General features: G+C 59.9%; 58 protein-coding genes (1 of these 58 cut by a window edge). 31 read left to right on the top strand and 27 right to left on the bottom strand.

The features are described 5' to 3' along the window. The 7 genes in view from CEC48_RS20510 to CEC48_RS20480 are tightly spaced (at most 24 nt apart) and all read left to right on the top strand, a layout consistent with a single transcriptional unit that may run on beyond the window. Positions 1–124, top strand: the 3' portion of a protein-coding gene (locus CEC48_RS20510; protein WP_176438744.1) for an ImcF-related family protein. It extends 3,212 nt beyond the left edge of the window; only the last 124 of its 3,336 coding nucleotides appear in the window; its start codon lies off the left edge, out of view; it ends in the stop codon at positions 122–124. Beyond that, the gene (gene tssA / locus CEC48_RS20505; protein WP_088425406.1) at positions 121–1,707 is read left to right on the top strand and encodes a type VI secretion system protein TssA; all 1,587 of its coding nucleotides are present in this window, start codon (positions 121–123) and stop codon (positions 1,705–1,707) included. Before CEC48_RS20510 ends, tssA begins: the two co-directional genes overlap by 4 nt. A gap of 24 nt (positions 1,708–1,731) precedes the next feature. Next, positions 1,732–3,501, top strand: coding sequence for a type VI secretion system baseplate subunit TssF (tssF, locus tag CEC48_RS20500; RefSeq protein WP_088425405.1), 1,770 nt, complete (start codon positions 1,732–1,734; stop codon positions 3,499–3,501). Next, a complete protein-coding gene (tssG, locus tag CEC48_RS20495) occupies positions 3,465–4,562 on the top strand; it encodes a type VI secretion system baseplate subunit TssG (RefSeq protein ID WP_088425404.1) in 1,098 nt (365 codons plus the stop codon). Before tssF ends, tssG begins: the two co-directional genes overlap by 37 nt. Continuing rightward, the gene (gene tssJ / locus CEC48_RS20490) at positions 4,543–5,079 is read left to right on the top strand and encodes a type VI secretion system lipoprotein TssJ (RefSeq protein ID WP_088425403.1); all 537 of its coding nucleotides are present in this window, start codon (positions 4,543–4,545) and stop codon (positions 5,077–5,079) included. Before tssG ends, tssJ begins: the two co-directional genes overlap by 20 nt. A gap of 3 nt (positions 5,080–5,082) precedes the next feature. Further along, positions 5,083–5,523: a type VI secretion system baseplate subunit TssE gene (gene tssE, locus CEC48_RS20485; RefSeq protein WP_088425402.1), complete on the top strand. Its 441-nt coding sequence runs from the start codon at positions 5,083–5,085 to the stop codon at positions 5,521–5,523. A gap of 23 nt (positions 5,524–5,546) precedes the next feature. Next, the gene (locus CEC48_RS20480) at positions 5,547–6,674 is read left to right on the top strand and encodes an OmpA family protein (RefSeq protein WP_088425401.1); all 1,128 of its coding nucleotides are present in this window, start codon (positions 5,547–5,549) and stop codon (positions 6,672–6,674) included. A 35-nt stretch (positions 6,675–6,709) separates the two neighbouring features. On the opposite strand, the gene modC is transcribed toward CEC48_RS20480, so the two are convergent. From modC to CEC48_RS20455, 5 genes are all read right to left on the bottom strand, one after another. After that, entirely contained in the window at positions 6,710–7,789 is a 1,080-nt protein-coding gene (gene modC, locus CEC48_RS20475; RefSeq protein ID WP_088425411.1) for a molybdenum ABC transporter ATP-binding protein, read from the bottom strand. 5 nt (positions 7,790–7,794) lie between these two features. Further along, positions 7,795–8,475 (bottom strand): molybdate ABC transporter permease subunit, encoded by a 681-nt coding sequence (modB, locus tag CEC48_RS20470; RefSeq protein ID WP_088425400.1) that lies wholly within the window; start codon positions 8,473–8,475, stop codon positions 7,795–7,797. Then, entirely contained in the window at positions 8,476–9,243 is a 768-nt protein-coding gene (gene modA / locus CEC48_RS20465) for a molybdate ABC transporter substrate-binding protein (protein ID WP_088425399.1), read from the bottom strand. 128 nt (positions 9,244–9,371) lie between these two features. Next, positions 9,372–10,436 carry a nitronate monooxygenase family protein gene (locus tag CEC48_RS20460; RefSeq protein WP_088425398.1) on the bottom strand — a complete coding sequence of 355 codons (1,065 nt, stop codon included), beginning with the start codon at positions 10,434–10,436 and terminating at the stop codon, positions 9,372–9,374. 110 nt (positions 10,437–10,546) lie between these two features. Beyond that, positions 10,547–11,425 (bottom strand): alpha/beta fold hydrolase, encoded by an 879-nt coding sequence (locus tag CEC48_RS20455; protein ID WP_088425397.1) that lies wholly within the window; start codon positions 11,423–11,425, stop codon positions 10,547–10,549. A gap of 176 nt (positions 11,426–11,601) precedes the next feature. Between CEC48_RS20455 and CEC48_RS20450 the strand changes: the two genes are divergently transcribed. Continuing rightward, positions 11,602–12,186, top strand: a complete 585-nt coding sequence (locus CEC48_RS20450; RefSeq protein WP_088425396.1) for an ABATE domain-containing protein — start codon at positions 11,602–11,604, stop codon at positions 12,184–12,186. A 6-nt stretch (positions 12,187–12,192) separates the two neighbouring features. Here CEC48_RS20450 and ada read toward each other — a convergent pair whose 3' ends face one another. The 5 genes from ada to CEC48_RS20425 all read right to left on the bottom strand — a co-directional run bounded on the left by ada (position 12,193) and on the right by CEC48_RS20425 (position 15,281). After that, entirely contained in the window at positions 12,193–13,257 is a 1,065-nt protein-coding gene (gene ada, locus CEC48_RS20445; RefSeq protein ID WP_088425395.1) for a bifunctional DNA-binding transcriptional regulator/O6-methylguanine-DNA methyltransferase Ada, read from the bottom strand. 76 nt (positions 13,258–13,333) lie between these two features. Continuing rightward, complete coding sequence (alkB, locus tag CEC48_RS20440) at positions 13,334–14,014, bottom strand: DNA oxidative demethylase AlkB (RefSeq protein WP_088425394.1); 681 nt, start codon at positions 14,012–14,014, stop codon at positions 13,334–13,336. After that, positions 14,004–14,720 carry a 2OG-Fe(II) oxygenase gene (locus tag CEC48_RS20435; RefSeq protein ID WP_088425393.1) on the bottom strand — a complete coding sequence of 239 codons (717 nt, stop codon included), beginning with the start codon at positions 14,718–14,720 and terminating at the stop codon, positions 14,004–14,006. Before CEC48_RS20435 ends, alkB begins: the two co-directional genes overlap by 11 nt. 82 nt (positions 14,721–14,802) lie before the next feature. Continuing rightward, on the bottom strand, positions 14,803–14,967 hold the full coding sequence (locus CEC48_RS31615) for a hypothetical protein (RefSeq protein WP_088425392.1): 165 nt from the start codon (positions 14,965–14,967) through the stop codon (positions 14,803–14,805). 11 nt (positions 14,968–14,978) lie between these two features. Further along, the gene (locus CEC48_RS20425; RefSeq protein ID WP_003212586.1) at positions 14,979–15,281 is read right to left on the bottom strand and encodes a DUF1883 domain-containing protein; all 303 of its coding nucleotides are present in this window, start codon (positions 15,279–15,281) and stop codon (positions 14,979–14,981) included. Positions 15,282–15,492: 211 nt separating this feature from the next. On the opposite strand from CEC48_RS20425, the gene CEC48_RS20420 reads away from it, so the two are divergent. Then, positions 15,493–15,843, top strand: coding sequence for a hypothetical protein (locus CEC48_RS20420; RefSeq protein WP_003212585.1), 351 nt, complete (start codon positions 15,493–15,495; stop codon positions 15,841–15,843). Between the two features lie 88 nt (positions 15,844–15,931). Beyond that, positions 15,932–16,162, top strand: coding sequence for a hypothetical protein (locus CEC48_RS20415; protein WP_088425391.1), 231 nt, complete (start codon positions 15,932–15,934; stop codon positions 16,160–16,162). Here the strand turns inward: CEC48_RS20415 and CEC48_RS20410 are convergent, their stop codons facing one another. Together CEC48_RS20410 and CEC48_RS20405 are read right to left on the bottom strand one after the other, a co-directional pair. Continuing rightward, the gene (locus tag CEC48_RS20410; RefSeq protein WP_088425390.1) at positions 16,163–16,447 is read right to left on the bottom strand and encodes a hypothetical protein; all 285 of its coding nucleotides are present in this window, start codon (positions 16,445–16,447) and stop codon (positions 16,163–16,165) included. Positions 16,448–16,593: 146 nt separating this feature from the next. Continuing rightward, a complete protein-coding gene (locus tag CEC48_RS20405; protein WP_010171394.1) occupies positions 16,594–16,779 on the bottom strand; it encodes a hypothetical protein in 186 nt (61 codons plus the stop codon). A 307-nt stretch (positions 16,780–17,086) separates the two neighbouring features. Here CEC48_RS20405 and galU point away from each other — a divergent pair, with 307 nt between their 5' ends. Together galU and gorA are read left to right on the top strand one after the other, a co-directional pair. After that, a complete protein-coding gene (gene galU / locus CEC48_RS20400) occupies positions 17,087–17,926 on the top strand; it encodes a UTP--glucose-1-phosphate uridylyltransferase GalU (protein WP_088425389.1) in 840 nt (279 codons plus the stop codon). Between the two features lie 103 nt (positions 17,927–18,029). After that, positions 18,030–19,388: a glutathione-disulfide reductase gene (gene gorA / locus CEC48_RS20395; protein ID WP_088425388.1), complete on the top strand. Its 1,359-nt coding sequence runs from the start codon at positions 18,030–18,032 to the stop codon at positions 19,386–19,388. Here the strand turns inward: gorA and CEC48_RS20390 are convergent, their stop codons facing one another. Continuing rightward, positions 19,389–20,396, bottom strand: a complete 1,008-nt coding sequence (locus tag CEC48_RS20390) for a DNA-binding protein (RefSeq protein ID WP_088425387.1) — start codon at positions 20,394–20,396, stop codon at positions 19,389–19,391. Between the two features lie 161 nt (positions 20,397–20,557). On the opposite strand from CEC48_RS20390, the gene CEC48_RS20385 reads away from it, so the two are divergent. The 3 genes from CEC48_RS20385 (at position 20,558) to ahpF (ending at position 23,880) form a co-directional block, all read left to right on the top strand. Then, positions 20,558–21,484: a site-specific integrase gene (locus tag CEC48_RS20385; RefSeq protein ID WP_088425386.1), complete on the top strand. Its 927-nt coding sequence runs from the start codon at positions 20,558–20,560 to the stop codon at positions 21,482–21,484. Positions 21,485–21,634: 150 nt separating this feature from the next. Further along, positions 21,635–22,198, top strand: coding sequence for an alkyl hydroperoxide reductase subunit C (ahpC, locus tag CEC48_RS20380; RefSeq protein ID WP_003173835.1), 564 nt, complete (start codon positions 21,635–21,637; stop codon positions 22,196–22,198). A gap of 128 nt (positions 22,199–22,326) precedes the next feature. Then, positions 22,327–23,880: an alkyl hydroperoxide reductase subunit F gene (gene ahpF, locus CEC48_RS20375; RefSeq protein WP_088425385.1), complete on the top strand. Its 1,554-nt coding sequence runs from the start codon at positions 22,327–22,329 to the stop codon at positions 23,878–23,880. Positions 23,881–23,943: 63 nt separating this feature from the next. Here the strand turns inward: ahpF and gloA are convergent, their stop codons facing one another. After that, positions 23,944–24,465, bottom strand: coding sequence for a lactoylglutathione lyase (gene gloA, locus CEC48_RS20370; protein WP_003212572.1), 522 nt, complete (start codon positions 24,463–24,465; stop codon positions 23,944–23,946). A gap of 194 nt (positions 24,466–24,659) precedes the next feature. On the opposite strand from gloA, the gene CEC48_RS20365 reads away from it, so the two are divergent. Next, the gene (locus tag CEC48_RS20365) at positions 24,660–25,196 is read left to right on the top strand and encodes a DUF4946 domain-containing protein (protein WP_088425384.1); all 537 of its coding nucleotides are present in this window, start codon (positions 24,660–24,662) and stop codon (positions 25,194–25,196) included. Between the two features lie 169 nt (positions 25,197–25,365). Here CEC48_RS20365 and CEC48_RS20360 read toward each other — a convergent pair whose 3' ends face one another. The 3 genes from CEC48_RS20360 to CEC48_RS20350 all read right to left on the bottom strand — a co-directional run bounded on the left by CEC48_RS20360 (position 25,366) and on the right by CEC48_RS20350 (position 28,468). Continuing rightward, complete coding sequence (locus CEC48_RS20360; RefSeq protein WP_003212570.1) at positions 25,366–25,731, bottom strand: histone-like nucleoid-structuring protein, MvaT/MvaU family; 366 nt, start codon at positions 25,729–25,731, stop codon at positions 25,366–25,368. A 196-nt stretch (positions 25,732–25,927) separates the two neighbouring features. Continuing rightward, on the bottom strand, positions 25,928–27,472 hold the full coding sequence (locus tag CEC48_RS20355) for an EAL domain-containing protein (protein ID WP_088425383.1): 1,545 nt from the start codon (positions 27,470–27,472) through the stop codon (positions 25,928–25,930). Between the two features lie 123 nt (positions 27,473–27,595). After that, the gene (locus CEC48_RS20350) at positions 27,596–28,468 is read right to left on the bottom strand and encodes a LysR family transcriptional regulator (RefSeq protein ID WP_088425382.1); all 873 of its coding nucleotides are present in this window, start codon (positions 28,466–28,468) and stop codon (positions 27,596–27,598) included. Positions 28,469–28,545: 77 nt separating this feature from the next. On the opposite strand from CEC48_RS20350, the gene CEC48_RS20345 reads away from it, so the two are divergent. From CEC48_RS20345 to CEC48_RS20335, 3 genes are all read left to right on the top strand, one after another. Next, complete coding sequence (locus tag CEC48_RS20345; protein WP_088425381.1) at positions 28,546–29,469, top strand: DMT family transporter; 924 nt, start codon at positions 28,546–28,548, stop codon at positions 29,467–29,469. A gap of 248 nt (positions 29,470–29,717) precedes the next feature. After that, positions 29,718–30,794, top strand: coding sequence for a 4-hydroxyphenylpyruvate dioxygenase (hppD, locus tag CEC48_RS20340; protein WP_088425380.1), 1,077 nt, complete (start codon positions 29,718–29,720; stop codon positions 30,792–30,794). 122 nt (positions 30,795–30,916) lie between these two features. Further along, positions 30,917–32,149 carry a dermonecrotic toxin domain-containing protein gene (locus CEC48_RS20335; protein ID WP_256579748.1) on the top strand — a complete coding sequence of 411 codons (1,233 nt, stop codon included), beginning with the start codon at positions 30,917–30,919 and terminating at the stop codon, positions 32,147–32,149. Here CEC48_RS20335 and rarD read toward each other — a convergent pair. The 3 genes from rarD to CEC48_RS20320 all read right to left on the bottom strand — a co-directional run bounded on the left by rarD (position 32,118) and on the right by CEC48_RS20320 (position 35,127). Next, a complete protein-coding gene (gene rarD / locus CEC48_RS20330) occupies positions 32,118–32,999 on the bottom strand; it encodes an EamA family transporter RarD (RefSeq protein WP_088425378.1) in 882 nt (293 codons plus the stop codon). The genes CEC48_RS20335 and rarD overlap by 32 nt on opposite strands. Before the next feature lie 139 nt (positions 33,000–33,138). Further along, positions 33,139–34,146 carry an aldo/keto reductase gene (locus CEC48_RS20325; protein WP_088425377.1) on the bottom strand — a complete coding sequence of 336 codons (1,008 nt, stop codon included), beginning with the start codon at positions 34,144–34,146 and terminating at the stop codon, positions 33,139–33,141. Positions 34,147–34,224: 78 nt separating this feature from the next. Beyond that, positions 34,225–35,127, bottom strand: a complete 903-nt coding sequence (locus CEC48_RS20320) for a LysR family transcriptional regulator (RefSeq protein ID WP_088425376.1) — start codon at positions 35,125–35,127, stop codon at positions 34,225–34,227. A gap of 100 nt (positions 35,128–35,227) precedes the next feature. Here CEC48_RS20320 and CEC48_RS20315 point away from each other — a divergent pair, with 100 nt between their 5' ends. Further along, positions 35,228–35,932 carry an SDR family oxidoreductase gene (locus CEC48_RS20315; RefSeq protein WP_088425375.1) on the top strand — a complete coding sequence of 235 codons (705 nt, stop codon included), beginning with the start codon at positions 35,228–35,230 and terminating at the stop codon, positions 35,930–35,932. A gap of 85 nt (positions 35,933–36,017) precedes the next feature. Here CEC48_RS20315 and CEC48_RS20310 read toward each other — a convergent pair whose 3' ends face one another. Together CEC48_RS20310 and CEC48_RS20305 are read right to left on the bottom strand one after the other, a co-directional pair. Next, positions 36,018–36,338 carry a hypothetical protein gene (locus CEC48_RS20310; RefSeq protein WP_088425374.1) on the bottom strand — a complete coding sequence of 107 codons (321 nt, stop codon included), beginning with the start codon at positions 36,336–36,338 and terminating at the stop codon, positions 36,018–36,020. Positions 36,339–36,590: 252 nt separating this feature from the next. Next, positions 36,591–37,901 (bottom strand): MFS transporter, encoded by a 1,311-nt coding sequence (locus CEC48_RS20305; protein WP_088425373.1) that lies wholly within the window; start codon positions 37,899–37,901, stop codon positions 36,591–36,593. A gap of 160 nt (positions 37,902–38,061) precedes the next feature. Here CEC48_RS20305 and CEC48_RS20300 point away from each other — a divergent pair, with 160 nt between their 5' ends. The 5 genes from CEC48_RS20300 (at position 38,062) to CEC48_RS20280 (ending at position 43,045) form a co-directional block, all read left to right on the top strand. After that, a complete protein-coding gene (locus CEC48_RS20300; RefSeq protein ID WP_088425372.1) occupies positions 38,062–39,168 on the top strand; it encodes a sugar diacid recognition domain-containing protein in 1,107 nt (368 codons plus the stop codon). 91 nt (positions 39,169–39,259) lie between these two features. After that, positions 39,260–40,402, top strand: a complete 1,143-nt coding sequence (locus CEC48_RS20295; protein WP_088425371.1) for a glycerate kinase — start codon at positions 39,260–39,262, stop codon at positions 40,400–40,402. Between the two features lie 102 nt (positions 40,403–40,504). Next, complete coding sequence (locus tag CEC48_RS20290; protein ID WP_088425370.1) at positions 40,505–41,779, top strand: AAA family ATPase; 1,275 nt, start codon at positions 40,505–40,507, stop codon at positions 41,777–41,779. Further along, entirely contained in the window at positions 41,776–42,495 is a 720-nt protein-coding gene (locus CEC48_RS20285; protein ID WP_088425369.1) for a hypothetical protein, read from the top strand. Before CEC48_RS20290 ends, CEC48_RS20285 begins: the two co-directional genes overlap by 4 nt. Before the next feature lie 37 nt (positions 42,496–42,532). Continuing rightward, a complete protein-coding gene (locus CEC48_RS20280; protein WP_088425368.1) occupies positions 42,533–43,045 on the top strand; it encodes a GNAT family N-acetyltransferase in 513 nt (170 codons plus the stop codon). Here the strand turns inward: CEC48_RS20280 and CEC48_RS20275 are convergent. Continuing rightward, entirely contained in the window at positions 43,042–43,737 is a 696-nt protein-coding gene (locus tag CEC48_RS20275) for an aspartate/glutamate racemase family protein (RefSeq protein ID WP_088425367.1), read from the bottom strand. The two genes, CEC48_RS20280 and CEC48_RS20275, sit on opposite strands and share 4 nt — an antisense overlap. A gap of 126 nt (positions 43,738–43,863) precedes the next feature. Between CEC48_RS20275 and CEC48_RS20270 the strand changes: the two genes are divergently transcribed. After that, positions 43,864–44,358 carry a hypothetical protein gene (locus CEC48_RS20270; protein WP_088425366.1) on the top strand — a complete coding sequence of 165 codons (495 nt, stop codon included), beginning with the start codon at positions 43,864–43,866 and terminating at the stop codon, positions 44,356–44,358. Positions 44,359–44,468: 110 nt separating this feature from the next. Here the strand turns inward: CEC48_RS20270 and CEC48_RS20265 are convergent, their stop codons facing one another. Continuing rightward, a complete protein-coding gene (locus CEC48_RS20265) occupies positions 44,469–44,690 on the bottom strand; it encodes a cbb3-type cytochrome c oxidase subunit 3 (protein ID WP_088425365.1) in 222 nt (73 codons plus the stop codon). Then, entirely contained in the window at positions 44,690–46,117 is a 1,428-nt protein-coding gene (gene ccoN / locus CEC48_RS20260) for a cytochrome-c oxidase, cbb3-type subunit I (protein WP_088425364.1), read from the bottom strand. The genes CEC48_RS20265 and ccoN overlap by 1 nt, the downstream gene beginning before the upstream one ends. Before the next feature lie 207 nt (positions 46,118–46,324). Between ccoN and aldA the strand changes: the two genes are divergently transcribed. From aldA to CEC48_RS20240, 4 genes are all read left to right on the top strand, one after another. Next, positions 46,325–47,749, top strand: a complete 1,425-nt coding sequence (gene aldA, locus CEC48_RS20255; RefSeq protein ID WP_088425410.1) for an aldehyde dehydrogenase — start codon at positions 46,325–46,327, stop codon at positions 47,747–47,749. A 76-nt stretch (positions 47,750–47,825) separates the two neighbouring features. Then, complete coding sequence (locus CEC48_RS20250; RefSeq protein ID WP_088425363.1) at positions 47,826–49,136, top strand: nitrate/nitrite transporter; 1,311 nt, start codon at positions 47,826–47,828, stop codon at positions 49,134–49,136. A gap of 1 nt (position 49,137) precedes the next feature. Next, the gene (locus tag CEC48_RS20245) at positions 49,138–50,355 is read left to right on the top strand and encodes a mandelate racemase/muconate lactonizing enzyme family protein (RefSeq protein WP_088425362.1); all 1,218 of its coding nucleotides are present in this window, start codon (positions 49,138–49,140) and stop codon (positions 50,353–50,355) included. Between the two features lie 27 nt (positions 50,356–50,382). Further along, positions 50,383–51,993 carry a GMC family oxidoreductase gene (locus CEC48_RS20240; protein ID WP_088425361.1) on the top strand — a complete coding sequence of 537 codons (1,611 nt, stop codon included), beginning with the start codon at positions 50,383–50,385 and terminating at the stop codon, positions 51,991–51,993. Between the two features lie 115 nt (positions 51,994–52,108). Here the strand turns inward: CEC48_RS20240 and CEC48_RS20235 are convergent, their stop codons facing one another. After that, positions 52,109–53,035: a pyridoxal-phosphate dependent enzyme gene (locus tag CEC48_RS20235; RefSeq protein ID WP_088425360.1), complete on the bottom strand. Its 927-nt coding sequence runs from the start codon at positions 53,033–53,035 to the stop codon at positions 52,109–52,111. 37 nt (positions 53,036–53,072) lie between these two features. Continuing rightward, on the bottom strand, positions 53,073–54,476 hold the full coding sequence (locus CEC48_RS20230) for a sodium:solute symporter family protein (RefSeq protein WP_088425359.1): 1,404 nt from the start codon (positions 54,474–54,476) through the stop codon (positions 53,073–53,075). A gap of 180 nt (positions 54,477–54,656) precedes the next feature. Between CEC48_RS20230 and CEC48_RS20225 the strand changes: the two genes are divergently transcribed. After that, the gene (locus CEC48_RS20225) at positions 54,657–55,268 is read left to right on the top strand and encodes an LpxA family transferase (protein ID WP_088425358.1); all 612 of its coding nucleotides are present in this window, start codon (positions 54,657–54,659) and stop codon (positions 55,266–55,268) included. Positions 55,269–55,534: the final 266 nt, after the last annotated feature.

The following is a 55,534-nucleotide window of genomic DNA, read 5'->3' as shown; positions in this document are numbered from 1 at the left end:
CACCGAACTGGGCGCGGGGCCGCTGGCCTTGCTCAAGTTGCGTAACTTCACGTTACCGCCTCAGATATTCCTCAATGAGGGTGCTGCAAGCGCTCCCTTGGCGCAGAACGGGGGCTTTGAATGAGCCTACACACATTGATTACTCAATGCCTCGGCGACCGCGACGCGATGGCTTTGGCTCGCAGCCAGGCCGACCGCTGGCAACCGTGGCTGCAACCCATCAGCACAGCCGCGCCTGTAGGCGAAGACCCAGGCTATGACGACGACTTCCAGCGCATGCGCGAAGAGGTCAACAAACTGTCCGGAGCGGATGCCGAGCGGGTAGCCCAACTGGCAGAAAAGCTGCTGACCCATACCTGCAAGGATTTGCGCGTGGCCACCTATTACCTGTGGGCACGCTTGCAGAAGGACGGTGAGGCGGGGTTGGCGGATGGCCTTACTTTGCTCGCCGCATTAGTGGAGCGTTACGCAGTCGAAGTGCTGCCGGCACGGCCCAATAGTCGCAAGATGGCGCTGGAATGGCTGGCCAGCGGCAAGGTGTTGGACAGCCTGTCACTGTACCCCGAAGTGGTACGCAGTGAAGCCGAACGCACGGTGGCGGCGCTGGCTTGGCTGGAGAGCGGGCTTGAAGCCTGGCCGAAAGACCAGCGACCGGCGTTGGGGGCATTGTATGGCGCGCTATCCGCTCGATTGACGCAGTCCGGCGGAGTGGATGCGCTGGTGCCGCAGCACAGCGCCAGTCATGACTCAAATACACACACGACGGCGCCGACTGCTACCGCCATTAAGTCCGGGCGCGATCTGTTGGACAGCGGTAGGGCGCTGGCGGGTTATTTACGCGAGCAGCCCCAAGGCTGGCTGGCGGCGCATCGGCTGATGAAGAGTTTGCGCTGGGACACGGTGCACCAGGCGCCGCCTGAGGAAGTCCGCGGCAAAACAAGGCTGGCGGCGCCCCGTGCTGATTATCGGGCGCAGCTGAAACGCCTGTACCTGCAACAAAGCTGGACCGAATTGCTTGACCAGGTCGAGCGGGTGTACGCGGAAGGCGTGAACCACTTCTGGCTGGATTTGCAGTGGTACCTGTACCAGGCGTTGAGCAAACAACCCGCACCCCAGGACAGCTGGGCGGACATCGTCAAGCGTGACTTGGGCATGTTCCTTGAGCGCTTGCCGGGCCTGGAGTTGTTGCACTGGAACGATGGCGCACCGTTCGCTGACGAGACCACCCGTGACTGGATTACCCAGCACGTCAGCGGCAATCGTGCGCAGCAATGGTTGCCCGCACCGAAGGCAGCGCTAACCACCGCAGACGCAGAAATCTTGTCGCTGGAGAGTGAAGCCCTGGCCCAGGCTGACAGCGATGGCGTGGAAATGGCGCTCGCCTGGCTGGCGACCCGGCCCGACGTGCAGACCGGCCGCCAGCGCTGGCTGCTGCGCTTGTTGATGGCACGCGTGGCCGAACAATACGGCAAGAGCGACCTGGCAGTTCATCTGCTGGGAGAGCTGGACGCTACCGCGCAGCACCATGCACTGGCGGTGTGGGAGCCGGACCTGAATTTTGAGGTCAAGGCGCGCCTGCTCAAGCTGTTACGTCTCAAAGCACAGCGCAACGATGCCGACAAGCCCACCCTGGCCCGGCGCACCGAGGCGTTGCTGGCAGCACTGGTAGCGATTGACCCGGTACGCGCTGCGGTGCTCTGCGACTAACCCTCTTTCATCAGGAATTTTTGTGTGAGCATGGACAATTTGACACTGCGCTATTTCGACGCCGAAATGCGTTACCTGCGCGAAGCCGGCAAGGAATTCGCCGAAGCATTCCCGGATCGGGCGGCCCAACTCAACTTGGACAAGCCGGGCGCGCAAGACCCGTATGTGGAGCGCCTGTTCGAGGGCTTCGCGTTCTTGATGGGGCGTCTGCGGGAGAAGCTTGACGATGACTTGCCGGAGCTGACCGAGGGGCTGGTTAGCCTGCTTTGGCCGCATTATTTGCGCACCATTCCGTCGTTGTCGGTCGTGGAGTTGGTACCCGAGCTTGCGCAGATGAAGCGCAGCGAGTCCATTGGTAAGGGCTTCGAGGTGCTGTCGCAACCCATCGGCCCGCAACAGACCCGTTGCCGTTACACCACGACGCAGGATCTGACGTTGCAACCGCTGGCCCTGGAGTCGGTGCGACTGGCCTATGAGCCGGACGGTCGCTCTTTGTTGCGCCTGCGCTTTACCTGCGGTGCGTTGACGGACTGGAGCGAGATTGACCTGAGCCGTTTGCCGCTGTACCTGAATGCCGACGCACCGCTGGCCAGTGCCTTGCACCAGGCGCTGACGCTGAACACCCAAGCGATTTACGTGCGTCTGCCGGACCAGGATGAGCGCCAAACGCTGGACGGCCATTTTGCACCCAAGGGATTCGCCGACGAGGATCGCCTGTGGCCCAAGGGTGATAGTGCGTTCAGCGGTTATCAGTTGCTGCTGGAGTACTTTACCTTCCGCGAGAAGTTCATGTTCGTGACCCTCTGCGGTCTGGAACAACTCAGTCTCACCGCTGGAACGGCCTGGTTCGAACTGGACGTGGTGCTGCGTGAGGCATGGCCGCGGGATTTCAGTGTGAGCAGTGAACACATTCGCCTGCATGCTGTACCGGTAATCAACCTGTTCGCGCTGGAGTCTGACCCCCTGACTCTGGCGCCGTTGCAAACCGATTATCTGTTGCGGCCCATGCGGTTGCAGGACGGTCACACCGAGATTTATTCGGTCGACCAAGTTACCTCGTCAAAGGACGCCGTGCGCCACGGCTATGTGCCATTCAGCAGCTTTCGCCACAAGGGCGGCATGCTGCGTGACGATGCCCCTGAGCGGTATTTCCATACCCGCTTGAAGCGTTCACCCAAGGGCTTGCATGACACCTGGCTGATCCTGGGCGGTGACGGCTTCGAAAAAGATCAGTTAAGCACCAGCGAAAGCCTGTCATTGCGTTTGACCGGCACCAACGGCCTGTTACCCCGCAAGGCCCTGCAAAGCACCTTGCTCGACACCGTGGTGCAGTCCACGCAGGCCGGGCTGCGGGTACGCAACCTGTGCGCCCCCAGTTTGCCGTGCTACCCGCCCAACCGTGATCGTTTTCATTGGCGTGTGCTCAGCCATTTGGGCTCGAACTTCCTGCCAATGCTCGACAGCGCCGAGGTATTGCGCGGCACCCTGGCGCTGTACGACTGGACCGGCAGCGAGCTGAACCGCCGTCGCCTGGAGGCGATTGTTGAGGTTCGCCATCATCTGGTTCAGCGCTTCGAGAAAGGCTTCCTGCTGCGTGGGGTGGATATCGAAATCACCCTCGACGCTAATGGCTTTTCAGGGGAGGGCGACATCAGCCTGTTCGGCGAAATGCTCCATCGTTTCTTTGGCCTGTACGCCGATATTCATTTGTTCAACCAGCTCACGCTGATCCTGCAACCTACTGGAAAGTGCCTGCGATGGAACGAGAACCACAGTCAGCGTATTCCCGGCTGAAAGCCACTGGATTACTCGAAGCGCTGGACGGACAGGTCGCCGAGGCCAACCTTTATCGGTTCTGCCAGTTGCTGGAACAGACGTTGCCCGGCCACCCGCCGTTGGGGAGCACCGCGCACCCGGCGGATGACCCCGTACGCTTTCGGCCCGACCCCGGGATGGGCTTTCCCGCGGGGGAATTGAAGGCCATCGAAACCTGCGAGGACCATCCTGAACGTCCTGCGACGGTGCGCACGCGTTTGCTGGGGCTTTACGGCGTTGACTCGCCGATGCCAACGACCTTTCTGGACGACATCGTCCAGCGTCGCGAAGGTCATGAGGCGCTTGAGGCGTTCCTTGATATTTTCAATCACCGGATCTTCACGCAGTTCTACCGCATTTGGCGCAAGTACTCCTACCCGGCGACGTTCGAGGCGGGTGGCAGTGACGCAACTTCACAATGCCTGCTGGGGCTGATCGGTCTGGGGATTCCCGGCACGGCCAGGCAGATTGCAACGCCAATATCACGCTTCCTGGCGCTGCTCAGCGTGATGCGCCTACCCACCCGTAATGCCGAAGGCATCACTGCGCTGGTCAAACTGCTGGCTCCCAACACGCAGGTTCGAGTGACGCCGCACTGGCCACAAAAAGTGACCCTGGTGCAGCCGGCCAGCTTGTCGAGGAACTACCCGGTGAGTTTGTCTCAGGGGACGCCGCTAGGCAGCGTCGCTCAAGACGTTAACAGTCAGTTGCACCTCGCGCTGTTTACTCAGGACCTGATTGAGGCACGGGGCTGGTTGCCGGGCAACCTGCTGCACAACGACTTGCTGGTATTGCTGCGGGTCTATCTGGGCTGGCGTTGCACCGCGAAATTGCAGCTGTCACTACCGATATGCAGCCTTCCAAAACCGGTGCTGGGCGGCGCGCCGGTACTGCTGGGGATGACCGGCGTACTGGGACTGGGCAGCGACGCCTGGCAGGTTGCGGAACACCAAAAAATCACCATCAATCTGGGCCGATACCAGGGCCTGCACAGCAACCCAAAATTCAGAGAGGCACAGCATGTCACGTACCGTTTTTAATCTATTGAAGGTGGCGGTGCTCGGTGCACTTCTGGGTGGTTGTGGGTTGACTCAGACCGTTACCGACGCCACCACGTCCACGGCCAAGGCCATCTTCTACAAACAAGTGAAGACCTTGCACCTGGACTTTACCGGGCGGGCCGCGACGAACGCCGACGTGATTGACATGCGTGGTTTAACAGTGCCTACGGTGGTGCGTGTGTACCAACTGCGCGACAACAAAGTCATGGATAAGGCTACCTATGACAGTGTGCTGGGCGACGCTGACAACCTGTTGCGTCGCGATCTGTTGGACCAGCACGCACTGGTGATCAAGCCCGGCGAGGGCGCACAGCTTAATGTGCCGCTGGATAAGGACGCTCGGTTCGTTACGGTGGTGGCGTTGTTGCGCACACCTGATACTCAACTGAACACCTGGCGCCTGACCCTGACCCGCGATGATCTGGACCCGGATCGGGCCAGGGTGGTTGAACTCGACAACAATCGGCTGGCCTTGCAACCGTTGGCGAAGGAGTAAGCCGTGAGCGAGTTGAACCCATCGCTTTACGAAATGCTCCTGCAGAATTTCGACGGCGAGCTGGACCTGTACCGCGTCCCGGAAGAGGACCAGCACACCTTGTCGGTGCTGGACAACCTGCAACGCATCCTCAACAGCCGGGCGGGATCGCTCAGTCACCTGCCGGACTATGGCCTGCCTGACATGGGGTTGACCCTGCAAGGATTGCCCGCCTCGGCGCATAGGTTGATGGGTACCCTGGCCGACACCTTGCTCAAGTACGAGCCGCGCCTGGAAGCGGTCAATGTCGAACTGCTGCCGCAGACCCAACCCGGTCATTTGGAATATGCCTTGGACGCGCAACTGAAAAACGGCGAGCGGGTGACTTTCGGCACGACCCTGGCGCCCGAGGGCAAAGTCTTGGTGCGTCACTTAAGGCAGCAGAACTATTTATCGCAGCCGTAAATCTGTAACGGAAGGGAAGCTCGATGACAGCGTTATTTGAGATGCTTATCCGAGTCGGCGGTGACCCGCGCGGCTTCGGTGAATTTACCGTTCTGCGTGATGAGTTGACCAAGCTGAGCCATCCGGCATGCCCGGACGTCGACTGGGTCAAGGTCGAGCAGTTGTGCCTGACGTTGTTCCAGAACAACGGCGCAGAACTGCAAACCGCCGCTTCTTTTGCGTTGGCGCGCAGCCAACGCCACGGCCTGGAAGGCATGGCCCAAGGGGTGACGCTGATTGAGGCGCTGTGCAACGAATGGGCAACGGTCTGGCCGCTGATGGACTCGATGCGTATAGGTATTCTCGCCTGGCTGTTTGCCCAATGGCAGCCATTGTTGCGCAGCCTTGAAATTACCCAGCAGACGCTTCCCCAATTGGCGCGGCTGGGCGCTGAACTGGATCGGTTAGCCGCGCAACTGGATCGTCAGGGGCAAGTGCCTCTTGTCAGCTTGCAGGCGCTGCGTCATCAGATAGGCAGCCTGGTGCAACGCGTTCAACGTAACGTTGCTTCGGGTGAAATGCTGCCAATGTTGACGCGGATGCCCGAACCGGCTTTCGTGATGCCGGTGGTAGTCCTGCCAGCCCACCCGATGCCGGAACTTCCACTGGTTGCCAACAAAACCCGCAAGCGCAGCATTGCCCTTTGGCTGTTTGCATTGGCCAGCTCAATCGCCCTGGGAGTTGGGTTTTGGTGGTGGAGCCAGGCCGCTTCGCCGCCACAGTCGGTACCCGATTCTGTGCACCTGGACAGCCTGTCACTGTTCGATGCCGGTAGCTCCGAGCTCAAGCCTGAGTCGACCAAGGTGCTGATCAATGCGTTGGTCAACATCAAGGCCCAGCCGGGCTGGCTGATCGTGATCGTGGGGCATGCGGACACAACCGGCGACGTCCAGCAGAACCTCCAACTTTCCTACGCCCGTGCCTCGGCGGTACGCGACTGGATGCAACGTATGGGCGATCTTCCGGATAGCTGTTTTGCCGTCCAGGCCGCGGCAGGCAAGCAGCCGATCGCCAGCAATGACACGGCAGGCGGACGAGCAGCCAACCGACGGGTGGATATACGTCTGATGCCGCAGGCGCAGGCTTGTACGCCTGCCTCTACTAATCAATAGGCCCCCAAGCTTCTGTGGCCCAGGCAAAGTGCGACTCAGGCAAGTACCGCCACCGCCTTGATCTGCGCCCATAACGTCTGGCCGGGATGCAGTTGCAACTGGTCCCGGGAGTAACGGGTGATGCGCGCCAGCAGCGGTGTGCCGGCCGCGTCCAGGCTCACCAGCACATGAGCTGCGTTGTCCGCAGGAATTTCCTGGGTCACCGTCACCGGCAGGCGGTTGAGGATGCTGCTGTGTTCCTCGGCCTGCAGGTTCAGGCTGACGTCCCGCGCCTGGATCTTGAAGCGCAACTGTTTGCCCAGCGCGAGCGGTGCATGGGCCACGCGCATCTGCAGTTGGCTGGCGGGCAGTTGCAGGGTCAGCAACTGGTAGTGCGCGTCGTAGGCGCTGACGGTGCCATTGATCACTACGCCAGCGTCGTCACCCAGGGCCATGGGCAGGTCGAGTCGGGCCAGGGTTTCGCCGATGGGGCCGCTGGCCAGGGCCTTGCCGTCGCTGAGCAACACGATGTGATCGGCCAGGCGCGCCACTTCGTCCTGGGCATGGCTGACGTACAGCACCGGAATCTCCAGCTCGTCGTGCAGGCGTTCGAGGTACGGCAGGATCTCGCTTTTGCGTTTGCTGTCCAGCGCCGCCAACGGTTCATCCATCAGCAGCAGGCTCGGGCTGGTAAGCAGGGCACGGGCGATGCCGATGCGCTGGCGTTCACCGCCGGAAAGGTGCTGCGGATGACGGTCCAGCAGGTGGCCGATGCCCAGCAGCTCGGTGGCGTGGGCCATGTCCACCCGGCGTTGTTGGCGCGGGATGCGTTTGAGTCCGAACTCCAGATTGGCCAGCACCGACAAATGCGGGAACAGGCTGGCTTCTTGAAACACGTAGCCCAGGGTGCGTTTGTGCGGTGGTACGAACAGCCCTTTGCGGCTGTCTTGCCAGACTTCATCGTTGATTTGCACGAAGCCCTCTTCGGCTCGTTCCAGCCCGGCGATGCAGCGCAGGCAAGTGGTCTTGCCGGAGCCCGAATGACCGTACAACGCCGTCACCCCGCGACCGGGCAGTTGCAAGTCGACGTCCAGGGCAAACCCGGAATACTTCAGTTGCAGACGCACCTCGATCATCGACATCAGCTCCAGCCCGCTTTGGTTTTACGGCTGGAGTAGAGCGCCAGCAACACCAGGAAAGAAAACACCACCATGGAGCCGGCCAGCCAGTGAGCCTGGGCATATTCCATGGCTTCGACGTGGTCGTAGATTTGCACCGAGACCACCCGGGTCTTGTTCGGAATATTGCCGCCGATCATCAGCACCACGCCGAACTCGCCGACGGTGTGCGCAAAACCGAGAATCGACGCCGTGATAAACCCCGGGCGCGCCAGGGGCAGGATCACGCTGAAGAAGGTGTCCCAGGGATTGGCCCGCAAGGTGGCGGCCACTTCCAGTGGGCGAGTGCCGATGGCGGAGAAGGCGTTTTGCAACGGCTGCACCACAAACGGCATGGAATAGATCACCGAGCCCATCACCAGCCCGGCAAAACTGAAGGTGAGTGTGCCCAGGCCCAGCCATTGGGTGAACTGGCCGAAGTAGCCGTTAGGGCCCATGGTCAGTAGCAGGTAGAAGCCGATCACCGTGGGTGGCAACACCAACGGTAAGGCCACCACCGCGCCGATGGGGCCGCGCCACCACGATCGGGTGCGCGACAGCCACAGGGCGATCGGAGTGCCTATGATCAGCAGGATGACCGTGGTCAGCGACGCCAGTTGCAGGGTCAGCCAGATCGCGGAAAAATCGGCACTCGACAGCGGCATTTACAGCTCGTAACCGTAGGACTTGATCACCGCGGCGGCTTTCGGACCTTTGAGGTATTCAACCAGGGCCTTGGCGGCTGCACTGTCCTTGCCTTTGGTGAGGATCACGGCGTCTTGCTTGATCGGGTCATGCATGGAAGATGGCACGATCCAGGCCGAACCGCTGGTGACTTTGCCGTCCTTGTAGATCTGCGACAGCGCTACAAAACCCAGCTCGGCGTTGCCGGTGGACACGAACTGAAACGCCTGGGTGATGTTCTGGCCTTCAACGAGCTTGTCCTTGACCTTCTCGGTCAAGCCTTCCTTCGCCAATACCTGGGTGGCGGCGAGGCCATACGGCGCGGCTTTCGGGTTGGCGATGGACAGGTGCTTGAATTCATTTTTCTTCAGCACCTCGCCCTTGGCATCCACGTAGCCTTCCTTGGCCGACCACAGCGCCAGGGTGCCTACCGCGTAGGTGAAGCGCGAGCCCTTGACGGTGTCGCCTTCGGCCTCGAGTTTCTGCGGGGTGGTGTCGTCGGCGCTGAGGAACACTTCAAACGGCGCGCCGTTCTTGATCTGGGTGTAGAACTGGCCGGTGGCGCCGTAGGCAGCGACCAGTTTGTGGCCGGTGTCTTTTTCAAAGTCGGCGGCAATCGCCTGGATCGGTGCGGTGAAGTTGGCGGCTACGGCCACTTGTACTTCATCGGCATGCGCCGAGGAGAAGGCAAACGCGGCGATCAGGGTAGCGAGGGCCGTGGGGGCCAGGCGTGAGGCGCGAATCATCATCAAGAAGCTCCTTGGGGGATTACCGGCTTTGCGGCTTGTTGTAGGCAGAGTGACATACCGCTATGTATGGGAATATATAGCGGTTGGCCACTGCCGGTACAGTGCAAAGTTGTCCCGGGAGTTCAGGTTCAGTGTCGGCCGAGTTTTTCCAGGGTTTGCGCGGCCAGTTCCAGCGTCAGGTCATACGTGGATATGTCTTTGCCTAGGCGCAGGGCCTGGCCCGACCACAAATTACTGAAGCCGGCTTCATCCTTGGCCTTGAGTGGCATCAACGCACCGCCGGATAACGGAAACGCCGGTGCTGTTGGATTGATCGCGCCCAACTCACGCATCACCCGGTTGATGATGCCCCGCGCCGGGCGCCCGGTGAACAGGTTGGTCAATGCGGTTTCACTGGCCTGGGCGTTGCGCAAGGCGTGGTGGTGTGACTTCGACACAGTCGCCTCGGGCGTAAACAGGTAGGCGGTGCCGATCTGTACCGCCGACGCGCCGAGGGCGAAGGCGGCGACAATGCCTCGCGCATCACCGATGCCACCGGCCGCGATTACCGGCACGTTCACGGCGTCAACGATCTGTGGCACCAGCGCCATCGTGCCAATCTGGCTATTAAGGTCGTCGCTGAGGAACATCCCGCGATGGCCGCCGGCCTCGGAGCCCATGGCGATGATAGCGTAGCAGCCGTGCTGCTCCAGCCAGATGGCTTCTTCCACGGTGGTAGCCGACGACAGCACTTTCGCCCCGGTGGCCTTGACCCGGCCCAGAAGGGATTTTTCCGGCAGGCCGAAGTGAAAACTCACCACTTCCGGGCTGAATTCTTCCACCAGTTCACAGGCGGCGTTGTTGAACGGTGCACGGTTGGACACGGGCGTCGGGGCGTCAAAATCAGCGCCCAGTTCTCGGTAGTAGGTTTCCAGCAGGTGCTTCCACTGAAGGTCGCGTTCAGCGTCCGGCGCCGGCGGCTGATGGCAGAAGAAATTCACGTTCAGCGGCCGCGAACTGGCCTGGCGAATGACGGTGAGTGCTTCGCGTAACTGCTCGATGCTGAGCGCCGCTGCCGGCATCGAACCGAGGGCGCCGGCCTGGCTGGCGGCAATCACCATCGAGGTGCTGGTGGCATTCGCCATGGGCGCCTGGATGATCGGTAACTCAATGCCCAGCAGGTCAAGAATTCGGGTGTCTGGCCAGGTGCTCATGGGGCGCTTCTCCAACGGTGGAATGCTGTGCCGTTGTTTTAGCAGGGCCAGGCAGCACCAGGCCAGTCTGTATTATTCACTGGACGAATCCAGTGTTTCGTGGGCTGCCATCAGTCGATGGCGTGGCCCAGTACCTCATGAATTCGCTGGGCAATATGCGCGGCGTGGGTTTCCAGGGCGAAGTGACCGGTGTCGAGCAACTCCACCACCGCGTTGGCGTTATCGCCTTTGTAGGCATGGGCGCCCGGCGGTATGAAGAACGGATCGTTCTGGCCCCAGATCACCAGCGCCGGTACTTGCGTGGCCTTGAAAAACGCCTGGAATGCCGGGTACAGCGTCAGGTTGTTGCGGTAGTCGAGGAACAGGTCCAGCTGGATCTCGTCATTGCCGGGGCGCTGCATCAGGAGCACGTCGAGCATATAGGACTCAGGCGCTACCAACTCCGGCTGCGGGACGCCATGCAGGTACTGATAGCGGGTGCCTTCCAGGCTGATGACGGCGTTGCGAATCACCTCGCGATTGGCCTCGCTCGGTTCGGCCCAATAGGTGCGGATCGGTGCCCAGGCATCGCCCAAGCCTTCGAGATACGCGTTGCCGTTTTGCGAGATCAGCGCGCTGACCCGTTCCGGGTGCGCCACGGCCAGTCGCAGGCCCACCGGCGCGCCGTAGTCGAACACGTAAAGGGCATAACGGTTGAGCTGCAGGGCGTCGACGAAATGGCCGACAGTGATCGCCAGGTTGTCGAAGCTGTAGTGGTAATTGCGTTCGGCGGGCACTTCGGTGAAGCCAAAGCCCGGCAGGTCGGGCGCGATGACCCGGTAGCGAGTGGCGAGCAGCGGGATCAGGTCGCGGTACATATGGGACGAGCTGGGGAAGCCGTGCAGCAGCAACAGCACGGGCGCGGCCGGGTCGCCGGCTTCGCGGTAGAACACGCGCACGCCATCGGCATCAACGTGCTGGTAACGAACCACTGGGGCTGAAATCGACATGATCGGAGTCCTCTGCGTAACTTGATAAATTGATTTGTTGGGTTACTGGTTTCGAAGGCTGCGCTTGAATAAGTAACCTGTCAAATCAATTTAATGGGTTACTTTTTTATGGATTTTGTAACTATCCAAAAGCGCTATCAGCGGTTACGATGGCGCGGACTTGAAGAGGATCCGCCATGACAGCCATCACACCATCTCCGCTGGAGCCCTACGTTCTGGCCGACCATCCGGTGTTGGACATGCTCAACACCCGGGCCAATGTCGACGGCGTGCCATTTGAGTTCTGGCAGAGCGATAGCGATGTCGAGCGCTGGCTGGTGCGGCTGGGCTGGTGCGATGAGGGCGCGGTGCCGGTATTCGAGAAGGGCGCATTGCTGGGCGCGGCGCGAGGATTGCGCGAAGTCATCCGGCTATTGCTGGAACAGCGCAAGGCCGGCCAGCAGGGCGATCCTGCCGCGCTGAATGCGTTCTTGCGCAAGGCGGTCAGCCACCCTCAACTGGCTTGGCCGGCGCCTGGCGAGTTGCGCCTGGAGCGCCAGCGCAAACAGCAAACCGCTGAGCAGTTCCTGTCGCCGATTGCCGAAGCGGCTGCAATGTTGCTGGTGGAAGGGGATTTCGGACTGATCCGCACCTGCGAACATCCCGAATGCGTACTGTGGTTTTACGACCGTACCAAAGGGCACAAGCGCCGCTGGTGCAGCATGGCGCTGTGTGGCAATCGGCATAAGGTAGCCGAGTTTCGCAAACGCAAACTCCTGTAACCGTCTTCAGGGTTCTGCCGGGCTTTCGCGCTCCAGCAATTGCCGTTTGCGCTCAACGCCCCAGCGATAGCCCGACAGGTTGCCGTCGCTGCGCACTACCCGATGGCAAGGAATCGCCACGGCCAGGCTGTTGGCGCCACACGCCTGGGCCACCGCGCGGTAGGCGGTCGGGGCACCTATACGTTGGGCAATCTCGGCGTAGCTGGCGGTGCAACCCACCGGGATTTCCCGCAAGGCCTGCCAAACCCGTTCCTGAAACGCGGTGCCACGCAAATCCAGGGGCAAGTCCAGGCCCAGGGCCGGCGCCTCGATAAAGCCCACCACCTGGGCGATCAATTGTTCGAAGTCGTGATCGGCGCCCAGCAGATTGGCGCGGGGAAACTGGTCCTGCAGGTCACGCACCAGTTTGTCCGGGTCATCCCCCAGCAAAATCGCGCACACACCGCGATTACTCTGCGCCACCAGAATTGCCCCCAACGAGCATTGGCCGACGGCAAAACGAATATCGGTGTTGGTGCCGCCGGCTTTGTAATCGCCAGGCTTCATGCCGAGCAATTGGTCGGCGGCCTCATAAAAGCGGCTGTTGGAATTAAAGCCGGCGTCGTACAGCGCATCGGTTACCGAGTGCTGGTCCTTGAGCCCGTCGCGTACCTTGCGCGAGCGATGGGCACTGGCGTAGCGCTTGGGCGTAAGGCCGGTCACCGCCTTGAATACCCGATGAAAATGGAACGGGCTCAAGCCTGCGAGGGCGGCCAGGGCCTCAAGCGGCGGCAGGGCTTCGGCCTGCTCGATGTGCCGGCAGGCGGCTGCTACCAGTTGTGCATGGCGCGCCGCCACCTGGGTCTGGTCCCCCGAATAGCGTTTGTTGGGCCGATAGCCTGCGGCTTCGGCCTGTTGCGGGGTGTCGAAGAATTCGACGTTCTGCGGGAGCGGCCGCCGCGCGGAACTGCTGGGGCGGCAGTACACGCCAGTGGTTTTCACGCCGTAGACAAAGGTCAAGTCGGCCTTGGCGTCGCGGGCGACGATGGCGGCCCAGCGGGGGTCTTGTTCGGTGGCGTGGCGCGCGGTCATGGTGGTGGCTCCTGGTTGAAGAATGCCAGGTTAGTCCCATGAGGCATTCGCATCACTCCGATGCTTGCGGTCAAATTCATCCGGCGGTTCGAAACGTCAGGTTGATACGCTGCGGGCCCATCACTGGATGCGTGCCTGGCTTGATCGGCATCACGCCGTGAAAACGCAGGCGATCCACGCCGCCCCACACCACCACATCGCCATGGAACAGCGAGATTTTTTGCGTCTTGTCACTGCGCTCATGGCCGCCGAACAGGAAGATCGCCGGCAAGCCCAAGGACAAAGAGACCACCGGGGCTGCGTAGCGGCGCTCGTTCTTGTCTTGATGCAGGGACATTTTGGCGCCTGGCACATAGCGGTTGATCAGGCAGGCATCCGGCTCGAAATCATCGAAACCCGCCTCTGCGGCCGCCATGACCGCTAATTGGCGTAGTGCCTCGGGCAGCGATGGCCAGGGTTGTTGGTTGTTGGGGTCAATCGCAGAGTAGCGATAGCCTGTGGGGTCGGTTGTCCAGCCTAACTCTCCGCAACTGCTCAACGCTGCCGACATGGTGAAGCCGCCCGGCGTGACCATTTGCCGGAACGGCGATTGAGCCAATACGCTCCGCAGTTCCGGCAGCAAACGCTCAACCCAGGGCATGGCATAGCCCTTGAGCACGTAGGACTGTTCACCGATTTGCTCGCGCCCCGGGGGTTGCTGCAAGGCCTCGTCGGCGAACAGATCGGCGGTGGGGCCGGGATCGATCTTACTGCGCATCGTGAAAAATCACTCCCAAAGTATGCCGCGTACCACTTTGCAGAACACTGACCCCATGACGCAAGGTCACCCGATGAAAGCCCCTCGCGCTGGGCATCGGCCGCTGATTGACCGCGAAGATCACAGCGTCGCCCTTGTTCAGCGGCACGACCTGGGCCCGGGACTGCATGCGTGGCCGCTGTTCGGTCAGCACCAACTCGCCGCCACGGAAGTCTTCTCCCGGTTGCGACAACAGGATGGCAACTTGTAAGGGAAACACATGTTCCCCATACAGATCCTGGTGCAGGCAGTTGTAGTCACCTAGGCCGTATTGCAGCAATAACGGGGTAGGGCGTTGCTGCCCCGCAGCGTGGCAACGGGCAATGAAGTCGGCATGGTGTGCCGGGTAGGTGATCGGCAAGTTCATCTGTTCGTTCCAGCGATTGGCCTGGGGGGCCAGGTACCCATACAGCTGTTCACGCAGGTCGCTGATCCGCGAAGGCAGCGGATAGCGGAAGTACTTGTACTCGCCCCGGCCGAAGCCGTGCCTGGCCATCAGTACGTGGGAGCGAAACAGTTCGTGTCGGGGGTAATGGCCGCTGAGCTCTACGCATTCACAGTGGTCCAGCAGGCCCGGAATCAGCGCATTGCCCTGTTGATCGAGGTCTCGCTCGATCGCGGCCCAGTCCAGCTGGGCCAGGCGTTCTTGCAGGGGCGTAGGAGGCATCGACGAGTTCCTGTGGCAGCGAGTAAAGGCTGCCAGTCTAGAAAGTCGTCAGCGTCGTGACACTCCGATGCTTGCGCTCGAATTACAGGGCCTTGCTCACATTGATGTCGGTGATTGCGTCGCTGGCATCGTGGATTTTTGCCAGGGCTTCCTTGGCCTCCTCGATGCTGCCTGCCTGCAGTTGGGCGAATTCGAAGCGGCGTTCACCGTTGAGTTTGTACTTGATCACATATTTAGTGGTAGTCACGGGGATTCCTGTCAGCTCAGTTTCGAATTGGTGCGGCGTACGATACGGATCTTGTGGGACAAGGTCGGTTTTTTGGTCACGCTGATGGCGCGGCGGGTCACGACGTCCAGGGTAATGTTCCAGAAGCCGGTGCTTGGTGCGGTGATTTTTGCCGGGAACTTGTCAAACGCGCCGCCGTGGTAGGTATGACGGCCACCGTTCTTGAAGCTGCGAAAGTTCGCGTCGCTCATCAGGCGGATGTTGCAGGTTTGCGAGCATTCAATGACGACAATGTCTCCTTCATTAAGGTGTTCGCGCTGGTGGATGAATTTCATTGGGTGTCTCCAGAAGGGCTTTTTCTGAAAAATCAGAACGATACGTAGGTTAAGATGGAGTTTATCAGCCCCAGCACGTTTATTATCGGACCGTCGTCGACGACTTCGACAATTTAAAACAGTTATTTACCGAGTTATCAGGGATAAATCCAACGTGGGCGGGAGAAAAATACCTTCCCCGCTGTCGTAGGGTCTTTATCGGAGGTTTTTTATGAAGTGGAGTGTGTTGGTTCTGGCCTTGGCGTTGGGTGGATGTGCTTCGGTGGCGGATATCAAGCAGACCCCACCGACGTTGGCAGTGATCTCTGGCAAAAAGCCGCAGGAATACGCGGCGTGTGTGGTTCAGAAACTGTCCAAAACCCGCCGGCCGTCGCAGATCGAGCCTCATAAGGATGGTGTTCAAGTGATCGTGCCGCAGAAATTTTCTGCTGATCCGTCTGCCATTTTCGAAATTGAAGAACGCTCCAGCGGTAGCAGCATCAAGCTCTACGAGAGCATGTCCAATGTGCCTATTCGCCCAGGCGACGTGAAGGCCGCTGGCGAGGCTTGCATCTCCGGCTGAGCCTGTAAGCCACCCACCTTCGAAAAATTGGCGATAACCCACAAAAAATGCCGCTTAATAGCGGCATTGTTATTTCGGAAACTCAGTCATGAAGCGTGAGCAAATCAGAGAGCAGCATGCGGGGGGGCATATTTCTGCGACCCATGTGATTCAAAATCCTGCAGATACGGGCGAGTGGATCGTGTTCTTCAAGAAGAGCGGCGGTCGCAGCTATTTCCTGGTGGATGACCAGGATGAAGTCGAATCCTTCTCTCGCCTGGACGACTTGATCGAGACCATTCGCGGCCTGGGCATCAAATTCGCAGAAATTCACATGTAATTATTTGCAGACTACGGTCACGCTGCGGGTCTTGTAGTTGCCGACATCCTTGCCCAGGGTCTTGTCGCTTTCTTTCAGGGCCGGCGTGCCTTCGGTGCCGACAATCCGGTAACCGGTGCCTGCGCAGGACGCATCAGCCTTTTCGTAGCAACTGGCCCAGGAGTTCGCCTCGCCCGAGCAATCGATGGCCAGCCCTTGTTCGCCGTTTTTCAGGACGGTGTCGGAGGTGGTGGTGCAGCCACCCATAAGCGCCAGTACCGCAATCAGTGCCAGAATCTTGTTCATGTAGGAGTCGTCATTAGGGTGTTGAAGGGAAGCGCTGACACTGTCGTGGGGCGTTTCAGGCGAGATTATAGCGAACCGCCATCAAGGTACAGACAAACACAAAAAAGCCCCGTTAAACGAGGCTTGATTGGCGTTTACTGTGCGTATTACTTGGTCTTGGGACGTTTGCTCGACGCGTGACCCGCTTCATCCACAAACACTTCGGCCACAGCGATGGCTTGGGCTTCGCTCGCGAATGCGCCGGCAACGCTGTCGCCGTGGAAGTTGATCAAATGCCAGCCATCCGCTCGCTTGGTGATCAGGTAGCCGTTCACGCCTTTTGGTTCTGACATCTATCAATCCCGTTGTCTGGTTCAAGGGCGTAATGATAACGCCAAACGGCGCGGGGCGGCGCAAGTTGTTGCAGGTCAGTGCCGATCGCCATAAAGCGTGCTAAAAAGGTTGCAGCCCTTTGAATGACGGGCGCAAGCCGACGATTTTTAACAGCGGCGAAGGTACTTGATTGAATGCTGGCGGAACTTACGCCGACATTTTTTCTCTATGTTGACATCGCAACGCCAGCAGGACCCATTGTAAGGTGACTGCGGCCTGATTAGACTGCGCCGAATTTCGTACGCACAGCCCTTTGTAAGGACTTATATGATCAAGAAATGCTTGTTCCCAGCAGCCGGTTACGGCACTCGCTTCCTGCCAGCGACCAAGGCCATGCCCAAAGAGATGCTGCCGGTGGTGAACAAGCCACTGATCCAGTACGGCGTTGAAGAAGCACTGGATGCCGGTCTGACCGAAATCTCGATCGTGACCGGCCGTGGCAAACGCGCCCTGGAAGACCACTTCGACATCAGCTACGAGCTGGAAAACCAGATCAAGGGCACCGACAAGGAAAAATACCTGGTTGGCATCCGTAAACTGCTCGACGAGTGCTCGTTCTCCTACACCCGTCAGACCCAAATGAAAGGCCTGGGTCACGCGATCCTGACCGGTCGCCCGCTGATCGGTGACGAACCGTTCGCCGTGGTACTGGCCGATGACCTGTGTGTAAACCTGGAAGGCGACGGCGTCCTGACCCAGATGGTCAAGCTGTACCAGAAGTACCGTTGCACCATCGTTGCGGTTCAAGAGGTCGACCCTCAGGAAACCAACAAGTACGGCGTGATCGCCGGCGACGATATCGGTGATGGCCTGATCCGCGTGCGCGACATGGTTGAAAAACCGGCGCCGGAAGATGCTCCGTCGAACCTGGCGATCATCGGCCGTTACATCCTGACCCCGGACATCTTCAAGCTGATCGAAGAGACCGAGCCAGGCAAGGGTGGTGAGATCCAGATCACCGACGCCCTGTTGAAGCAGGCAAAAGACGGTTGCGTGATTGCCTACAAGTTCAAGGGTCGTCGTTTTGACTGCGGTGGCGCTGAAGGCTACATCGAAGCAACCAACTTCTGCTACGAGCACTTCTACAAGACTGGCAAGGCTTACTGATTCACGGTTGCCTGCTTGATCTGGGAAAGCCACCTTCGGGTGGCTTTTTCGTTTTTCGGCCCCATGTAAGCAGGTATGCTGTTGTCCTGCCGAGGAGAGTGAAATGGCCTACGATTTTGACCTTTATGTAATTGGTGCCGGTTCCGGCGGTGTGCGCGCTGCCCGATTTGCCGCAGGTTTTGGCGCCAAAGTGGCTGTGGCTGAAAGCCGCTACCTGGGCGGTACTTGCGTGAATGTGGGCTGTGTGCCGAAGAAACTGTTGGTGTACGGCGCGCATTTCGCTGAAGACTTCGAGCAGGCCAGCGGTTTTGGCTGGTCCCTGGGTGAAGCGAACTTCGACTGGGCGACCCTGATTGCCAACAAGGATCGCGAGATCAACCGCCTCAATGGCATCTACCGCAACCTGCTGGTCAACAGCGGCGTGACCCTGCACGAAGGGCATGCGCGGTTGCTGGACCCGCATCAGGTAGAAATCAACGGTGAGCGCTTCACCGCCAAACACATTCTGGTCGCCACCGGCGGCTGGCCGCAGATCCCGGAAATCCCGGGCCGCGAGCACGCCATTGGCTCCAATGAGGCGTTCTTCCTCAAAGAGCTGCCCAAGCGTGTGCTGGTGGTCGGCGGCGGTTATATCGCCGTCGAGTTCGCCGGGATTTTCCATGGCCTGGGCGCACAGACGTCACTGCTGTATCGCGGCGACCTGTTCCTGCGCGGTTTTGACGGCTCGGTGCGCACGCACTTGAAGGAAGAGCTGACCAAGCGCGGCCTGGACCTGCAATTCAACGCCGACATCGAGCGTATCGACAAGCAGGCCGACGGCAGCCTCAAGGCCACATTGAAGGATGGCCGCGTGCTGGAAGCCGATTGCGTCTTCTACGCTACGGGCCGGCGCCCGATGCTCGATAACCTGGGGCTGGAAAACACCGGCGTCAAGTTGGACAAGCGCGGCTTTGTCGAAGTGGACGATCTGTATCAGACCGCCGAACCGTCGATCCTGGCGATTGGTGATGTGATCGGTCGCGTGCAACTGACGCCGGTGGCACTGGCCGAAGGCATGGCTGTGGCGCGTCGACTGTTCAAGCCTGAGCAATATCGCCCGGTGGACTACGCGATGATCCCGACGGCGGTGTTCAGCCTGCCGAACATCGGCACCGTGGGCCTCAGCGAAGAGCAAGCGCGTGAAGACGGCCATAAGGTGCAGATTTTCGAAAGCCGCTTCCGGCCGATGAAGCTGACCCTGACCGAGTGCCAGGAAAAGACTCTGATGAAGCTGGTGGTAGACGCCGAGACGGACAAGGTCCTGGGTTGTCACATGGTCGGCCCCGACGCCGGCGAGATCGTGCAGGGCCTGGCGATCGCGCTCAAGGCGGGCGCGACCAAGCAGCATTTCGACGAAACCATCGGCGTGCACCCTACGGCGGCGGAAGAGTTCGTCACCATGCGCACGCCCGTGGCGCAGTAATCAGCCCTCGGTAGTTGCCTCTGGCGCCGTCGCAATGACGGCCGCCAGGCGCAGCGCCTCGATGCTGGCCTGGGCTTTGACCAGGTTCAGCTCCAGGGTTTTGTGGGTCTGCTGGTGTTCGGCCAACGCTTCCTGCCGCGACTGATTCTCCAACTGCGCAACCCGTAAGCGTTCCTGCAACAGGGTGCGTTCGCTGTCGATCACATTCACCTGTTCGCTTAACTGACGCTGCTGATCGCGGTCCTGGCGGGCCTGCTCTTGCAGGGCGCTCAACTCCTTCACCGTCACCCGATGCTCAATCAGCAGCCGTTCGTTATCACGATGCAACTGGGTGATCTCATCCTGACGCACCATCGCGCTTTGCTGGGCCTGACGCAGCTCTGCCTGTACCTGTTGCAGCTGACCCTCATGCCGGCGCTGTTCCTGCTCGCGCTGGTCCTTGATTGCGTTGCGGTAATGCTCCAGCGCATCCCGGGCGTGCAGGTGCTTCTCTTCCAGTGAGCGAATCTGCTCGTCTTTATCGTTGATGCGCAGCTCGTAATCGCTGCACGCCTGGCTCAGCCCGGCGTTGCGGGTTTGCTCGGTTTGCAGGCTGGAGCGGGTGCTTTGAAGCGCCTCGCTTTCATCGGCCAGGGCGGCTGCCTGGATATCGAACTGTTGCTTGAGCTGGCCGTGGATTGCTTCCAGTTCTTCAGCCTGGGCGAGCAGGGCGGCTTTCTGTTGCTGGAACTGCGCCTGGGCCAGGTCGATAGGCTCCTGGGCCTTCTCCTTGAGGCGCTGGGCCAGTCGCGCCACCAGTTCGCCCAGCTCGTCGTCGATGGGCGCCTCGGTGATGGTCTGGCGGGTTTCGCTTTCGTCCAGCTCCTTCAAATAGCGATGAATCGTGGTTTTCGAGCCGGTATTACCCATCTCGATGCGTACTGCATCGATGCTCGGGTTTTCGCCGCGGGCGAGGATCGCCAGGCGTGCCGTTTGAACTACTGCTTTATTGATGCCGCCGCGAGCCATGGAGTCTCCGTCGATTTAGTACTGTAGTACGTAGTATGTATATACGTACTATATCACGATTGTATTTAGGCTTAAATTGTTGATTTAACAGATGGGATATTGGCGTATTATCCCGTGTGATCAAGGTTTTGAAGTGGACAACGCCCAATGGCAGTACAGGTATGAGTGAACTGGACCGTTATCTGAGTGCGGCCACCCGCGATAACACCCGCCGCAGCTATCGAGCGGCCATCGAGCATTTCGAGGTGAATTGGGGTGGGTTCCTGCCGGCGACCAGCGACAGCGTGGCGCGCTATCTGGTGGCGCATGCGGGCGTGCTGTCGGTCAATACGCTGAAGCTGCGGTTGTCGGCATTGGCCCAGTGGCATACCAGCCAGGGTTTTCCCGACCCGACCAAGGCGCCGGTGGTGCGCAAAGTCCTGAAAGGCATTCGTGCCGTGCATCCGGCCCAGGAAAAACAGGCTGAGCCATTACAGCTCCAGCACCTGGAGCAGGTGATTCAATTCCTTGAGCAGGAGGGCAGTGACGCCCGAAGCGCAGAAGACCATCCCCGCTGGCTGCGTGCCAAGCGTGACGCGGCGTTGATCCTGTTGGGTTTCTGGCGCGGCTTTCGTAGTGATGAGTTGTGCCGGTTGAATATCGAGCACGTGCAGGCGGTGCCCGGCTCGGGCATCACCCTGTATTTGCCGCGCAGCAAAAGTGACCGGGAAAACCTCGGCCGCACCTACCAGACGCCTGCGTTGCTGCGCCTGTGCCCGGTGCAGGCCTACAGCGAATGGCTCAGTGCTTCGGCGCTGGTGCGCGGCCCGGTGTTTCGCGGCATTGATCGCTGGGGCAACCTGGGCGAGGAGGGCTTGCACCCCAACAGCGTGATCCCGCTGTTGCGCCAGGCCCTGGAGCGTGCCGGCATTGCGGCCGACCAATACACCAGCCACTCCCTGCGCCGGGGCTTTGCCACTTGGGCCCATCGCAGCGGCTGGGACTTGAAGTCGTTGATGACTTACGTCGGCTGGAAAGACATGAAATCCGCCATGCGCTATGTTGAAACGACACCCTTTATCGGCATGACCCGCGCATCCCTCGAATGATTAAAGGTTTCTTCTATTAATACAGTCCCGTGATAGCGAAAACCAATCGTCAGCATCAGGTTTGCCAATGAGCCATCGGCTGAGAGAGTGAGTAGGATTCACCCCATCAACTTACTAAGCCCTTCTACAAAACCTGACGGAGAGTCAACGATGCCTATCATCAACAGCCAAGTAAAACCGTTCAAAGCGACCGCCTACAAAAACGGCAACTTCGTAGACGTGACTGATGCTGACCTGAAAGGCAAATGGTCTGTCGTCTTCTTCTACCCAGCCGACTTCACCTTCGTCTGCCCAACCGAACTGGAAGACCTGGCTGACAACTACGCCGAATTCCAGAAACTGGGCGTCGAAATCTACAGCGTTTCCACCGACACCCACTTTGCCCACGCTGCCTGGCACAACACTTCGCCAGCCATCGGCAAAATCCAGTACACCATGATCGGCGACCCGACCCTGACCATCTCCCGCAACTTCGACGTACTGATCGAAGAAGCTGGCCTGGCAGACCGTGGCACCTTCGTGATCAACCCGGAAGGCCAGATCAAAATCGTTGAACTGAACGATGGCGGCGTTGGCCGTGACGCTTCCGAGCTGCTGCGCAAAATCAAGGCTGCTCAGTACGTTGCTGCTCACCCGGGCGAAGTGTGCCCAGCCAAGTGGAAAGAAGGCGAGGCCACCCTGGCGCCGTCCCTGGACCTGGTCGGCAAGATCTAAGTCTGTGAAACACCTCAGGGCGGATTTTGCCGCACCTTAAGTAAGCTGCACCGCCCTCAAAAACGCCCGGGCGAGATTCGCTCGGGCGTTTTTTTTACCGAATTGATTCGAAATAGGAAATCGCCCGTATGTTGGACGCCAATCTTAAAGCTCAGTTGAAGTCATACCTGGAACGGGTCACCCAGCCGATCGAGATCGTCGCCTCCCTCGATGACGGTGCGAAATCCCAGGAAATGCTTGCTCTTTTGCAGGACGTAGCCAGCCTTTCAACGCTGATTACCCTGAAAAGCGATGGCAATGATGCGCGCAAGCCATCGTTCTCCATCAACCGCCCGGGTGCCGATATCAGCCTGCGTTTCGCCGGCATCCCAATGGGCCATGAATTTACTTCCTTGGTGTTGGCGCTGCTGCAAGTCGGCGGTCACCCATCGAAGGCCAGTGTCGAGGTGATTGAACAGATCCGTGCCCTTAAAGGCGAGTTCAGCTTCGAGACTTACTTCTCGCTGTCGTGCCAGAACTGCCCGGACGTGGTCCAGGCGCTGAACCTGATGGCGGTACTGAACCCGAACATCCGCCACGTCGCCATCGACGGTGCGTTGTTCCAGGCCGAAGTCGATGATCGTCAGATCATGGCCGTGCCCAGCGTGTACCTCAACGGTGTGAACTTCGGCCAGGGCCGTATGGGCCTGGAAGAAATCCTCGCCAAGCTCGACACCAGCGGCATTGAAAAACAGGCCGAGAAAATCAGCGCCAAAGACGCCTTTGACGTGCTGGTCGTCGGCGGTGGCCCAGCCGGTGCAGCTGCAGCGATCTACGCTGCCCGTAAAGGCATCCGTACCGGTGTTGCCGCTGAGCGTTTTGGTGGCCAGGTACTGGACACCATGGCGATCGAGAACTTCATCTCGGTGCAGGAAACTGAAGGGCCGAAACTGGCCAGCGCCCTTGAAGAACACGTCAAGCAGTACGACGTGGACATCATGAACCTGCAGCGCGCCACTGCGCTGATCCCGGCGAAGAACGCCGGTGAATTGCATGAGATCCGTTTCGAAAGCGGTGCGACCCTCAAGTCCAAGACCGTGATTCTGGCCACCGGTGCCCGCTGGCGCGAAATGGGTGTGCCGGGCGAGCAGGAATACAAGGCCAAGGGTGTGTGCTTCTGCCCGCACTGCGATGGTCCGCTGTTCAAGGGCAAGCGCGTAGCAGTGATCGGCGGCGGTAACTCCGGCGTTGAAGCGGCCATCGACCTGGCCGGTATCGTCAGCCACGTGACCTTGCTGGAATTCGACAGCAAACTGCGCGCCGACGCTGTGTTGCAGCGCAAGTTGTACAGCCTGCCCAACGTTGACGTGATCACCAGCGCGCTGACCAGCGAAGTCAAAGGTGATGGCCAGAAGGTCACAGGTCTCGCTTACAAGGACCGCGACAGTGGCGAGTTCAAGACCGTTGACCTGGAAGGTATCTTTGTCCAGATCGGCTTGTTGCCCAACACCGACTGGCTCAAAGGCACCGTCGAGTTGTCGCCACGTGGCGAGATCATTGTCGATGCGCGTGGTGAGACTTCACTGCCTGGCATCTTCGCTGCCGGCGACGTGACGACCGTGCCGTACAAGCAGATCGTGATTGCAGTGGGCGAGGGCGCCAAGGCTTCCCTGAGCGCTTTCGATCACCTGATCCGCAGCTAGGCGCCGGCATAACACCTGGCCCTGAAACGAAAAACCCCATGATTGATCATGGGGTTTTTTTGGTTACAGCGGCGTTGGCTGAATGATCTCAACCCAGTACGCATCCGGGTCTTTCACGAAGGCCAGGCTTTTCATGCGGCCGTCACTCAGGCGCTTCTGGAAATCGCAGCCCAGTTCTTCAAAGCGCGCACAGGCAGCGACGATGTCCGGCACCGAGATGCAGATATGGCCAAAGCCACGCGGGTCGGTATTGCCGTTGTGATAGGCAAAGTCCGCGTCGTTTTCGGTGCCGTGGTTGTGGGTCAGTTCGAGGATGCCCGGAATCGACTTCATCCACTGGGTACGTGCGGCCGCGTCGGCCGGGATCTGGGCCTTGTCGACCAGGGCCAGGAAGTACAGGCTGAATTCGGCTTCCGGGAAGTCACGTTTTTCAACCAGGGAAAAACCCAGGACGCGGGTGTAGAAATCCAGCGACTTGGTGATGTCCTTGACCCGCAGCATGGTGTGGTTGAACACGAAGTTCGTGGTGGCGGTGTCAGGTTGGGCAGTCACGCCCGGGAATGTGTTCAGTTCGTGCAGGCTCATGGGCCCTCCAGAGAAGAATGGGGCAAACGTGGCTCTAGTTCGAGCGATCCCTTGGCTTGCGGCTGGCGTCCGTGCAGCCGGTCCATGATACGCAGCCCTGCTGCTTGCGCCAAATGAAAAAGGTCACGCAGCCCTTGCGAGCAGCGGGTGTCGGGGCCCAAACTTTGTCGCTTGAACCTTGAGTGTTTTACGCAATGATCGGATTTCGCGCACCGCTGTTAAGTACCCTGGGCCTGTTGTTGGGCAGCACCGCCGTATGGGCGGCCGACCCCGAAATTCATTGGCCCAGCGGCTGGCAGGTGGAGGAGGTGGCGCCGGACGATCAGGCCCCGGCCCAGCCGAAGGCTGTGTCACGCCAGCGGGCAATAAAGAATGATGAAAACGGTGCGACCTTGATGGTCATGGAGTTGACGGGCACGCCGATTGAAGCGGGGCATACGGTCAATCTGCAAGGTGTGTTGCTGGAAATGCGCAAATCCATCCAGAAGGACTTTGCCCAAGGCGGTTATCAAAGTGTGTGCACCAAGATGCATCCCACAACATTGAGCCGGCTTGAGGCATTGGAAACTACCTGTGTCATCACCGAAAACGGTCGGCACGTGCTGTCGCAAACGTTGGTGGGAGCGGTCGACACAGATAAGGCCTATGTTTTTTCATACGCAGGCCAGGCTGAGGCTTACGAATCCAGCAAGGATGAAGTCAGTTCGGTGCGCGACAGCCTGAAACTTTGAGCGCTGTAGGCAGAGCAGAAATTAGTCGAATTGAACAAAGTGAAATGTTTTTTAAAGTTCGTTTTTGAAAGTGCCACGGTACTATTTTGTTTCAATATCGATGCATGTAAACAAAAAAGCCCTGCATGTGCAGGGCTTCTCTTAGTGCGTTTGTACTAGCTGCAAAGCATTAGCCGCGAAGCCAGGAGTCTACAGTGGCTGCGCCGTATTGTTCTTTCCAGGCCTTCAGGCCGCGGTGGTTGCCGCCTTTGGTTTCGATCAGTTCGCCAGTGTGCGGGTTGTGGTAAACCTTGACCACACGTGCACGGCGCTGTTTTGGTGCAGCTGCGACGGAGGCACCGGACTTGCCCGGGTTAGGATCCAGGATGGAGATGATGTCGCGCAGGCTTTTGCCGTAGGTTTTCATCAACCCTTGAAGCTTTTCTTCGAATTCGATTTCTTTCTTTAAGCCAGCGTCGTTCTTCAGGGATTCCAGCTGGGCAAGCTGCTCTTGAAGGGCTTTTTCTGCTGCGCGAAATTCGGCGAGTCTGGACAAAATCTATACTCCAATAGTGTATTTGGCTGATATCTACTGCAAACAAAGCGATAAGCCAAGAGCCTTAAGGCGACTCAACGAAAGTGGCCTTCCTGCCAATTCTGCACAGGCAGGAAAAATTGTAGTAGTTAATCAGCCATGAGTAAATCATGTCTTTTGTATAATTAACAATATTTCCGTTGAAGTGCATGGCTATTCAATGGCCGTTCAGGAATCTAATGAATTCATCAGAAGGTACAGGCTTGCCAAACAGGTAACCTTGCAAGAAATCAACGCCTTGAGCGGCAAGATATTCGCATTGTTCTTGTGTCTCGACGCCTTCGGCCACGATGCCCAGGTCCAGCTTGGCGGACAGTTCTATGATGCTGTCGAGTATATGCCGCGAGAGTGCATCAACACCGATCATCGCCACAAAGCTTTGATCTATCTTCAAGTAATCGACATTGAAGTTGCGCAAATAACCCAGGCTGGAGTGGCCGGTGCCGAAGTCGTCAATCGCTATCATTACCCCCATTTCATGCAGGGCCTGGAACAACTGGCGGGTGATATCCGTAGGTTCGATCAACTCGCGTTCGGTCAACTCCAGCACCAGTGTGACCTGGCCCGGCGCGAACGCGGCGAGGAATTCGCGGCAATCTTCCACCAGTTCCAGGTCCTGACAATGGCGTGCGGTGATGTTCACGCCGATGTGGAAACCCGGGATGAAACGCTCGGCGTGGGGCGCCAGTTGCTCGGCGGTCTTGCGCATCAAGGCGCGGGTCATGGGCACAATCAGGCCGGAATGCTCGGCCAGGGGAATGAACAGGTCCGGGCGTACCAGGCCTTCCTTGGGGTGATTCCAGCGCATCAACACTTCGCAGCCGGCCCACTGGTGAATGTTGTCGCCACGCACCACGGGTTGGTAATAGGGCACAAACTCGTTGGCGCCCAAGGCACGTTGCAACTCGAGCGTCGGCGCCGATGAGCGCTTTTGCAGCCAGTGGGCAAGTAGACCCGCCAGTACGCCGAAAAACACGATCAGGATGAACAGCGCTGGAAACCGGTCTTTCATGTAGCGCCATGTTTCGCCTTCCGGCATCCCGGCTTCCACGCTGTAGGTGTACCGCGTGGAATCGAGGTGGTGATGGGCCACGGCAAAGCTCGGCAGCGCCGTGTTGTACACCTTGCCATCCGCCGACAGCCAGTTGGGCCCGACCTGCAACACAAGGTCGGCAAAACGGCTGATCAGGCGCAAGGCATTGGTCAGGTGGTAACCGTCAACGGAGGCAAAGGCGCCCCGGTCGCCATCAGTGAGACGATAAACCAGCAACGCCGTGTCGGGGGTGACCGGGTTGCCTTTCATCAGCCACAGGCGGCCGTCGACGTAGTCTTCCGGATTGACCGGCGACAGGTAACTGCCGCCAAACAATGAACTGCAATAGATGTTCCTCTGCCAGGACAAGGTCGTGGCGCGCACGAAAGGCCGGCGTGTGACCTGTTCACGCAGGGCCAGTTGAGTCGGGTTATCACATTCATGACCGGCCAGCGGCAGCAGTTCCTGGGCGGCGAGGGCGGTGTTATCGAGCATCAAGTCAAATTGGCGTACAGCCTCCTGGGCAGTTTGCGCGGTGCTGTACTCCAGGGTGCGCCCGGCCTGCCAATACAGGATAAGCACACCCAGCAAAATTGGCAGCGCACCACTGAGCAGGGTGATCAGGTAGCGAACGGAGGCTTTTCGTGGGCCTTTGACGGTCAGTGGCATTGGTGCGGCCTGTAGCGGGAGGGGCGATAAGACGCTCAAATGCGGTCGGGACAACCACGGCGGCCTTCCAACAAAGCGTATTGGTATGGGCCATGATAGATGGCGGCACGCGACCGCGCATGCTCAATCAAGCTGCATGCGTGTGGCCAGTTCAATAAACGCCAGAGTCGCCGGCGAGGATTGCCGTCGATCCAGTACCGCCAGCCCCACTTGGCGTTTGACGGCAGGCTTGAGCGGCTTGATCAGGTAATCCCGAGCCACGGATTCAGGCAGCGACAGCTCGGCAACAATGGTCACGCCGTCGCCCCGGCGCACGGTGTCCAGGGTACTGAGCAATTGTGAGCAGCGGTAACGCACATCTGGCTGCAGCCCGGCACCGACGAACAGCCTTGAAACCAGTTCGGACGAACCGGCCTGGGTCAGGATAAAGGGTTCGCCGCACAGCGCCTTGAGGCTGACATTCGGCTGCGCGCCCAAGGGATGCCCCGATGGCAATAGCGCGACCAATTGATCCTCGATCAGCGCAAATGTATCGAAGCGTTCTTCAGGCATCACCACAAACGCAACGTCGACGCGCCGTTCTTCCAGCCACTGCATCACCTGGCGATCGGGGCCTTCGTCGACGTGCACCTCGATGCCCGGATGCAACTCGCGAAAACGCCGCAAAATCCTGGGTAACAGGCGAATCGATGAGGTTGGCCCGAACGAGCCGATGCGCAACGTGCCACGCTTCATCCCGCGGGCATCAGCGGCTTCCTGTTGCAGTGTGTTGGCCAGCCCGAGCATGGCCCGGGCGCGCAGCAGCAGTTGTTGGCCGATATCGCTGAGCTCAACCTGGGACTGGTGGCGCCGGATCAACTCCACACCCAATTCCTGCTCCAGGGATTTGATCGCATGGGACACCGCCGACTGGCTGATGCCCAGGCGATTGGCGGCGCTGGTGAAGCCTTGCAGCTCGGCCACCAGGGAGAAGATTTCCAGTTGGGTAAGGGTCATGAGTATTTACTCATTTTACGATGACAAGGGATTAGCCGAACAATAAGCCAATCCCGTGTTTCTTGAGTAGAAATCTGATGAGCCCGACCTCTGACCGTCTCACGTATTTGAAATTGGCGGCCGTGACCATGATCTGGGGCGGCACCTTCGTTGCCGGGCGTTATCTGGCCGCAGACCTGGACCCATTGCTGGCGGCGACCGTGCGTTTTGTGCTGGCAAGCCTGGCACTGCTGATGTTCCTGGGCGTCGCGCGTATTCGTCTGGTGCGCCCGACCATGGCGCAACTCGTGCAGTTAACCGTGCTTGGGTTTTTCGGGATCTTTTTCTACAACCTGTGCTTTTTCTACGGCCTGCATTACATCAATGCGTCCCGGGCGTCGCTGATCGTGGCGCTGAACCCGGCGGTGATTGGTCTGGCCTCGTGGCTATTGTTCAAGGAGCGCCTGGGACAGCTCAAACTGCTGGGTATCGCCCTGTGCTTGGGCGGCGCGGGGCTGGTGATCGTCAGTCGCAACCCGCAGCTGTTGCAGGGCGCTGCGAATGCCTGGGTCGGTGACTTGCTGATTGCCGGCTGCGTGGTGGGGTGGGGCGTGTACTCGCTGTTTTCCCGTGGCCTCAACCAGAGCCTGGGGCCATTGCAAACCGTGACCTGGTCGGTCCTGCTGGGCGCACTGATGCTGACAATCACCACGCTGGCAACGGGCCGGTTGACGGTGGTTGCGTTGGGCAGCATTGAGCTGCCCCAGCTGATAAGTTTGCTGTACCTGGGCGTGCTGGGCTCGGCACTGGCCTACATCGGCTACTACGATGGCCTGCGCCGCATCGGCGCGACCCGCGCGGGTGTATTCATCGCCCTCAATCCGCTGACGGCGGTCATCTGCGGCGCATTGCTGCTTGGCGAGCAACTGACCGCGCCAATGCTGCTGGGCGGGGCCGTGATCCTGCTGGGCATCTACCTGTGTAACAAACCCCTTGCGCGCACCCGGGCAATGGGGATTTGATAAGAGTACGGACAAACAGGGTTACGCTGTGTAGAATCGATTTACGCATAAAAGAATATGGACTTGCGACTACGCAAGCCACGCCTGTCAGAGACCGATCCAACCATGAAGCTACTCGGGTCCCCACTCATCTTCGGTGACTTCCTCGCCCGCAGCGTGCGGGGTATCTCCTGTGCGCCACCTGCCCACCTCATCCTTGCTGGCAACTGACGACATCCGTTAAGCATAAGAATGATGAGGCACCGAAAATGGCAGACCTATACGAAAACCCAATGGGCCTGATGGGCTTTGAATTCATCGAATTCGCATCGCCAACCCCGGGCATCCTGGAGCCGATCTTCGAGATCATGGGCTTCACCAAAGTCGCGACCCACCGTTCCAAAAACGTGCACCTGTACCGTCAGGGCGAGATCAACCTGATCCTCAACAACGAACCCAACAGCATCGCCTCCTACTTTGCCGCCGAGCACGGTCCGTCGGTGTGCGGCATGGCGTTTCGCGTCAAGGACTCGCAACAGGCCTACAACCGGGCCCTGGAGCTGGGCGCCCAGCCGATCCATATCGAAACCGGCCCGATGGAACTGAACTTGCCGGCGATCAAGGGCATCGGCGGCGCGCCGCTGTACCTGATCGACCGCTTCGGCGAAGGCAGTTCGATCTATGACATCGACTTCGTGTTCCTCGAAGGCGTTGAGCGCAACCCGGTAGGCGCAAGCCTCAAGGTCATCGATCACCTGACCCACAACGTGTACCGCGGGCGCATGGCCTACTGGGCGAACTTCTACGAGAAGCTGTTCAACTTCCGTGAAGCGCGCTACTTCGATATCAAGGGCGAATACACCGGCCTGACCTCCAAGGCCATGAGCGCCCCGGACGGCATGATCCGTATCCCGTTGAACGAAGAGTCGTCCAAGGGCGCCGGCCAGATTGAAGAGTTCCTGATGCAGTTCAACGGCGAAGGCATCCAGCACGTGGCCTTCCTCACCGATGACCTGGTCAAGACCTGGGACGCGTTGAAGAAGATCGGCATGCGCTTCATGACGGCACCGCCAGATACCTACTACGAAATGCTCGAAGGCCGTCTGCCGAACCACGGTGAGCCGGTGGACCAACTGCAAGCGCGGGGTATCCTGCTGGACGGTTCGTCGGTGGCGGGCGACAAGCGCCTGTTGCTGCAGATCTTCTCGGAAACCCTGATGGGCCCGGTGTTCTTCGAGTTCATCCAGCGCAAGGGGGATGACGGTTTTGGTGAAGGTAACTTCAAGGCGCTGTTCGAATCCATCGAGCGCGACCAGGTGCGTCGTGGTGTATTGACTGCCGACTGATTGCCTGCGCGTTACACCTGAAGCCCGACCGGGAGCCATCCCGGTCGGGTTTTTTGTTGCCCGCCGGAACGAAATTTGCCGCCAACGTCACTCAGTGCCCTATCCGCAGTTGAGATTCATGTATGACCGTCATTGCTCGCACCGGTAATCCTCTTTCAGGGCTAAATCAGGCAACAGCCGCCAACGACGTACCCTCCACTAATCCCTTTGCCCCGGCGCCTTCCACCCCATTAAGTCGTGCCACTGTCGCCCGCGTGACGTTCTCCTCGAATGTGGAGTGGAGCAGTGAGCAAGGCGAGCTGACAGCCGCAGGCGTCGAACTGGCCAATGCCGTACTTGCCCCGGGCACCTCATCAACCATTGGCGCGCAGGTCTCCACCTTCGCGGTGGACGGGGTTCAGTCGAGCGACATTCTGTTGGTCAAACGCGTGCCCGCCTCTGAAACCGGGTCGAATATCCTGTTGTACATTCCTGACGAGGACGGCAATTCGTTCTTCGAGTTCGATAACCGTGAAGAGATGAACACCTGGCTTAAAGGCGTCGCCACCGACCCTGACCAGTTGGAAGCGTTCGCCCGGCATTTTTCCCGCAATGCGCCTCCCGAGCAGGTCAAACGGGTGAAAGACACGATGACGCGCTTCGCAGCAGGCGATATCAATGCCGTGATCGGGCCTTTTGGCTACGAAAAGGGCGATATCTTCAATCGCCTGGACAAGAACACGACAGTCCCGCCGGTACCGGTCAACGGGTTGGCAGGTACCTACCTGAAAGTTGAAACCCGCGAAGGCCGGGTGACCTTTGCAGGAACACGTCCCGACGGGGAAACAGTGCTCTATCAGTACGACGCCTACGGCAATCTCCATGGCGCAGGTGACAAGCGTAATTTCTACTTTGTGAGAAACGGCTTGAATAATAACGAGCCGTTGTCTCCCATGCCGCAAAAGCAGTACCTCAAGACGGTCGTCGGCGTTGCCCTGGATAATGTGGGGGCCAACGACTTGCGGGGGCTGTTCGACGAGTTCATCCGCCAACTAAGCAATCCAGGTTCCGGCATTGGAACGGCCTTGATCGCGTTGGGTGTGCCTGAGGATGTGGCGGAGTCCATCGAGAAAATCGTCAAAAACCCCGTCACCGGCACCTTGCTTGAACTCAACCAGGGCAACCGGCTCGGCCAGCTGTTTGGCATTGAAAAAGCGCAAATGGACGCCGTGCTGACGAAAATAGGCAACGAAATCCAAAGCAGGATTCCTTATTACGGGTCCATCAGAGGGGGGCTGGGGCAAACGGCAGTGATGCTGGGAATGGCAGACGAAAAACTCTCGGTCAAGCCTTCCGCTGGCGCACCAAATGCTTGAAGCCTTCAAACACCAGCACCATCACCGCCAGCCAGATCGGAATATACGTCAGCCATTCCCCGGCCTTGATGCTTTCGCCCAGCAACAAGGCGACCCCGAGCAACAGCACCGGCTCCACATAGCTGAGCAGCCCGAACAGGCTGAACGCCAGCAAGCGGCTGGCAACGATGTAGGACACCAGCGCCGAGGCACTGATCAGCCCCAGTATCGGGATCAAGACGTACAAGCGCTTGTGGGCGTCGAGCACGGCAAAACCCTGCTCGCCGCTTTGCACGAACCACAACGCCACCGGCAACATCAGCGCCATATCGAACCACAGCCCGCCCAGGTGGTCGGTCTTCAGGCGTTTGCGCACGATGAAGTAAATCGGGTAACCGATGATCACCAGCAGCGTGGCCCAGGAGAAACCGCCTACCTGATACAACTCGTTAAGTACGCCGCAGGCGGCAAAAAACACCGCGATCTTTTGCAGGTGTGACAGTTGTTCGCCATACACCAGGCGCCCGGTCAGCACCATCGTCAACGGCAGCAGGAAATACCCCAGCGATACATCCAGGCTGCGGCCATTGAGCGGCGCCCACATGAAGAGCCACAGCTGCAGCCCCAGCAAGGCTGAACACAACATAAGCCCGCCGATCAATCCGGGCTTGGCCGCTACCAGCCGAACCACGTCCCACGCCCGCCGCCACTCGCCGCTGACGATCATGAATACGGTCATGCAGGGCGCTGTCAGCAACATCCGCCAGCCGAAAATCTCCTGGCCGCTCAAGGGCGTCAACAGCGACGTGAAGTAATACATCACGGCAAACAACACCGAGGCCAAGACCGATAACACAACACCTTTAGACACGCTGTCCTCGCGAAAACCGATTCATACAAAAGAGGGGAGATTTCAGGGAGGGAATATAGTGCTTTTGAGGTGACATGTTTGCTCTGTTTTGGGGCGAGGGGGCAAGCCCCTCACCACAGGCCAGGTGTATGCCACTCGGCTATCGGGCAATTCGCCCCGACACAAAGTGGCTCACATCATTGAACCCCGGCGTCGACGCATGCCCTGGCGTGACGAGCGAATCAATAAACGCTTCATCCTCAGCCGTGATCTTGACCTCCAACGCGCCGGTGTAGGCGTCCCACTGGGCCTCGGTGCGCGGCCCGACAATCGCCGAACTGACCGCCGAGTTGTTCAGCACCCAGGCAATCGCGAATTCGACAATCCCCACGCCACGGCCTTGGGTGTATTGCTGGATCTGCTGGGCGATGCGCAGGGATTCAACGCGCCATTCGGTTTCCAGGATGCGCTTGTCCTGGCGCCCGGCACGGCTGTTGGCTTCAGGCGTCACGTCCGGCGCGTATTTGCCACTGAGCACGCCACGGGCCAGCGGGCTGTAAGGCACCACGCCCAGGCCATACGCAGCAGCGGCGGTGATTTGCTCCACCTCGGCCTGACGGTTGACGATGTTGTACAGCGGTTGGCTGATGATCGGCTTGTCTACCCCAAGGCGCTCGGCCACGCGGATCACTTCAGCGATGCGCCAGCCACGGTAGTTGGACAGGCCCCAATGGCGGATCTTGCCCTCGCGGATCAAGTCGCCAATCGCCGAAATCGTGACTTCCAGCGGTGTGTTGTGGTCTTCACGGTGCAGGTAGTAGATGTCCAGGTAATCGGTGTCGAGGCGCGTCAGGCTGGCTTCCAGTGCATTGAAAATTCGCTTGCGACTCAAGCCGCTGCGGTTTGGCAGGCCGTCCAGCGGGCCGATGCCGACCTTGGAGGCCAGCACCCAATCCTGGCGCTGGCGGGCGATGGCCTCGCCGACGATTTCCTCGGAACGCCCGCCGGTGTAGACGTCGGCGGTGTCGATAAAATTAATGCCTTGATCCCAGGCCTTGTCGATGATGCGCAGCGAGTCTTCGGTGCTGGTTTGCTCGCCAAACATCATGCTGCCCAGGGTCAATGCGCTGACCTTCAACCCGGACTGGCCCAGTGTGCGGTAAATCATCGTGAACACCTCAAAAGGGGGGGAGACAGTACTTATCCAATACCAGACAGCAAGGCTCTGGAACAAGCCCCGCGACGGTTATTGCGGTAATAGTTCGGCGCAGCGCAGTTGCAGGAACCGGTGCAGTACCTTCACCCGTTCCGACACTTGCAGCCGGTGCGGGCACATCAAATTGAACGGCGTCGGCTCGCCTTGCCAATCGGTCAGCAAAGGCACCAGCCGCCCGGCCTTGACATCGCGTGCTATATCCAGCCGTGCCTTATAAGCGATCCCATGCCCGGCCAACGCCCAGCGCCGCACGATCTCGCCGTCATCACTCAGGTAATCGCCTGTCACCTCGACTTCCTGGAGCACGGCGCCCCGGCGAAAGTACCAGGTGTTGTTTGCGCGGCCCTGGCGCATGTAGCGTAGCGTGCTGTGTTGCGCCAAGTCCTGGGGCGTGCGCGGCGTACCGTGGCGCGTCAGGTACTCGGGGCTGGCACACGCCACCCGTTGGTGGTCGGGTACCACCGGCAGCGCCACCAGGCTGGAGTCCCTTGGCACGCCGAAACGCAGGGCGATGTCGACGGTTTCGCGGAACAGGTCGGCATTGCTGTCGTTGAGCAGCAACTGAAGGCGCACGTTGGGGTGTTCGAGCTTGAACTCATCCAGCCAGCCCAGCAGCACATTGCGCCCGAAATCCGAGGGCGCGGCCAATTGCAGCAAACCACTGAGGCTCTGGCCTTGTTGCTTGATCGCTTGCTCGCCTTCAGACAACGCCCCCAGGGCCACACGCACGCTGTCGAGGTAGCGCCGGCCTTCTTCGGTCAGGCGCATGCTGCGGGTGGAGCGCGCCAGCAGCCGGATGCCCAGGCGGGTTTCCAGGCGCTTGAGGGCAATGCTGGCGGCGGCCGGGGTCAGGCTGAGGCTACGGGCAGCCGCCGACAGGCTGCCGGTGTCGGCGGTGCGTACGAAGACTTCAAGGTCGAGGATTGAGCTCATTTGTAAAAATCCTTTAAAGATCTTGTCGTTTTACCGGGATTTTTCAACGATTGCCAAGCTGGGAAGATGAAAGCTCATTTTCTCAACCAGGTATTTCTCCATGACTTCTCCCCTCAATGGCAAAACCATCATCGTCATCGGCGGTAGCAGCGGCATTGGCGCAGCCGTGGTCAAGCAGGCCGTGGCACGCGGCGCCCACGTGGTGCTGGCCGGGCGGCGCTTGTCTTCGACCGTGGAGAACGGAGTGCGCAGCGAGCAGGTGGACGTAACCGACGCAGCCTCGTTGCAGCGATTGTTCGAAACGGTGGGGCAGTTTGATCACCTGGTCTACACCGCAGGCCCTGCGGTACAGGCCAAGTCATTGATCGAGACCGACCTGAACCTGGCGCAAGACAACTTCAACGTGAAGCTCTGGGGTTCACTGCGGGCGATCCAGCAGGCGCTGCCCTTTCTCGATGAGCGCGGCAGCATCACCCTGACCTCGGGGCAACTGGGGCGCAAAATCGTGGCAGGGCAGTTCATCAAGACCGGGATCAACGCGGCGACTGAAGCCTTGGGCAAACAGTTGGCCAAGGAACTGGCGCCACGGCGGGTGAACGTAATCAGCCCGGGTGTGATCGACACTGAGGCGTATGCCGGGTTGTCCGAGGAGCAGCGGCTGGCGATGTTTGCCAAGGCGGGCGGAGCCTTGCCGGTAGGGCGAGTGGGGCAGGCCGAAGAAGTGGCTGCCGGGTATGTGCTGGCGATGGAGAACGGGTTTATCACCGGCAGCGTGATTGATGTGGATGGTGGCGGTTTGCTCTAGGCGTATTTTGCCGCACACACAAAACAGGTCCCGCTTTCAGGTGGGACCTGCGTCACTTGCAACATTCTTGATCACCTGCTCGCGCTTAATAACGCGGCGCCGGAACCGGCTGTGGCGGGTAGTAGTAGCCTGGAGGTGGCGCCTGGTAGTAAACCGGCGGTGCCTGCTGGATGTACACCGGCTGCGGTTGCACGTAAACCGGTTGTTGCACGTACACCGGAGGTTGGGAGTTGGCGACGACCGAGCCCACTACGAGACCACCGACCACGGCACCCAGTAGAGCCGGACCACCCCAGCCCCAACCACCACGGTAGCCACCGTGACCCCATCCATAGCCGTACCCACCACGGGCTTCTGCCTGCCCTGCCATGGCGAGGGTGGCAATCAGCACGAGGGCTACGTTCATTTTTGAGAGTCGACTGATCATGACAAGTCCTCTACTTATGCATCGAACCGGTTTTAATAATATTCCCGGGCATACGTTTCAGACAGTGCTTTTTGATGGGATTACGCGGCGCCAGAGTAAAGGTTAAGTAAGTTTTGTAGCCTGTTTGTTACTTGGACTTTGCGTTGAACTTAATACGGGTGTCCGGCGGCGTTTTGAATATAAAAACACCGGCGCCGTCATGGATATCAACAGCGCCGGTTTGCCTTGATGTCAGGCCTTGAGTGTCCGGGTCATCCGCAACGCCAGCACACTGCCCGCGACAATCACCGCCGCCAGCAAGTACAACGCCAGGTCCGTAGACCCGGTGGCATCCTTCACAAACCCGACGATATACGGGCTGAGGAAGCCCGCCATCTGGCCCATGGAGTTGATCAACGCCAGGCCTCCCGCCGCAGCGCCGGCGCTGAGCATGGCGGTGGGCACCGGCCAGAACATCGGCAGGCCGGTGAGGGCGCCCATGGTCGCGATGGTCAGGCCGAGGATCGCAATCGCTGGCGTGGTCGCAAAGTTCACCGCAATTACCAGCCCGATCGCGCCCATCAACATCGGCACTACCAAGTGCCAGCGGCGCTCCTTGCGCAAGTCGGCAGAGCGGCCCACCAGCAGCATGAACACCGCCGCCAACAGATACGGGATTGCACTCAGCCAGCCAATCACCAGGTTATCGCTGAAGCCCATGTTCTTGATGATCGACGGCAGCCAGAAGTTAATCGCGTACACGCCGCTCTGGATGCAGAAGTAGATCAGGCCGAACGCCCAGATGGCCGGGTTCTTGAACACTTCCAGCAGCGAGTCGCTGGAGGTTTTCGGCTTGTTGGCGAGGTCGGTCGCCTGGTCGGCTTCCAGCACCGCGCGCTCATGGGGCGTAAGCCACTTGGCGTTGGCAAAGCTGTCGCTGAGCAGGAAGTAGGCGAGGGCGCCGAGGATCACCGTCGGGATGCCTTGCAGCAGGAACATCCACTGCCAGCCCGCAAGCCCGCCTTGGCCGGCGGCGAAGTGGTTGAGGATCCAGCCGGAGAACGGGCTGCCGAGCAAGCCGGACACCGGGATCGCCGACATGAACAGCGCCATGATCCGCCCACGGCGGAAGGTCGGGAACCACTGCGAGAGGTACAGCACCACGCCCGGGAAAAACCCGGCTTCAGCCGCGCCGGTCAGCAGGCGCAAGCCGTAGAAGTGCGTCGGCGTGGTGACGAACAGCAGGCAGGTGGACAAGGTGCCCCAGACGATCATCATCAGCGCAATCCAGCGCCTTGGACCAAACTTGGTCAACGCCAGGTTGCTCGGCACGCCGCACAGCACGTAGCCGATAAAGAAGATCCCGGCACCGAGGCCGTACACGGTCTCGCTGAATTTGAGGGCATCGAGCATCTGCAACTTGGCAAAGCCGACGTTGACGCGGTCGAGGTAGTTGAACAGGTAGCAGATGAAAATGAAGGGGATCAGGCGCAGGGTAATGCGCTTGTATACGGCGTTTTTATCGTCATCGTTGGCCTGGGTGACAGCGGCGCTCTGTGACATGGCAGTCTCTCTTTATTATGATTTTTGGCGATGCGAGGGTAACGTTGATCGCCCAATGAGTCTCGGCCACCTCAAGGGGTGCTGTCTTTGTGCTCGCGCACAGTCAGGCATGGTTTGCGCTGTGCCTATGAACAATCGTTTTTTTCAGGAATTTAGCCCCATGTTCGAGCTGGATCATGACTTGGCGCAGGATATCGTCAATCGCACCATGGCGATCTTGCCCTATAACGTCAACGTCATGGACAGCCAGGGCCTGATCCTGGGCAGTGGCGAACCCGAGCGTATCAACACCCGTCATGAAGGCGCGCAACTGGTGTTGGCGAATGTGCGAGTGGTGGAGATCGACAGCCAGACCGCCAAGCACCTCAAGGGCGTGCAGCCCGGGATCAACCTGCCGCTGCTGCACGACCAGCGCCTGATCGGCGTGCTGGGCATTACCGGCGAACCGGAATTGCTGCGCACCTATGCCCAACTGGTGCGCATGACCGCTGAAATGCTGGTCAGCCAGCGCCACCAGCAGGCCGAGCAGCAATGGCGCCGCCAGCGTTGCGATGACCTGCTGGCGCTGCTGCTGGCCGAGACCGGCGACTCGCCGAGGCTGGTAGACGAAGCTCAGCAGCTGGGCCTCAAGCCGCAGCTGGCGCGCACGCCCTACCTGTTTGAACTGGGCAGCGGCCAGTCGGCGGAGGCGCTCAGCGCCTGGCTGACCTCACGCTACCCGGACAGTTGGTGTGTCAGCTCCGCGCAGTTTTCCCTGCTGTGGTGCCGGCCTGCGGCGGTGCAAGTCGACAACGCGCGCCTGCTGGAAAAACTCGACGGCCTGGGCTGGAACATCCTGCGGGTCGCCGTCGGCGGGCAAGCGGACGGCCTGGCCGGGCTGCGCCGTTGCTACCGGCGAGTCGGCGATTTGCTCGCCTATGGCCGCGATGTGCTGCCAGGGTCACGGCTGTTGACCCTCAATCGCTACCGCTTGCCGGTGATGCTCTGGCGCCACCGTAACGACGACGCCCTCGACGAACTGCTCAACCCGTTGCGCAAGGTGCTGGCCAAGGACAGTAACGGCCAGTTGTTGGCAACCCTGCGCAGTTGGTGCGATCACGACGGCCAAAGCCAGGCCTGCGCCGATGCCCTGGGCATCCACCGCAACAGCCTGCGCTACCGCATGGAGCGCATCGCCGAGCTGAGCGGCGTCGACCCGCTGACCCTCGACGGCATGCTCGCGTTGTACCTCGGTGTGCAGTTATTGCCGCAAGCTTTGTCGAAATGAACAACAAACCCCAGCCACTCTTGTGCAATGGACCGGCGTTATTGCCGGTGCCAACTGGCAGCATGGGCGTTATAAAAACCGGAGAAAGCCCATGAAAATCATCATCGCCCCCGACTCGTTCAAGGACAGCCTGAGTGCTGAAGGCGTGGCGGATGCCATCGCCGAGGGGTTGGCCGCGGTGTGGCCCGACGCCGAGTTGGTCAAGTGCCCGATGGCGGACGGTGGTGAAGGCACGGTGGAGTCGGTACTCGCCGCCTGCCAGGGCGAATTGCGCACCACCCGCGTGCAAGGGCCGTTGGGCGCCAGTGTCGATGCGCATTGGGGCTGGTTGGCCGAGAGCCACACCGCAATCATCGAAATGGCCGAAGCCAGCGGCCTGCAGCGGGTGCCGCCGGGTAAACGTGATGCCTGTTCCAGCAGCACTTTTGGCACCGGCGAACTGATCCGTGCCGCCCTGGATGCCGGCGCCCAGCGCATCATTTTGGCGATTGGCGGCAGCGCAACCAACGACGGCGGCTCCGGTGCGATGCTCGCCCTCGGCGTGCAATTGTTTGATGCCGAGGGCGCCGCATTGCCACTTGGCGGCCTGGCACTGGCCAAACTGTCGCGCATCAGCCTCGGGCAACTGGACCCACGGCTGGCCCAGGTGCGTTTCGAAATCGCCGCTGACGTGAACAACCCGCTGTGCGGCCCCCACGGCGCCTCGGCGATTTTTGGCCCGCAAAAAGGTGCCAATCCACAGCAAGTCGAACAACTGGATGCTGCCCTCGGTCATTTTGCCGATCACTGCGCCAAGGTATTGCCCAAAGACGTACGTGACGAACCCGGCAGCGGCGCCGCCGGTGGCTTGGGTTTCGCCGCCAAGGCGTTCCTTGGCGCGCAATTTCGTGCAGGCGTTGAAGTGGTTGCCGAACTGGTGGGGCTCGAAAACGCGGTGCGCGGTGCTGATCTCGTCATCACCGGCGAAGGCCGTTTCGACGCACAGACCCTGCGCGGCAAAACCCCGTTTGGCGTGGCGCGCATTGCCAAGCAGCACAGCGTACCGGTGATCGTGATCGCCGGCACGTTGGGCGATGGCTATGAGCAGATGTACGCCCACGGTGTGGATGCTGCGTTCGCCTTGCCGTCGGGTCCCACTACCCTGGAACAGGCCTGCAGCGAGGCGCCGCGCCTGTTGCGCGAGCGGGCCTCGGACATTGCCCGGGTTTGGCGCCTGGCGGCGCGGAGGGATTGATAGAGACAACCGACTGTACCGTGACAGGGCTGTCGATAATTACTATGATCGTTGCTTACTTTGAAGACTGGCCCCTCTGGCCGGACACGTTGGAAGCCGATCATGCAGATCAAGCGTTTTACTCTCGTCAATTTCCGTGGCATCGAACATATCGAGCTTGATTTCGAGGGCAAGAAGACTGTCGCTTTGGTGGGTGTCAACGGGGTGGGCAAGTCTTCGATTCTGGATGCGTTGGCGATTACGTTGTCGAATTTGACGGCGAGGATGATAGGGCAAGCTTCCAAGTCAAGAGCGATCTCCAAGGACGATATTCGACTTGGCTCGGAATACACACGTTTGCACGTCTGGGCTAGGCTTTTTGAGAGTTATGAGGTCGATTGGGCTATAGCTCTAAATCGTAAAGCGGGTAAGCATTCCAGTGAACGAAGTAGTGACCTATCACGCTTAAACGAAGCCGCTGATAGCGTTGAATACGGTATAGGCCAGTATGAGTTTATCGGCGGTGAGCCTATTGAGCTGCCATTAGCCGTGTATTACGACGTTCACCGGGCTGTTCTGGATGTGCCGTTGCGCGTTCGCGAGAATCTTGTAAATGCTATTGCTGAAGGCTATGACGACGCGCTCGGCCATGGGGGCGCCGATTTCAAAAGGTTCTTTATCTGGTTTCGCAATCAGGAGGACCTTGAAAACGAAAATAGTCGGGATATTCCAGGTTATCGCGACCCTGAGCTTTCTGCTGTCCGCAGAGCAATTGAAACATTCACCGGCTTCAAGGATGTCAGGGTTCGTCGCAAGCCTGCTCTAAGAATGACGGTTCTGAAAGGAAACCTTGAGTTCAATGTTTTGCAGCTTTCGGATGGTGAAAAGTGCCTTCTTGCGATGGTCGGAGATTTGGCTCGAAGGCTGACCTTGCTCAATCGCGAGGTAGCGGACCCTCTGAATGGGAAGGGTGTTGTCCTCATCGATGAACTGGACTTACACCTCCACCCAGGATGGCAGCGTACCGTTGTTGCCAAACTTGAAAAAACATTCCCTAACTGCCAGTTCATCATCACCACTCACTCCCCGCAAATACTGGGTGAGCTCCCGGCCAATGCAATCATGCTGCTCAAGGATGGCAAGTACATCGGGCATCCCGAGCGCTCGTTGGGGCTTCGAAGCGGTGAAGTTGTAGAAGAGTTGATGGGCGGTTTTGCGCAGAATCAGGAAGTGAGCCTGCAGCTCAAGAAAATTCACCGCGACCTGGATGACGATGAGTTGGACGCTGCTCACGTCAAACTCGAACAGCTGCGTAAAAAAGTCGGTGATATTCCTGACATCCTTGAGGTCCAGGCCAGCATCGATTCCCTGAGGTGGACTGAAGGGGGCGAGGCGTGAGGTCAATCAAAAAGGGCGCAGAGCCCCGCGAGTTGATTGACAGGCGAATCGCAAACAAAGACACCCCACAGAACCTGTTTTACGGCAAAGGCAGCAGTTTCCCCGGCGAGCCCGTTCGTAAAGCACTTGTGCTGGAGCAGTTCCACCTGTGTGCGTACACCCTGCGGCGCCTGAAAACTGCTGGCGAATGCCAGGCGCAGGGGCAGCAGATGGTATTCAGTTGTCATATCGAACACATCCTGCCGCAGGAAGCACACAAGGATGAAAGCATTGCCTACAGCAACATGCTGGCCTGTTTTCCGCCCAGTCAAACGGATACGGCCTGTGGTTACGGCGCAGTAGAGAAAAAGGCCTACGACCCGGATCAAAAGCCGTTTGTTTCGCCTCTGCAGTCCAATGCAGAGCGCCATTTTCGTTTTTCCAGCGATGGGACGGTTGAAGGGCTGACGCCAGAAGGTGTTGCCACTGTTGATGTGCTGAAACTTAACCATCCAACGTTGGTAAATAGCCGAGCGGCGGTCATCAGGGGGAGCCTCAAACCTCGCGGCAACGACTTATCTGCTGCGATGGCCCGGCGCCTGGCCGCAGAGGTCAGCACCCCGGACGCGCACAACCGCCTTCCAGAATATTGCCAGGCGCTGAAACAACAGGCCGAGCTTCACGCCGAGCGTCTTGAGAAACGCGCCGCCCGAATGCGGGGGCAGCAACGCCGCTAATCTGCTCTTCCAACCATCGTTCCAAGGACGAAACACCATGCACACACCTGAACCCAAAATCGTCATCACGCGCTTCACCGAGGCCCACCTTGAAGGCGTCGCTGCGCTCTACAACGAACCGGCTGTATGCCGTCAGGTGCTGCAAATGCCTTTCCAGTCGGCCGAGGCGTGGCGCAAACGTCTGGTGCAAGACAACGAGCGGCGGCTACAACTGGTGGCGTTGCATGCAGGCGAGGTCATCGGCCAGCTTGGCCTGGAACAGTACTCGCGCGTGCGCCAAAGCCATGTCGGCTCCTTCGGCATGGGCGTTGCCACCGCCTGGCAGGGCAAGGGTGTGGGCTCCCGGCTGCTGGGCGCGGCGCTGGAGGTGGCGGATAACTGGATGAACCTGCACCGGGTGGAACTGACGGTGTACGCCGACAACGAAGCCGCTCACCGCCTGTACCACAAGTTCGGCTTCGAGACTGAAGGCCGGCTGCGCGATTACGCGGTGCGTGACGGCGCATTCGTCGACACCCTGACCATGGCGCGCATCCGCAGGCCCGCCTAGGCGTCCTGCAAGGCAAACGCCACCGCAGCCTGCGCATGCAGCTCGGTGGTGTCCAGCAACGGCAGGTCGCTGTGCTGCGGCTTGATCAACAAGCTGATTTCCGTACAGCCGAGGATGATGGCCTGGGCGCCGCGCGCCGCCAGGGACTCGATTACCCGCTGGTACACCTGGCGTGACGCGTCGCTGATCACCCCGACACACAACTCCTCATAAATGATCCGGTGCACGGCCTGGCGCTCGTCTGCATCGGGCACCAGCACGGTCAACCCCTGGGCCGCCAGGCGCGATTTGAGAAACTCCTGTTCCATGGTAAATGCAGTGCCCAGCAGGCCCACGGCCAGGGTGCCGGCCTCGACCGCTGCGGCGCCGGCGGCGTCTGCAATATGTAGAAACGGTATGGACACCGCCGCTTCGATGCGCGGTGCCACCAGGTGCATGGTGTTGGTACACAGCACGATGCATTCGGCGCCACCGGCTTGAAGCCGGCGAGCGGCATCTTCCAGGATCAGCGCCGCGTCGTCCCAGCGCCCGGCGTGCTGGGCCTGTTCCACCGGGCCGAAGTCGACGCTGTACATCAACAGTCGTGCCGAGCGCAGGGGCCCGAGCTGGTCGCGCACGCTTTGGTTGATGATGCGGTAATACTCGGCGCTGGACTCCCAGCTCATGCCGCCGATAAGGCCGATGGTGCGCATGCGATGCTCCTGAAATGGTCGGGCGAGGGCATCACATTACCCAAGCGCTGCGCTTTAGTCATACGCCGGTGTGCGGCATCTGCCATGATCAAGGCTCGCAACATGGGTCACCCAAGGAACACGGCAATGGACGATGTACAACAACTGGGCGAGATGCTTCGTCATTACGCCGACAGCGAAGCCCACAAGAAGCAGCAGTTCGAAGTGCAGTCGGCCCATTGGGCACAGAAGATCGGCGAGTTGTTCGGCCAGATTGAGCAGTGGCTGGAACCGGTGAAGACCGTCGGCTTGCTGGAAGTGCAGCGCGAGGCTTATGTGGCTTGCGGCCCCAGCGTGCCGGTGGAGACCTCCACCTTCAAGACCGAAAAACTGACCATCCATATCGCCGGCAAGCCGGTGGAGTTTGTACCGGATGTGATGGGCGCTGGGGGCTTGATCTCGCTGTCGGTGATGGGCTTGACCGCCGCGCGTTACGGCAGCATTTCCCTGGTGTTGCTGCCAGGGAAAAACGACTGGCTGTGGAAGAAAACCAACGGCCTGAAAGACCCGGATACCTTCGGCTTCGATGCCAACTTCCTGGCCTTGCAGTTGCAGAGCCTGATTCCCCGCGAGCGCGGCTAGTCGCTCAATGTGGTGCTTGTGTGGGAGCGGGCTTGTTCGCGAAAGCGGTGTGTCAGTCGCTGGATATGTTGACTGAACCACCGCATTCGCGAGCAAGCCCGCTCCCACAATTAGATCTCTACATTGCCCCAGTCCTGCTTTGTTTCCTCAGGCACCACCGCGTTGACCTGCTTGCCCGTGGCCAACGCCACCCGCCGCGCCACTTCCGGGTCATCGGCAAACGGAATCAGGCTGGCCTCATCCAGGCTCTCCCTCGACTGACCCCGTAAGCAATACTCCACGGCACCATACAGGCCGATCACCGCCGCCAGGTTCAACACTACCTCCCACATCAGGCGATCTGCGCTTCAAGCTGCGCCACCTTCAAATCCACCACCCGCACTGTGCGCCAGGTGTTGTAGGCCATCAGCAACATGCCGCCGAGAAAGAACACCCCGCCGACAAAACGCACCACAAACCCCGGATGGCTGGCCTGCAAGGCTTCCACAAAGGAATAGGTGAGGGTGCCGTCATCGTTCACCGCGCGCCACATCAAGCCCTGGGTGATGCCGTTGACCCACATCGACGCGATGTACAGCACCGTGCCAATGGTCGCCAGCCAGAAGTGCAGATTGATCAGCCCCACGCTGTGCATCTGCGGGCGGCCGAAGACCTTCGGGATCATGTGGTACAGCGAGCCAAAGGTGATCATTGCCACCCAGCCCAGGGCGCCGGCATGCACGTGGCCGATGGTCCAGTCGGTGTAGTGGGACAGGGCGTTGACAGTCTTGATCGCCATCATCGGCCCTTCAAACGTCGACATCCCGTAGAACGCCAGCGACAGCACCAGGAAGCGCAGGATCGGGTCGGTGCGCAATTTATGCCAGGCGCCCGAGAGCGTCATCATGCCGTTGATCATTCCGCCCCAGCTGGGCGCCAGCAGGATCAGCGACATCGCCATGCCCAGCGACTGCGCCCAGTCCGGCAGTGCGGTGTAGTGCAGGTGGTGCGGGCCGGCCCAGATGTACAGGGTGATCAACGCCCAGAAGTGCACGATGGACAGGCGATAGGAATACACCGGCCGCCCGACTTGCTTGGGCACGAAGTAGTACATCATCCCCAGAAAGCCCGTGGTCAGGAAGAAGCCGACTGCGTTGTGCCCGTACCACCACTGCACCATGGCGTCGGTGGCGCCGGAATACACCGGGTAAGACTTGAACCAATCCACCGGGATCGACAGGTGATTGACCACGTGCAGCATGGCGATCACCACGATAAACGCACCAAAGAACCAGTTGCCGACGTAGATGTGGCGGGTCTTGCGCTGCACCACGGTGGTGAAAAACACGATGGCATAGGCCACCCACACCACGGTCATCCACACGGCGCCGCTGAACTCGATCTCGGCGTATTCCTTGGTGGTGGTGTAGCCCAGTGGCAGGCTGACCAGCATGATCACGATCACCGACTGCCAGCCCCAAAAGGTGAACGCGGCGAGCTTGTCCGAGAACAGCCGTACCTGGCAGGTGCGCTGCACGGCGTAGTAGCTGGCGGCGAATTGTGCGCTGCCGGCAAAACCGAAAATCACCAGGCTGGTGTGCAACGGGCGCAGGCGGCCGAAGGTGGTCCACGGCAGGTCGAGGTTCATTTGTGGCCAGACCAGTTGCGAGGCGATCCACACGCCCATGGCCATGCCGACCACGCCCCAAACGATGGTTGCAATGACGAATTGGCGCACGACCTTGTAGTTGTAGGCCTGTGCGGTTGATGGTGTTTGCATGCTTAGTCCTCCCACGGTTCCAAGTGGGCGGCACTGTAGGAAGTACTGGGGGAACAATACAGACTCAGACCCGGGTCATTAATGCGGATCAGCCACTAACCTGCATTTTTCGCACGTTACCCTCGTCAATAAATCGTTTGTCCAACCCCCGCCCAATGACAAAACTGCAAGTCACTCGCAAAACAACAACGATTGGGCAAAAACCACATGCAAATCGAGCGCAACTTTTTCAACGGCCACTTCGCCGAACCTGCCAGCACCGCCCAGATCGCGGTCTACAACCCCGCGACCGAGGCCCAAGTTGGCCTGGTTTCCGCCGCCACCCCTGAAGAAGCCACAGCCGCCGTCAATGCCGCCGCTACTGCACAGAAAACCTGGGGCAAGCTCACCAGCATCCAGCGCGCCGAGCACCTGCGTGCTTTCGCCGACGCCCTCGAAACCTGCGCCGAAAGCATAGGCAAGGCGCTCGCCAGCGAATCCGGCAAAAGTGTCAGCGACGCCAGCAACGAAGCCCGCTACGCCGCACAAATCACCCGCTACCATGCCGAATGGGCGCGCCGCATCGAAGGCGAAATCATCCCCAGCGACACCCCGGACGAAAACCTGTTCCTGCAACGCGAGCCTATTGGCGTCGTGGCTTGCCTGATCCCGTTCAACTATCCGGTCTACACCTTGCTGCGCAAAATCGCCCCGGCGCTGATTGCCGGCAACACTGTAGTGGTGCGCCCGAGCAACAACACCCCGTTGTCGGCCTTCGAAATTGCCCGCGCCGTTGAGCAGTCGGGTATACCTGCCGGCGTGATCAACATCCTGACCATGGACCACGCCACCGCTGCCACCTTGTGCACCCACAAGGCCGTGGGTTTGATCACCCTGACCGGCAGCGTCAACGCCGGGCGCATCGTGCTGGATTACTGCAAGGCCAACATCGCCAAGCCGTCCCTGGAACTGGGCGGCAAGACCCCGGCGATCATCGAGGCCGATGCCGACCTGGAAAAGGCCGCCAGCGACATCATCGCTTCCAAGACCACTCACTGTGGCCAGCTGTGCACGGCGGTCGAGCGGGTGTACGTGCAGGAAAGCGTCTACGACCGATTCCTGGCCCTGCTCAAGACTAAAATCAGCGCCGTCAAATTCGGTGACCGCGCCACGGACACAGGCCTGATGGGCCCGCTGGTCAACGCCAGTTCGCAGCAGAATATTCACGCCATGGTCGAGCGCGCCATCGCCGACGGTGCTGTACTGGAAACAGGCGGCGTACTCCCCGAAGGCCCGGGCCATTTCTACCCGCCGACGCTGCTCAGCGGTTGCCGCCAAGGCATGGAAATCATCCAGGAAGAAATCTTCGGCCCGGTGCTGCCGGTGCTCAAGTACCGCGACATCGACGAAGCCCTGGCCATGGCCAACGACCACCAGTTCGGGCTGTCGTCGGTGCTCTACACCGAGAACTACCGCACGGCCATGAAAGTCGCCAACGCCATTGAGGCGGGCGAGTTGTACGTCAATCGCACCCCGGCCGACCCTTACCAGGGCTTCCACGCCGGCTGGAAACGCTCAGGGCTGGGCGGCGATGACGGCAAGCACGGGATGCTTGAGTTCACCCAGACCCGTTTGGTGGTCATGAAGTACTGATTCACCGACCACCGGCTTCACCTCAATAAAAACAATTATCGGGGCACCTGCACAGTGGGTGCCCGAGGTCTACAAGATGTCCAAGCCTGCACCCGTTGCCCAGGGTTTCGATGCCGTGTCTGCGGCCAAAAGCGACAAAGCCAGTCGCTACTTCCAATTGATGTTGCTGGTACTGGCCGCCGGGGCGATCTACCCGATCCTGTACCTGCGCCAGGTCTACCAGACCACCATGCTGGAAGTGTTCCAGATCAACCACAGCCAGTTGGGTTATCTGTACTCGATGCTCGGTACGATCTTCCTGCTCAGCTACCTGCCCAGCGGCTGGTTGGCGGATCGCCTGCCACCACGCTTCCTGATCTTTTTCTCGCTGGTGGCCACCGGCGCCCTGGGCATCTGGTACTCCACCGTACCGTCGATGACTGGCCTGATGATTATCTTCGGCTGCTGGGGCCTGACCACCGGCCTGACCTTCTGGGCCTCGGTGCTCAAGCGGGTAAAAATGATCGCCCATCACAGCGAGCAAGGCCGCTTCTTCGGCATCCTCGACGGTGGCCGTGGCCTGGTGGAAGCCTTGCTGGCCACCGTGGCCCTGGGGCTGTTTGCCTATGCCACCGAAACCCGCAGTCAAACCGCCGCCGAAGGCTTCAAGCACGTGGTGTACCTGTATTCGTTCGTGTGTATCGCCATCGGTTGTGTGCTGGTGCTGCTCAAAGACCCCAAATCCATGGCCGAAACCGCAGCGGTGGAGAAGGGCAAGTTCAACCTGCTTAGCGACCTGGCCACCCTGGTGAAAATCCCCGAGCTGTGGCTGGTCACCGCCATTGTGTTCTGCGGTTATCACATGTTCTGGGCCACCTACAGCTTCTCTGATTACCTGCAAGGCAGCGGCATGACCGCCGTGATGGCCGGCACCATCACCACCATCAAACTGTGGATGCGCCCCATCGGCGGGATCGGCGGCGGCTGGCTGGGGGACAAGTTTTCGAATATCTCGGTGCTGATCGTCGCGCTGGTGCTGGTGACCCTGGCGATGGTCGGCCTGATCGTGTTCCCGGCCATCGGCAGCCTCGGCTTGCTGATCGGCACGGTGATCTTTATCGGCCTGATGACCTACGCGATTCGCGGCCTGTACTGGGCGATCCTCGACAGCTGCAATATCCCGCTGCGCATCACTGGCCTCGCCATCGGCATCGTCTCGGTGGTGGGTTACCTGCCGGATACGTTTATCCCGCTGATCAATGGCTACCTCACCGACACGTACCCGGGGCAGGTCGGCTACAACCTGTACTTCGGCTACATCGCCTTCATCGGCGTGCTAGGGACCCTCGCGGCCCTGACCTTGCGCGCCCGAATCAATCGTAAAAAATTCAACCAGACAGGTGCCTGAGATGAAAATCGTCGCCCTTGAAACCCATATTGTCGCCGTACCGCCACCGCACATCGGCGGCATGTACTGGCTGTTCGTCAAACTGAAAACCGACTGCGGCATCGAAGGCGTCGGCGAGATCTACGCCGCCACCTTCGGCCCCAAGGCGATGCTGCCGATCATCGAGGACGTGTTCGAGCGCTACCTGCTCAACCACGACCCGCACCATATCGAGCGTTTCTTCCGCCAGGCCTATTCCAGCGGCTTCACCCAGCGCCCCGACCTGACCATGATGGGCGTGGTCAGCGGCCTGGAAATGGCCTGCTGGGACATCATCGGCAAGGCTGCCAACAAGCCGGTGTACGAGTTGTTGGGTGGCAAGGTCAACGAGCGCCTGCGCTCCTACACCTACCTGTACCCGGTCAACGGCAAGGGCGAGTACGACTACGACGACCCGGACCTGGCCGCCGAGTGCGCTATCGAGAACATGAACAAGGGCTTCACCGCCGTCAAGTTCGACCCGGCAGGCCCATACACCGCGTACTCCGGCCACCAGATTTCCCTGGAAGTGCTGGAACGCTGCGAAACCTTCTGCCGCAAGATCCGCGAAGCGGTGGGCGACAAGTGCGACCTGCTGTTCGGCACCCACGGGCAGATGGTGCCGTCGTCGGCGATCCGCCTGGCCAAGCGCCTGGAGAAATACGACCCGCTGTGGTTCGAAGAGCCGGTGCCACCGGGCCAGGAAGACGCCATGGCCCAGGTCGCGGCCAAGACCACCATCCCCATCGCCACCGGCGAGCGGCTGACCACCAAGTACGAGTTCTTCAAGCTGTTGCAGGCCGGCGGTGCATCGATCCTGCAAATGAACGTGGCCCGCTGCGGCGGCCTGCTGGAAGCCAAGAAAATCGCGAGCATGGCCGAGGCCTACTACGCGCAAATTGCCCCGCATTTGTACAACGGGCCGATTGGCGCGGCGGCGAGTTTCCAGTTGGCGACGTGCACGCCGAACTTCCTGATCCAGGAAAGCATCATGACCTGGGGCGGCTTCCACGCCGAAGTGCTGACCAAGCCGCTGCAATGGGAGGACGGCTACATCATCCCGTCCACCGAGCCCGGCCTTGGGGTGGAGCTGAACATGGACGTGGTGCGCAAGCACACGCCGTATACCGGCGAACGCCTGCACCTGCAAATGGCGCCCACGCCCGCTGATGTGAAAGACACTTCGCCCGCCAAGGGCTAAAAAAAACGACTTACGCGGTAACCGTGAATGACATACGACTACATCATCGCCGGTGCTGGCGCCGCAGGTTGCGTCCTGGCCAACCGACTCTCCGCCTCGGGCGAGCATTCGGTGTTGCTGCTGGAAGCGGGCGGCAAGGACAGCTCCTGGTGGTTCAAGATCCCGGTCGGGTTTGCCAAGATGTACTACAACCCGACCTTCAACTGGATGTACTACAGCCAGCCGCAAAAACAGCTGGCCGACCGCGCCATCTATGCCCCGCGCGGCAAAGTGCAGGGCGGTTCCGGTTCGATCAACGCAATGATCTACGTGCGTGGCCAGGCCCATGACTTCAATGACTGGGCGGCCAATGGCAACGACGGCTGGGGCTTCAACGACGTGCTGCCGTACTTCCGCAAGCTGGAAAATCACCCGCTGGGCGACACCGAATACCACGGCAGCAGCGGCCCCATCAGCATCACGCCGATGAAGGGCCAGACCCATGCCATCTGCGACGTATTCCTCAAGGGCTGCGAGCAGTTGGGCTACGGCCTGAGCGATGACTTCAACGGGCCGAACTTCGAAGGCGCGGGCCTCTACGACGTCAACACCCGCAACGGCGAGCGTAGCTCCAGCAGCTTTGCGCACCTGCACCCGGCGTTGGGTCGACCGAACCTGACCGTGGAATTGCATGCGCTGGTAGACCGCGTGCTGTTCGACGACCAACAGCGGGCTACTGGCATCAGCGTGACCCAGCACGGCGTGATACGCACCTTCAGCGCACGCAAGGAAGTGATCCTGTGCGCCGGTGCAGTAGACACGCCGAAGATCCTGCAACTGTCCGGTGTGGCCGACAAGCACTTGCTCGCCGAACACAACATCCCGCTGGTCAAGGACCTGCCGGCGGTGGGGCAGAACCTGCAAGACCACCTGTGCGCCAGCTATTACTACAAGGCCAATATCCCGACTTTGAACGACCAGCTCAGCTCGCTGTTCGGCCAGTTCAAACTGGGCCTCAAGTACTTGCTGACCCGCAAGGGTGCGCTGGCCATGAGCGTCAACCAGGCCGGCGGGTTCTTTCGCGGCAACGCTGAACAGGCGCACCCGAACCTGCAGCTGTACTTCAACCCGCTGTCGTACCAGATCCCGAAAAACAACAAGGCCAGCCTCAAGCCCGAGCCGTATTCAGGCTTCCTGCTGTGCTTCAACCCGTGCCGGCCCACCAGCCGTGGGACGATTCGCATCGCCTCGAAAAACCCACGGGATGCGGCACTGATCGACCCCAACTACCTGAGCACCCAGAAGGACATCGACGAGGTGATCCAGGGCAGCCGGCTGATGCGCAAGATCATGCAGGCGCCGGCGCTCAAGGGCGTGACGGTGGCCGAGGTATTGCCGGGTGCGACGGTGGAAACCGATGAGCAGATGCTGCAGTACTTTCGCGAGAACAGCGGCTCGATCTATCACCTGTGCGGGTCGTGTGCCATGGGCTCGGACCCGTTGGTGTCGGTGGTGGACAAGCGCCTGAAGGTGCATGGGATGCAGGGGCTGCGGATTGTCGATGCATCGATTTTCCCCAACGTGACGTCAGGGAATACTCATGCGGCGGTGTTGATGGTGGCGGAGAAGGGCGCGGATCTTATCTTGCAGGATGCCTGAGAGCGCCACCGATCAGATGTGGGAGCGGGCTTGCTCGCGAATGCGGTGGATCAGTCGCCGGATGTAGTGACTGACACGCCGCCTTCGCGAGCAAGCCCGCTCCCACAGGGGGGATCTACTTCGATAGATAGACCGTGTTCTGCCACTGAGCAACCGTTTCCGCACTGACACTTACGCCACCACACACAATCACCACCACATCCTCAACCCCGGCAATCGCCGCATGCTCCAGATAAGCCACCGCCAACGAAACCCCGCACGCCGGCTCCACCAACTGCCTTAAATCATCGGCATACCGCGCCACGCCCATCATCGCCTCGGCGTCAGTCAACACCACGCACTGATGGGCAAACTTGCCGATATGCTCAACCGGCCACGCCGCCACTTGCGTCGCCGCCAACGACTTGGCCACGGTATCGATCTTCGCCAGCCGCACCGGTTTTTCAGCTTCCACTGCGGCGGCAAACGAAGCCGCGCCCGCCGTTTCACACGCAATCACCTTGCAGTCGTAACGCCCATGGCGCTCCAGCCCCGTCAACACACCCGCGAGTAAACCACCGCCACCCACGGAGGTCACGATGGCGCCCACCTGGGGGCAGTCCTCGAGAATCTCGTCGATCATGCTGCTGTGACCTTCCCACAACAGCGGGTGATCAAAGGCCGGCACATACAACGCTTCCGGCGCTTGCGCGAGTTGCAGCGCAAGCTCGTTGGACTGATCCCACAGATCACCGTGAACCACCACCTCGGCCCCGGCCTGGCGGATGCGTGCGCGGGTGGCTTCGGGCGTGGTGGAAGGCACCACGATCCGCGCCTGCAACCCCAGGCCTCTTGCTGCAAAGGCCGTGGCCAGTCCGGCATTACCGCCGGAGGGGCACACCACGGTGGTCTTGCCCTGGCTGGCCGCGTAGGCGCAGAGGGTGGTCATGCCGCGCAACTTGAACGAGCCACAGGGTTGCAGGTTTTCCAGCTTGAGCCAGACGCGTCGGGTAGCGGTGGACAAGCCGGGGTGCAGGATCAATGGGGTGCGAATCGGCAGCATTTCACAACTTCCTTATTGGTTGGGCTGGCATCGTACCTCAGCTTGTGGCCGTCACCAGCGGCTCGGCTGGTGTCTTGCGACGTGTCATATGGCTGATGCCCATGATGATCAGTGGTGTAAACAAGGCGATGTAAGCGTTATCGATGCCCCACGGATTACCGGCGAGGAACCAGCCCACGGTCGCCAGCAACGAGGCAATGATGCTCAGGAATGCACCGGCTGCGGTGCCGAATTTCGGTGCGTAGAACACCATCAACACCAGCACCGCAAGGGATGCGCGCAACGCCTTGCCGAGGAAGGCGATCATCAGCACCTTGTCCGAGGTCAGCGCCAGGGCAATCGGCAACAGGCCGACAGCGATGGTCGCCAAGCGCACGAAGCGCAGGGACTTGGCGTCGCTTTTCTCCGGGTTGAACCACGGCTCGTAGAAGTCCCGCAGCAGCAACGTCGCCGAGCCCATGCTTACCGCCGAGATGGTGCCAAACAAAGAGCCGGCAAGGCCTGCGACCACCAGCCCGGCCGTCAGCTGGTCCATGCTCGCGATCAGGGTCGGGAAGGCTTGCAGCGAATCGACATTGGGGAACAGCACTGCGCTGCACATCCCGATCAATGCCGCGCCGATACCAAACGGCACCATCAGCACCGCCACATAGAAACACGCGCGTTGTGCCTTGCCTGCATGGCTGACGGTATTCACCGCCTGGATCACGTATTGGGTGGAAAAGATCGAGCCGATACCGGCAATCATCCAGGCGATGATCTGGCCCCAGCCGACGGTGGTCCAGTCAAACATGCTGGCCGGCAATTGCGCCTGCAACTGGCCGATACCGCCGACTTGCTTCAATCCGAACCACAACGCCAGGCCCACGCCCAAGTACTTCAAGGCGGCGTGGACGAAGTTGGTGTAGATCACCGAACGCATGCCGCCGATGCTCACGTACGCCACCGAGACCACACCGACGATCACGATCGCCAGGGTCCGGTCCACTTGCATCACACTGGCCAACACCGCGCCGCCGCTGGCGTAGATCGACACCGCGACGATTTCGAGGGCGAAGATAGTGATGATCGACGTGGCGAAGCGGGTGCGCTGGCCGTAGTTGCGCGCGAGTACGCCGGAGATGGTGTTGTCGCCCAGGTCCTTGTACTTGCGCGCCAGCAGCCAGGCGAACAACACAAAGCCCAGGGCCAAGGCGAACAGGTTCCATGCGGCGGAGATGCCCACCTTGAAACCGGTCTGGGCGGTGCCGATGCTCACCGCTGTGCCGATAAATTCCGAGAGCATCAGGAAGCCGATCAGGAACGCCGGAAAGTGCCCGCCGCCGGTGGTGTAGTTGTTGGCGCTGCGGGAATGACGGCGAACGCCGTAGCTGATCAGCGCCAGGCTCAGCATGTAAATGCCAGTGATGGACAGCACGATCCAGGAGGAGTGGGTGGGCATTTTTATACTCTTTAGGTATTTTTGTAATTGCGCCTAGTTTCCTCTCCTGCTTTTGCTTTCGTCTAATATCGAGCGAGTATGGTTTGATACTGGTGAGGTATTGTTATGGCCGCTTCGCTGACATTGATGGGGCATCATGCTAGCGTTTCTGGCTTCTCTTGATATCCAGAGGATTCGCCCTTGATCCGACTCTGCGACTACATCCAGGACTTTTCCCGTTCACCATTGCAGCCATGGAGCGAGTTGGCCCCCTGGGACTTGGTGATCCAGGCACCGGCGATTGTTCGCCAGTTGCTGAGTCAGTTGGATCCCCAGGCGTACGATATTCGTGATGAGGTTGCCGTGCATCGAACGGCAATCGTTGAACCGGGGGCTGTGCTCAAGGGGCCGCTGATTGTTGGGGCTCATTGCTTTATTGCCGCCGGTGCCTACCTACGGGGTGGTTGCTGGGTGGATGAACATTGCATCTTTGGGCCGGGTGCTGAACTCAAAACTTCCTTTGTTTTCAGTGGCAGCAAGTTGGCTCACTTTAATTTTGTGGGTGATTCGGTGTTGGGGCGCGGGGTTAATCTGGAAGCTGGCAGCATTGTCGCCAACTACCGGAACGAGCGTGATGACAAGGAGGTTCAGGTGCGCATCGACGGGCAGTTGCAGCGCACCGGTTGCGACAAGTTTGGTGCGCTGCTGGGGGATCAGTGCCGAGTGGGCGCCAACGCGGTGTTGGCGCCGGGGGCGGTGCTTGCTGCGGGTAGTGTGGTGCGGCGGGGGGAGGTTTTCGATTGTGAGGGGTAGGGTTTTGGTGGTGTACATATCCGTTGCTGCGGTAACGGCGGCTTAGGGTTCCGCTCTTACAGCGGGTCACTTTTGAAAAGCGCAAAAGTAACCAAAACGCTCTGCCCCGCCTGTCGGCGCCTCGCTTAGGCTCGGCGTGCCCTCACTCCGGCACCGCGAAGCGGGCCGCCGCGACGGCCCGTCCCTGGCCCGTCGCGGCTAAACCGGCGTCCTGCCGGTTTACCCGCTCCTCAATACCTGCGTTCGGCCTCGGGCTGAATGGGGCA

It is taken from the genome of Pseudomonas sp. K2I15, assembly GCF_002204795.1.
Lineage (GTDB): Bacteria > Pseudomonadota > Gammaproteobacteria > Pseudomonadales > Pseudomonadaceae > Aquipseudomonas.
This window is presented reverse-complemented; position numbering and strand designations above follow the sequence as displayed.

What these genes read in the sequence shown, in the direction of transcription:
- CEC48_RS20290 (WP_088425370.1), top strand. Translation starts at nt 40,505, where the DNA reads ATGCAGATCAAGCGTTTTACTCTCGTCAATTTCCGTGGCATCGAACAT.
- CEC48_RS20235 (WP_088425360.1), bottom strand. Translation starts at nt 53,035, where the DNA reads ATGCTGCCGATTCGCACCCCATTGATCCTGCACCCCGGCTTGTCCACC.
- CEC48_RS20280 (WP_088425368.1), top strand. Translation starts at nt 42,533, where the DNA reads ATGCACACACCTGAACCCAAAATCGTCATCACGCGCTTCACCGAGGCC.
- galU (WP_088425389.1), top strand. Translation starts at nt 17,087, where the DNA reads ATGATCAAGAAATGCTTGTTCCCAGCAGCCGGTTACGGCACTCGCTTC.
- CEC48_RS20480 (WP_088425401.1), top strand. Translation starts at nt 5,547, where the DNA reads ATGACAGCGTTATTTGAGATGCTTATCCGAGTCGGCGGTGACCCGCGC.
- CEC48_RS20325 (WP_088425377.1), bottom strand. Translation starts at nt 34,146, where the DNA reads ATGATTTACCGCACACTGGGCCAGTCCGGGTTGAAGGTCAGCGCATTG.
- tssJ (WP_088425403.1), top strand. Translation starts at nt 4,543, where the DNA reads ATGTCACGTACCGTTTTTAATCTATTGAAGGTGGCGGTGCTCGGTGCA.
- CEC48_RS20350 (WP_088425382.1), bottom strand. Translation starts at nt 28,468, where the DNA reads ATGACCCTTACCCAACTGGAAATCTTCTCCCTGGTGGCCGAGCTGCAA.
- CEC48_RS20250 (WP_088425363.1), top strand. Translation starts at nt 47,826, where the DNA reads ATGTCCAAGCCTGCACCCGTTGCCCAGGGTTTCGATGCCGTGTCTGCG.
- CEC48_RS20435 (WP_088425393.1), bottom strand. Translation starts at nt 14,720, where the DNA reads ATGCCTCCTACGCCCCTGCAAGAACGCCTGGCCCAGCTGGACTGGGCC.
- CEC48_RS20320 (WP_088425376.1), bottom strand. Translation starts at nt 35,127, where the DNA reads ATGAGCTCAATCCTCGACCTTGAAGTCTTCGTACGCACCGCCGACACC.
- CEC48_RS20405 (WP_010171394.1), bottom strand. Translation starts at nt 16,779, where the DNA reads ATGTCAGAACCAAAAGGCGTGAACGGCTACCTGATCACCAAGCGAGCG.
- alkB (WP_088425394.1), bottom strand. Translation starts at nt 14,014, where the DNA reads ATGCGCAGTAAGATCGATCCCGGCCCCACCGCCGATCTGTTCGCCGAC.
- CEC48_RS20345 (WP_088425381.1), top strand. Translation starts at nt 28,546, where the DNA reads ATGAGCCCGACCTCTGACCGTCTCACGTATTTGAAATTGGCGGCCGTG.
- gloA (WP_003212572.1), bottom strand. Translation starts at nt 24,465, where the DNA reads ATGAGCCTGCACGAACTGAACACATTCCCGGGCGTGACTGCCCAACCT.
- ahpF (WP_088425385.1), top strand. Translation starts at nt 22,327, where the DNA reads ATGTTGGACGCCAATCTTAAAGCTCAGTTGAAGTCATACCTGGAACGG.
- tssG (WP_088425404.1), top strand. Translation starts at nt 3,465, where the DNA reads ATGGAACGAGAACCACAGTCAGCGTATTCCCGGCTGAAAGCCACTGGA.
- CEC48_RS20240 (WP_088425361.1), top strand. Translation starts at nt 50,383, where the DNA reads ATGACATACGACTACATCATCGCCGGTGCTGGCGCCGCAGGTTGCGTC.
- CEC48_RS20275 (WP_088425367.1), bottom strand. Translation starts at nt 43,737, where the DNA reads ATGCGCACCATCGGCCTTATCGGCGGCATGAGCTGGGAGTCCAGCGCC.
- CEC48_RS20460 (WP_088425398.1), bottom strand. Translation starts at nt 10,436, where the DNA reads ATGAGCACCTGGCCAGACACCCGAATTCTTGACCTGCTGGGCATTGAG.
- CEC48_RS20365 (WP_088425384.1), top strand. Translation starts at nt 24,660, where the DNA reads ATGATCGGATTTCGCGCACCGCTGTTAAGTACCCTGGGCCTGTTGTTG.
- CEC48_RS20355 (WP_088425383.1), bottom strand. Translation starts at nt 27,472, where the DNA reads ATGCCACTGACCGTCAAAGGCCCACGAAAAGCCTCCGTTCGCTACCTG.
- CEC48_RS20335 (WP_256579748.1), top strand. Translation starts at nt 30,917, where the DNA reads ATGACCGTCATTGCTCGCACCGGTAATCCTCTTTCAGGGCTAAATCAG.
- gorA (WP_088425388.1), top strand. Translation starts at nt 18,030, where the DNA reads ATGGCCTACGATTTTGACCTTTATGTAATTGGTGCCGGTTCCGGCGGT.
- CEC48_RS20265 (WP_088425365.1), bottom strand. Translation starts at nt 44,690, where the DNA reads ATGTGGGAGGTAGTGTTGAACCTGGCGGCGGTGATCGGCCTGTATGGT.
- hppD (WP_088425380.1), top strand. Translation starts at nt 29,718, where the DNA reads ATGGCAGACCTATACGAAAACCCAATGGGCCTGATGGGCTTTGAATTC.
- CEC48_RS20300 (WP_088425372.1), top strand. Translation starts at nt 38,062, where the DNA reads ATGTTCGAGCTGGATCATGACTTGGCGCAGGATATCGTCAATCGCACC.
- CEC48_RS20390 (WP_088425387.1), bottom strand. Translation starts at nt 20,396, where the DNA reads ATGGCTCGCGGCGGCATCAATAAAGCAGTAGTTCAAACGGCACGCCTG.
- aldA (WP_088425410.1), top strand. Translation starts at nt 46,325, where the DNA reads ATGCAAATCGAGCGCAACTTTTTCAACGGCCACTTCGCCGAACCTGCC.
- CEC48_RS20455 (WP_088425397.1), bottom strand. Translation starts at nt 11,425, where the DNA reads ATGTCGATTTCAGCCCCAGTGGTTCGTTACCAGCACGTTGATGCCGAT.
- CEC48_RS20415 (WP_088425391.1), top strand. Translation starts at nt 15,932, where the DNA reads ATGAAGCGTGAGCAAATCAGAGAGCAGCATGCGGGGGGGCATATTTCT.
- modA (WP_088425399.1), bottom strand. Translation starts at nt 9,243, where the DNA reads ATGATGATTCGCGCCTCACGCCTGGCCCCCACGGCCCTCGCTACCCTG.
- CEC48_RS20385 (WP_088425386.1), top strand. Translation starts at nt 20,558, where the DNA reads ATGAGTGAACTGGACCGTTATCTGAGTGCGGCCACCCGCGATAACACC.
- CEC48_RS20450 (WP_088425396.1), top strand. Translation starts at nt 11,602, where the DNA reads ATGACAGCCATCACACCATCTCCGCTGGAGCCCTACGTTCTGGCCGAC.
- ccoN (WP_088425364.1), bottom strand. Translation starts at nt 46,117, where the DNA reads ATGCAAACACCATCAACCGCACAGGCCTACAACTACAAGGTCGTGCGC.
- tssA (WP_088425406.1), top strand. Translation starts at nt 121, where the DNA reads ATGAGCCTACACACATTGATTACTCAATGCCTCGGCGACCGCGACGCG.
- CEC48_RS20410 (WP_088425390.1), bottom strand. Translation starts at nt 16,447, where the DNA reads ATGAACAAGATTCTGGCACTGATTGCGGTACTGGCGCTTATGGGTGGC.
- ahpC (WP_003173835.1), top strand. Translation starts at nt 21,635, where the DNA reads ATGCCTATCATCAACAGCCAAGTAAAACCGTTCAAAGCGACCGCCTAC.
- modC (WP_088425411.1), bottom strand. Translation starts at nt 7,789, where the DNA reads ATGATCGAGGTGCGTCTGCAACTGAAGTATTCCGGGTTTGCCCTGGAC.
- CEC48_RS20305 (WP_088425373.1), bottom strand. Translation starts at nt 37,901, where the DNA reads ATGTCACAGAGCGCCGCTGTCACCCAGGCCAACGATGACGATAAAAAC.
- modB (WP_088425400.1), bottom strand. Translation starts at nt 8,475, where the DNA reads ATGCCGCTGTCGAGTGCCGATTTTTCCGCGATCTGGCTGACCCTGCAA.
- CEC48_RS20420 (WP_003212585.1), top strand. Translation starts at nt 15,493, where the DNA reads ATGAAGTGGAGTGTGTTGGTTCTGGCCTTGGCGTTGGGTGGATGTGCT.
- CEC48_RS20230 (WP_088425359.1), bottom strand. Translation starts at nt 54,476, where the DNA reads ATGCCCACCCACTCCTCCTGGATCGTGCTGTCCATCACTGGCATTTAC.
- CEC48_RS20270 (WP_088425366.1), top strand. Translation starts at nt 43,864, where the DNA reads ATGGACGATGTACAACAACTGGGCGAGATGCTTCGTCATTACGCCGAC.
- CEC48_RS20245 (WP_088425362.1), top strand. Translation starts at nt 49,138, where the DNA reads ATGAAAATCGTCGCCCTTGAAACCCATATTGTCGCCGTACCGCCACCG.
- CEC48_RS20295 (WP_088425371.1), top strand. Translation starts at nt 39,260, where the DNA reads ATGAAAATCATCATCGCCCCCGACTCGTTCAAGGACAGCCTGAGTGCT.
- CEC48_RS20315 (WP_088425375.1), top strand. Translation starts at nt 35,228, where the DNA reads ATGACTTCTCCCCTCAATGGCAAAACCATCATCGTCATCGGCGGTAGC.
- ada (WP_088425395.1), bottom strand. Translation starts at nt 13,257, where the DNA reads ATGACCGCGCGCCACGCCACCGAACAAGACCCCCGCTGGGCCGCCATC.
- CEC48_RS20425 (WP_003212586.1), bottom strand. Translation starts at nt 15,281, where the DNA reads ATGAAATTCATCCACCAGCGCGAACACCTTAATGAAGGAGACATTGTC.
- CEC48_RS20310 (WP_088425374.1), bottom strand. Translation starts at nt 36,338, where the DNA reads ATGAACGTAGCCCTCGTGCTGATTGCCACCCTCGCCATGGCAGGGCAG.